Source organism: Enterobacter sp. V89_11 (assembly GCF_029967775.1).
Lineage (GTDB): Bacteria > Pseudomonadota > Gammaproteobacteria > Enterobacterales > Enterobacteriaceae > Enterobacter > Enterobacter ludwigii.
Genome location: NZ_JASCAN010000013.1, coordinates 56,790 through 111,466, shown reverse-complemented (window position 1 = coordinate 111,466; position 54,677 = coordinate 56,790). Strand labels below are relative to the sequence as shown.

The 54,677-nt window shown below is 53.3% G+C and carries 52 protein-coding genes (1 of these 52 only partly in view); 22 read left to right on the top strand and 30 right to left on the bottom strand.

Annotated features, from left to right (window positions below; all coding sequences use genetic code 11):
* Window positions 1-160: 160 nt before the first annotated feature.
* The 7 genes from QLG09_RS11965 to QLG09_RS11935 form a co-directional block, all read right to left on the bottom strand.
* Complete coding sequence (locus QLG09_RS11965; protein ID WP_014171880.1) at window positions 161-919, bottom strand: amino acid ABC transporter ATP-binding protein; 759 nt, start codon at window positions 917-919, stop codon at window positions 161-163.
* Between the two features lie 7 nt (window positions 920-926).
* Window positions 927-2,030, bottom strand: coding sequence for an amino acid ABC transporter permease (locus QLG09_RS11960; protein ID WP_047743809.1), 1,104 nt, complete (start codon window positions 2,028-2,030; stop codon window positions 927-929).
* 9 nt (window positions 2,031-2,039) lie between these two features.
* Window positions 2,040-3,221, bottom strand: a complete 1,182-nt coding sequence (locus QLG09_RS11955) for an amino acid ABC transporter permease (protein ID WP_044857902.1) — start codon at window positions 3,219-3,221, stop codon at window positions 2,040-2,042.
* Between the two features lie 67 nt (window positions 3,222-3,288).
* The gene (locus QLG09_RS11950) at window positions 3,289-4,314 is read right to left on the bottom strand and encodes an amino acid ABC transporter substrate-binding protein (protein ID WP_014171877.1); all 1,026 of its coding nucleotides are present in this window, start codon (window positions 4,312-4,314) and stop codon (window positions 3,289-3,291) included.
* Between the two features lie 487 nt (window positions 4,315-4,801).
* Window positions 4,802-5,023, bottom strand: a complete 222-nt coding sequence (locus QLG09_RS11945) for a lipoprotein (protein ID WP_008502867.1) — start codon at window positions 5,021-5,023, stop codon at window positions 4,802-4,804.
* A gap of 303 nt (window positions 5,024-5,326) precedes the next feature.
* Window positions 5,327-8,440, bottom strand: coding sequence for an efflux RND transporter permease subunit (locus QLG09_RS11940; RefSeq protein ID WP_063435261.1), 3,114 nt, complete (start codon window positions 8,438-8,440; stop codon window positions 5,327-5,329).
* A gap of 11 nt (window positions 8,441-8,451) precedes the next feature.
* Window positions 8,452-9,591, bottom strand: a complete 1,140-nt coding sequence (locus tag QLG09_RS11935) for an efflux RND transporter periplasmic adaptor subunit (RefSeq protein WP_047355525.1) — start codon at window positions 9,589-9,591, stop codon at window positions 8,452-8,454.
* A gap of 383 nt (window positions 9,592-9,974) precedes the next feature.
* Here QLG09_RS11935 and envR point away from each other — a divergent pair, with 383 nt between their 5' ends.
* A complete protein-coding gene (gene envR, locus QLG09_RS11930; RefSeq protein WP_272755660.1) occupies window positions 9,975-10,694 on the top strand; it encodes an acrEF/envCD operon transcriptional regulator in 720 nt (239 codons plus the stop codon).
* Here the strand turns inward: envR and QLG09_RS11925 are convergent.
* The 14 genes from QLG09_RS11925 to QLG09_RS11860 form a co-directional block, all read right to left on the bottom strand.
* Window positions 10,598-12,691, bottom strand: a complete 2,094-nt coding sequence (locus QLG09_RS11925) for a bifunctional diguanylate cyclase/phosphodiesterase (RefSeq protein WP_282488919.1) — start codon at window positions 12,689-12,691, stop codon at window positions 10,598-10,600. The genes envR and QLG09_RS11925 overlap by 97 nt on opposite strands.
* Before the next feature lie 139 nt (window positions 12,692-12,830).
* Window positions 12,831-12,995 carry a DUF2556 family protein gene (locus QLG09_RS11920; protein WP_020883498.1) on the bottom strand — a complete coding sequence of 55 codons (165 nt, stop codon included), beginning with the start codon at window positions 12,993-12,995 and terminating at the stop codon, window positions 12,831-12,833.
* A gap of 180 nt (window positions 12,996-13,175) precedes the next feature.
* Window positions 13,176-13,472: a DNA-binding transcriptional regulator Fis gene (gene fis, locus QLG09_RS11915; protein ID WP_000462905.1), complete on the bottom strand. Its 297-nt coding sequence runs from the start codon at window positions 13,470-13,472 to the stop codon at window positions 13,176-13,178.
* A 23-nt stretch (window positions 13,473-13,495) separates the two neighbouring features.
* The gene (gene dusB / locus QLG09_RS11910) at window positions 13,496-14,461 is read right to left on the bottom strand and encodes a tRNA dihydrouridine synthase DusB (protein WP_014171871.1); all 966 of its coding nucleotides are present in this window, start codon (window positions 14,459-14,461) and stop codon (window positions 13,496-13,498) included.
* Between the two features lie 330 nt (window positions 14,462-14,791).
* Window positions 14,792-15,532: a carbonic anhydrase family protein gene (locus tag QLG09_RS11905; RefSeq protein ID WP_282488918.1), complete on the bottom strand. Its 741-nt coding sequence runs from the start codon at window positions 15,530-15,532 to the stop codon at window positions 14,792-14,794.
* A 137-nt stretch (window positions 15,533-15,669) separates the two neighbouring features.
* Window positions 15,670-16,551, bottom strand: a complete 882-nt coding sequence (gene prmA, locus QLG09_RS11900; protein ID WP_014171869.1) for a 50S ribosomal protein L11 methyltransferase — start codon at window positions 16,549-16,551, stop codon at window positions 15,670-15,672.
* An 11-nt stretch (window positions 16,552-16,562) separates the two neighbouring features.
* Window positions 16,563-18,014 carry a sodium/pantothenate symporter gene (panF, locus tag QLG09_RS11895; RefSeq protein ID WP_020883501.1) on the bottom strand — a complete coding sequence of 484 codons (1,452 nt, stop codon included), beginning with the start codon at window positions 18,012-18,014 and terminating at the stop codon, window positions 16,563-16,565.
* Complete coding sequence (locus QLG09_RS11890) at window positions 18,004-18,246, bottom strand: YhdT family protein (RefSeq protein WP_006178860.1); 243 nt, start codon at window positions 18,244-18,246, stop codon at window positions 18,004-18,006. Before QLG09_RS11890 ends, panF begins: the two co-directional genes overlap by 11 nt.
* A 110-nt stretch (window positions 18,247-18,356) precedes the next feature.
* Entirely contained in the window at window positions 18,357-19,706 is a 1,350-nt protein-coding gene (gene accC / locus QLG09_RS11885; RefSeq protein WP_020883502.1) for an acetyl-CoA carboxylase biotin carboxylase subunit, read from the bottom strand.
* Between the two features lie 10 nt (window positions 19,707-19,716).
* Complete coding sequence (gene accB, locus QLG09_RS11880; RefSeq protein WP_014171866.1) at window positions 19,717-20,178, bottom strand: acetyl-CoA carboxylase biotin carboxyl carrier protein; 462 nt, start codon at window positions 20,176-20,178, stop codon at window positions 19,717-19,719.
* A gap of 21 nt (window positions 20,179-20,199) precedes the next feature.
* Entirely contained in the window at window positions 20,200-20,652 is a 453-nt protein-coding gene (aroQ, locus tag QLG09_RS11875; protein ID WP_014171865.1) for a type II 3-dehydroquinate dehydratase, read from the bottom strand.
* A 234-nt stretch (window positions 20,653-20,886) separates the two neighbouring features.
* Window positions 20,887-21,486, bottom strand: a complete 600-nt coding sequence (msrQ, locus tag QLG09_RS11870) for a protein-methionine-sulfoxide reductase heme-binding subunit MsrQ (RefSeq protein ID WP_014171864.1) — start codon at window positions 21,484-21,486, stop codon at window positions 20,887-20,889.
* Entirely contained in the window at window positions 21,487-22,488 is a 1,002-nt protein-coding gene (msrP, locus tag QLG09_RS11865) for a protein-methionine-sulfoxide reductase catalytic subunit MsrP (protein WP_020883504.1), read from the bottom strand.
* A 77-nt stretch (window positions 22,489-22,565) separates the two neighbouring features.
* Window positions 22,566-23,540, bottom strand: coding sequence for an MDR family oxidoreductase (locus QLG09_RS11860; protein ID WP_025202902.1), 975 nt, complete (start codon window positions 23,538-23,540; stop codon window positions 22,566-22,568).
* A gap of 182 nt (window positions 23,541-23,722) precedes the next feature.
* Between QLG09_RS11860 and csrD the strand changes: the two genes are divergently transcribed.
* The 8 genes from csrD to tldD all read left to right on the top strand — a co-directional run bounded on the left by csrD (window position 23,723) and on the right by tldD (window position 35,989).
* Window positions 23,723-25,663, top strand: coding sequence for an RNase E specificity factor CsrD (csrD, locus tag QLG09_RS11855; protein ID WP_014171861.1), 1,941 nt, complete (start codon window positions 23,723-23,725; stop codon window positions 25,661-25,663).
* Between the two features lie 281 nt (window positions 25,664-25,944).
* Window positions 25,945-26,988, top strand: a complete 1,044-nt coding sequence (gene mreB / locus QLG09_RS11850; protein WP_000913396.1) for a rod shape-determining protein MreB — start codon at window positions 25,945-25,947, stop codon at window positions 26,986-26,988.
* Window positions 26,989-27,049: 61 nt separating this feature from the next.
* Window positions 27,050-28,066: a rod shape-determining protein MreC gene (gene mreC / locus QLG09_RS11845; RefSeq protein ID WP_014171860.1), complete on the top strand. Its 1,017-nt coding sequence runs from the start codon at window positions 27,050-27,052 to the stop codon at window positions 28,064-28,066.
* Window positions 28,066-28,554, top strand: a complete 489-nt coding sequence (gene mreD / locus QLG09_RS11840) for a rod shape-determining protein MreD (protein WP_014071997.1) — start codon at window positions 28,066-28,068, stop codon at window positions 28,552-28,554. Before mreC ends, mreD begins: the two co-directional genes overlap by 1 nt.
* Before the next feature lie 9 nt (window positions 28,555-28,563).
* On the top strand, window positions 28,564-29,157 hold the full coding sequence (locus tag QLG09_RS11835) for a nucleoside triphosphate pyrophosphatase (RefSeq protein ID WP_014171859.1): 594 nt from the start codon (window positions 28,564-28,566) through the stop codon (window positions 29,155-29,157).
* Entirely contained in the window at window positions 29,147-30,616 is a 1,470-nt protein-coding gene (gene rng, locus QLG09_RS11830; RefSeq protein ID WP_014885432.1) for a ribonuclease G, read from the top strand. Before QLG09_RS11835 ends, rng begins: the two co-directional genes overlap by 11 nt.
* 42 nt (window positions 30,617-30,658) lie before the next feature.
* Window positions 30,659-34,459 (top strand): AsmA2 domain-containing protein YhdP, encoded by a 3,801-nt coding sequence (gene yhdP, locus QLG09_RS11825; protein ID WP_126487994.1) that lies wholly within the window; start codon window positions 30,659-30,661, stop codon window positions 34,457-34,459.
* 84 nt (window positions 34,460-34,543) lie between these two features.
* The gene (gene tldD, locus QLG09_RS11820; RefSeq protein WP_079231635.1) at window positions 34,544-35,989 is read left to right on the top strand and encodes a metalloprotease TldD; all 1,446 of its coding nucleotides are present in this window, start codon (window positions 34,544-34,546) and stop codon (window positions 35,987-35,989) included.
* 51 nt (window positions 35,990-36,040) lie between these two features.
* Here the strand turns inward: tldD and QLG09_RS11815 are convergent, their stop codons facing one another.
* Window positions 36,041-36,655, bottom strand: coding sequence for a YagU family protein (locus QLG09_RS11815; protein WP_020883508.1), 615 nt, complete (start codon window positions 36,653-36,655; stop codon window positions 36,041-36,043).
* Between the two features lie 218 nt (window positions 36,656-36,873).
* Entirely contained in the window at window positions 36,874-37,800 is a 927-nt protein-coding gene (gene aaeR / locus QLG09_RS11810) for an HTH-type transcriptional activator AaeR (RefSeq protein ID WP_014171854.1), read from the bottom strand.
* Between the two features lie 179 nt (window positions 37,801-37,979).
* On the opposite strand from aaeR, the gene aaeX reads away from it, so the two are divergent.
* The 5 genes from aaeX to QLG09_RS11785 all read left to right on the top strand — a co-directional run bounded on the left by aaeX (window position 37,980) and on the right by QLG09_RS11785 (window position 42,958).
* The gene (gene aaeX, locus QLG09_RS11805) at window positions 37,980-38,183 is read left to right on the top strand and encodes a p-hydroxybenzoic acid efflux pump operon protein AaeX (RefSeq protein ID WP_003860416.1); all 204 of its coding nucleotides are present in this window, start codon (window positions 37,980-37,982) and stop codon (window positions 38,181-38,183) included.
* 7 nt (window positions 38,184-38,190) lie between these two features.
* The gene (gene aaeA / locus QLG09_RS11800) at window positions 38,191-39,123 is read left to right on the top strand and encodes a p-hydroxybenzoic acid efflux pump subunit AaeA (protein WP_059305675.1); all 933 of its coding nucleotides are present in this window, start codon (window positions 38,191-38,193) and stop codon (window positions 39,121-39,123) included.
* A 5-nt stretch (window positions 39,124-39,128) separates the two neighbouring features.
* Window positions 39,129-41,096 (top strand): p-hydroxybenzoic acid efflux pump subunit AaeB, encoded by a 1,968-nt coding sequence (aaeB, locus tag QLG09_RS11795; protein WP_014171852.1) that lies wholly within the window; start codon window positions 39,129-39,131, stop codon window positions 41,094-41,096.
* An 89-nt stretch (window positions 41,097-41,185) separates the two neighbouring features.
* Window positions 41,186-42,640 (top strand): NAD-dependent succinate-semialdehyde dehydrogenase, encoded by a 1,455-nt coding sequence (locus tag QLG09_RS11790; RefSeq protein ID WP_282488916.1) that lies wholly within the window; start codon window positions 41,186-41,188, stop codon window positions 42,638-42,640.
* Window positions 42,641-42,685: 45 nt separating this feature from the next.
* Window positions 42,686-42,958 carry a barstar family protein gene (locus QLG09_RS11785; protein WP_014171850.1) on the top strand — a complete coding sequence of 91 codons (273 nt, stop codon included), beginning with the start codon at window positions 42,686-42,688 and terminating at the stop codon, window positions 42,956-42,958.
* Window positions 42,959-43,025: 67 nt separating this feature from the next.
* On the opposite strand, the gene yhcN (QLG09_RS11780) is transcribed toward QLG09_RS11785, so the two are convergent.
* The 3 genes from yhcN (QLG09_RS11780) to argR all read right to left on the bottom strand — a co-directional run bounded on the left by yhcN (QLG09_RS11780) (window position 43,026) and on the right by argR (window position 44,514).
* Entirely contained in the window at window positions 43,026-43,292 is a 267-nt protein-coding gene (gene yhcN / locus QLG09_RS11780) for a peroxide/acid stress response protein YhcN (RefSeq protein WP_014171849.1), read from the bottom strand.
* 110 nt (window positions 43,293-43,402) lie between these two features.
* Window positions 43,403-43,666, bottom strand: a complete 264-nt coding sequence (gene yhcN, locus QLG09_RS11775; RefSeq protein WP_014171848.1) for a peroxide/acid stress response protein YhcN — start codon at window positions 43,664-43,666, stop codon at window positions 43,403-43,405.
* A 377-nt stretch (window positions 43,667-44,043) separates the two neighbouring features.
* Complete coding sequence (gene argR, locus QLG09_RS11770; RefSeq protein ID WP_014171847.1) at window positions 44,044-44,514, bottom strand: transcriptional regulator ArgR; 471 nt, start codon at window positions 44,512-44,514, stop codon at window positions 44,044-44,046.
* 397 nt (window positions 44,515-44,911) lie between these two features.
* Here argR and mdh point away from each other — a divergent pair, with 397 nt between their 5' ends.
* A complete protein-coding gene (gene mdh, locus QLG09_RS11765; protein ID WP_014171846.1) occupies window positions 44,912-45,850 on the top strand; it encodes a malate dehydrogenase in 939 nt (312 codons plus the stop codon).
* Between the two features lie 83 nt (window positions 45,851-45,933).
* Here the strand turns inward: mdh and degS are convergent, their stop codons facing one another.
* The 3 genes from degS to zapG all read right to left on the bottom strand — a co-directional run bounded on the left by degS (window position 45,934) and on the right by zapG (window position 49,029).
* Window positions 45,934-47,001 (bottom strand): outer membrane-stress sensor serine endopeptidase DegS, encoded by a 1,068-nt coding sequence (degS, locus tag QLG09_RS11760; RefSeq protein WP_025202907.1) that lies wholly within the window; start codon window positions 46,999-47,001, stop codon window positions 45,934-45,936.
* A 92-nt stretch (window positions 47,002-47,093) separates the two neighbouring features.
* Window positions 47,094-48,461 (bottom strand): serine endoprotease DegQ, encoded by a 1,368-nt coding sequence (gene degQ, locus QLG09_RS11755; protein WP_014171844.1) that lies wholly within the window; start codon window positions 48,459-48,461, stop codon window positions 47,094-47,096.
* A gap of 169 nt (window positions 48,462-48,630) precedes the next feature.
* The gene (gene zapG, locus QLG09_RS11750; RefSeq protein WP_014171843.1) at window positions 48,631-49,029 is read right to left on the bottom strand and encodes a Z-ring associated protein ZapG; all 399 of its coding nucleotides are present in this window, start codon (window positions 49,027-49,029) and stop codon (window positions 48,631-48,633) included.
* 189 nt (window positions 49,030-49,218) lie between these two features.
* Here zapG and zapE point away from each other — a divergent pair, with 189 nt between their 5' ends.
* The 3 genes from zapE (at window position 49,219) to rpsI (ending at window position 51,469) form a co-directional block, all read left to right on the top strand.
* Window positions 49,219-50,343 (top strand): cell division protein ZapE, encoded by a 1,125-nt coding sequence (zapE, locus tag QLG09_RS11745; protein ID WP_049021924.1) that lies wholly within the window; start codon window positions 49,219-49,221, stop codon window positions 50,341-50,343.
* A gap of 289 nt (window positions 50,344-50,632) precedes the next feature.
* Window positions 50,633-51,061 (top strand): 50S ribosomal protein L13, encoded by a 429-nt coding sequence (rplM, locus tag QLG09_RS11740; protein ID WP_003860434.1) that lies wholly within the window; start codon window positions 50,633-50,635, stop codon window positions 51,059-51,061.
* Window positions 51,062-51,076: 15 nt separating this feature from the next.
* Window positions 51,077-51,469, top strand: a complete 393-nt coding sequence (gene rpsI / locus QLG09_RS11735) for a 30S ribosomal protein S9 (protein WP_003860436.1) — start codon at window positions 51,077-51,079, stop codon at window positions 51,467-51,469.
* An 11-nt stretch (window positions 51,470-51,480) separates the two neighbouring features.
* Here rpsI and QLG09_RS11730 read toward each other — a convergent pair whose 3' ends face one another.
* Window positions 51,481-51,783: a hypothetical protein gene (locus QLG09_RS11730; RefSeq protein WP_136342246.1), complete on the bottom strand. Its 303-nt coding sequence runs from the start codon at window positions 51,781-51,783 to the stop codon at window positions 51,481-51,483.
* Between QLG09_RS11730 and sspA the strand changes: the two genes are divergently transcribed.
* The 4 genes from sspA to QLG09_RS11710 all read left to right on the top strand — a co-directional run.
* Window positions 51,782-52,420 (top strand): stringent starvation protein SspA, encoded by a 639-nt coding sequence (gene sspA, locus QLG09_RS11725; protein WP_014071978.1) that lies wholly within the window; start codon window positions 51,782-51,784, stop codon window positions 52,418-52,420. The two genes, QLG09_RS11730 and sspA, sit on opposite strands and share 2 nt — an antisense overlap.
* A gap of 5 nt (window positions 52,421-52,425) precedes the next feature.
* Window positions 52,426-52,917, top strand: coding sequence for a ClpXP protease specificity-enhancing factor (gene sspB / locus QLG09_RS11720; protein WP_025202910.1), 492 nt, complete (start codon window positions 52,426-52,428; stop codon window positions 52,915-52,917).
* A gap of 378 nt (window positions 52,918-53,295) precedes the next feature.
* Window positions 53,296-53,979: a DUF1120 domain-containing protein gene (locus QLG09_RS11715; protein ID WP_020883513.1), complete on the top strand. Its 684-nt coding sequence runs from the start codon at window positions 53,296-53,298 to the stop codon at window positions 53,977-53,979.
* A 120-nt stretch (window positions 53,980-54,099) separates the two neighbouring features.
* Window positions 54,100-54,677, top strand: the 5' portion of a protein-coding gene (locus QLG09_RS11710; RefSeq protein ID WP_014171838.1) for a fimbria/pilus chaperone family protein. Its footprint extends 127 nt past the window's final position; 578 of the gene's 705 nt are visible here — the first part of the coding sequence; the start codon lies at window positions 54,100-54,102; the stop codon falls past the right edge of the window.

Below are 54,677 nucleotides of genomic sequence, written 5' to 3'. Positions count from 1 at the left end.
CCGTAGCGCCGATGGTAGTGTGGGGTCTCCCCATGTGAGAGTAGGGAACTGCCAGACATCAAACAAGTGAAGAGGCCATCCGAAAGGATGGCCTTTTTGCGTTATGTTTCCCGGAAAAAGTCAGACCCGGTAAGCGAAGCGCCACCGGGCTAAGACACGCTTAATGGATCACTTGTGACAGGAAAGCCCGCGTACGTTCAGATTTAGGATGTGCGAAGAACTCATCCGGCGGTGCCTGCTCAACGATTTCCCCACGATCCATAAAGATCACCCGATCGGCCACGGTTCTGGCAAACCCCATTTCGTGCGTCACACACAGCATGGTCATCCCGGACTGCGCCAGTCCAATCATGGTATCCAGTACCTCTTTCACCATTTCCGGATCCAGGGCGGATGTCGGTTCATCAAACAGCATAATTTTCGGTTTCATACAGAGCGAACGGGCGATAGCCACGCGCTGCTGCTGACCGCCTGATATCTGGCCGGGAAATTTATTGGCGTGCTCTGCGATTCGTACCCGTTCCAGGTAGTGCATCGCCAGTGCTTCAGCTTCCTTTTTAGGCATCTTTCGTACCCAAATTGGCGCAAGCGTACAGTTCTGCAGAACGGTGAGATGGGGAAACAGGTTAAAGTGCTGAAACACCATTCCCACTTCCTGGCGCACCCGTTCGATGTTACGAATATCTTCATTCAGCTCGATGCCATCAACAACAATGCGCCCCTGCTGATGTTCTTCAAGGTGGTTAATACAGCGAATGGTCGTGGATTTTCCGGACCCGGAAGGGCCACAAAGAACGATCCGTTCTCCCTGCTTAACCTTGAGGTTAATGTCTTTCAAAACATGAAACTGCCCGTACCATTTATTCACGTTTTCCAGCGTAATCATCGCGTCGGCAGGTGTCATAGTAATCTGGCTCATAATTTCCTCAGTGCGGTGTACGCCCGGTGTTAAAGCGCTTTTCCAGATGCTGGCTATAGCGCGACATGCTAAAACAAAAGATCCAGTAGATCAGAGCAGCAAAGACATATCCCTCGGTGGACATACCCAGCCAGGCAGGGTCAACGGTCGCCTGTTGCACGCTGCTAAAGAGATCGAACAGCCCGATGATGATCACCAGGCTGGTATCTTTGAAGAGGGCAATGATGGTATTGACCAGGCCCGGGATAACCAGCTTGAGTGCTTGTGGCAATATCACCAGTCCCTGCGTTTTCCAGTAGCCAAGCGCCAGTGATTCCGCCGCTTCGTACTGACCTTTAGGCAGAGCCTGCAGGCCCCCACGCACCACTTCCGCAACGTAAGCGGACTGGAAAAGGATGACCCCGACCAGGGCACGGATCAGTTTGTCTATCGTTGTCCCTTCTGCCATAAACAGCGGCAACATGACCGAAGACATAAACAGAACGGTGATAAGCGGTACGCCACGCCAGAATTCAATGAAAATAACGGAAAGCACACGTACGACAGGCATTTTTGAGCGCCGCCCAAGCGCGAGCAAAATACCCCATGGCAGTGCGCCGGCTATCCCAACGGACGCGATAATCAGCGTCAGCGTTAACCCACCCCACTGACGTGTTTCAACACGTTCCAGCCCCAGGAAGCCGCCATACAACAGCACCCAAACAATAATGGGATACACCACTGCCCAACAGGCAATATAACGCCCCCGATGAGGCAGTTTTTTCCAGAACATTACGGCGATGGAGAGCAGCCCGATGGCCAGTGCCAGATTAATCCGCCAGCGCTGTTCATGCGGATACAATCCATACATGAACTGGCCAAAACGCTCATGGATAAACACCCAGCAGGCCCCTGCTTTTGTACAGTCTGCGCGAGTGGATCCCGACCAGTTAGCCTGTAAAAAAGCCCAGTTCAGCAGCGGTGGAATTAATTCCCACATAAGCCACAAACATACAATTGTCAGCAGGCTGTTACTCCAGCTGGAGAACAGATTCTTACGCGCCCAGAGAATAAAACGGCCGCCTGTCGAACTGGCAGGGCGCGAGGAGTGCGACAGTATCGCTTTTGTCATCATAGATCCTTAGCGCTCGACCAGTGCTATACGACGGTTATAAAGGTTCATCAGCAACGAAATCACCAGGCTGATGATCAGATAAACAGACATTGTGATGGCAATAGTTTCAATGGCCTGTCCGGTCTGGTTAAGCACGGTTCCGGCAAACAGCGACACCATATCGGGGTAACCAATGGCGGCCGCCAGCGATGAGTTTTTGACAATATTGAGGTATTGACTGGTCAGCGGCGGAATGATGACCCGTAACGCTTGCGGAATAATGACCTGACGAAGCGTCACCGTATGGGGTAATCCCAGCGAGCGTGCCGCCTCGTGTTGTCCGTAAGGAACGGCCTGGATCCCCGCACGAATAATCTCGGCGATAAATGCAGAGGTATAAATCGAAAGCGCCAGCGTCAGTGCTGCCAGCTCAGGAATTAAAACCATTCCGCCCTGGAAGTTAAAGCCACGCAGCTGCGGAATATCCCAGTGAAGGGCGGCCCCAAACAGCCAGTGTGTCAGAAGTGGCAGGCCAATGATAAGGATGGCGGCGGTTGGCCAGGTTTTACGAAGCTGCCCGGTTTTGAACTGATGCTTGCGGTTATAGCGGAACATGGCGGCTGAGAGAGCAAGCGCTATTACAAGGGCGGCAATGAAGGCATACAACCCTTCACCCGACTGCGGAGAAGGAATATACAACCCGCGATTACTCAGGAAAAACAGATCAAGAGCATCAATAGCCTGACGTGGCCCCGGCAGGTTGCGCAGCACGGCAAAATACCAGAAAAAGATCTGCAGCAGCGGCGGGATATTACGGAACGTCTCAATATAAAAAGTAGACAGTTTGCGCAGCAGCCAGTTTTCGGACAAACGTGCCAGACCAATAAAGAAGCCCAGTATGGAGGCAAAAACAATACAAAGTGCAGAGACCAGCAGCGTATTCAGTAAACCGACCACGAACACGCGTCCATACGTGTCGCCTTCCTGATAATCAATAAGGTGTTGAACAATGCCAAACCCCGCGCTGCGATCCAGAAAAGCAAAGCCGGAAGTAATACCGCGATTATTCAGGTTGGTTATAGTGTTATGGATGAGATACACGGCGATAAGAACAACCGCAATAATCGCAATAACCTGGAATAGCCAGGCGCGGACCGCGGGATGAGAAAAGGATAGCGATCCTTTTACGGCTGAGCGGCGATGGGACATAAAGAAACCTCGGTAACCATGACTCTGGGGCGGGCACTGCCTTAACAGTGCCCGTTACAGCAATGACTTAACGTACTGGTGGCGCGTACTGAATACCGCCGTTGTTCCAGAGATTGTTCTGGCCGCGTTTGATCTTCAGAGGGCTTTCCGATCCCACGTTGCGCTCAAAGATCTCAGCGTAGTTACCCACCTGTTTGATGATGTTGTAAGCCCACTTGTTATCCAGCTTCAGATCCTTCCCGAAATCGCCCTCTGTTCCCAGCAGATGAGCCATATCCGGCGTGGACGGTTTAGCGGCTTTCTCGTCGACGTTTTTCGAGTTGATGCCCATCTCTTCGGCATTCAGCATGGCAAACAGCGTCCAGCGAACAATGGAGAACCAGTCTTCATCGCCACGACGCACAACCGGTCCAAGAGGCTCCTTGGAGATCACTTCGGGCAGGACAATCCACTCCGCCGGGTTGCTCAGCTTAATACGCAAGGCGTACAGCTGTGACTGGTCAGAAGCCAGCGTGTCGCAACGACCGGATTCCAGCGCTTTGGCCGATTCATCGGAGCGATCGAATGTCACAGGGGTATATTTCATGTTATTTGCTTTGAAATAATCCGCGACGTTCAGCTCGGTATCGGTACCGGCCTGGATGCAAACGGTCGCGCCATCCAGCTCTTTGGCACTTTTCAGGCCCGCTTTATTGTGGGTCAGGAAACCGATACCGTCATAATAGGTCACGCCAGTAAATGCCATTCCCATGCCTGCATCACGGGAGGAGGTCCAGGTGGTATTACGGGAAAGCATGTCAACTTCGCCAGACTGTAATGCAGTAAAACGTTCTTTCGCCGTCAGCGGGGTATATTTTACTTTACTGTCGTCACCGAAAACGGCGGCGGCAACACCACGGCAGACATCAACATCAATACCGGTAAATTTGCCGTTTGCATCGGCATAAGAGAAGCCAGGTAAACCGTCACTGATCCCACATTGAACAAACCCTTTCTTTTTAACGGCATCCAGTGTCGTACCCGCATGGGCCTGACCGGCTACAGCAAACAACATGCCCGCGGCGGCCAGGCTGGCTATCATCGTCTTTTTCATAATGCATCCTGTGTGGCGAAATTTATCGTTATAGAGGCGTTTTAAACGCTTTACCTGTCTGTGGCTTTGGCCAACGTTTATAAAGCAAACGTAATGCCAGGTTTTGCGCTCAACAAAATAGGTGACCAATGAGCGCATAATGCTGAGTGTAGACAGGGTTAAATAAAGAGAGCGCCCCGAAACGGTGCGAAATTACAACCTGTGCCACAAATCGGAGCAAAACTTTCATGGGCTATGCCTTAAAAAGAAGAGATAGTTTCTGGGGTGAATATTGGCAGGGTATTAAATGTAATTAATATGTGAAAATCATCACGATAGAATATGTAATTTAACGCTGTGCATTAAAAATATGTGACTGTCCGCAGGATGAAATAAACAGGCTGGGTAAAGACGGGGCTATTTTTTTACTTATCTGAAAACGCTGCACTCTTTAAAAGCAAAAGCGCGGACAGAGCCGCGCTTTCTACACACATGATACGTTCTGATGTTACTTCGTCAGAGCAACGATACCCAGCGTCAAACCTGCCACTGCGGCAGCACCACCGGCGATAGCACCTGCTGTTTCCCAGTTGTCCTGAGTGGTGCCTTTCATACAGGTATTGGTATGAACCAGTCGGCCTTGATCGTCGTATACCGGTACACATGGAGAGTCGTGCGCGCATCCAGCAAGCAGCGCAGCGAGTAGTGCAACGGAAATGAATCTTTTCATGATGTTACCTCAGTATTATTTCTCATTCGCTATACAGCCAGGAGGGCTATTAACGAACTGGAGACTATTTTACCACCGGGATAAGGCAACGTTGCACGGGGAATAATCTCAAATTATGTTGTTTGTAAAAATCGTGGAGAAAAGTCGCTGTCAGGATGAATTAATGGAGAAAATATGAAGACGTAACGCGGCGTTTTTACTTAATGCAAATGGTTAACTATTAATGCTGTGATTATGACATATCTAATTCATTGTTTATGCTAAAAATAAAAAAGGCACCTGAGGTGCCTTTTTTGAGAAACATTACTCTTTATGTTTCGTAAACCGGCGCCGGACAACCACAAAGAAGACGGGCACGAAGAAAATTGCCAGAAGCGTTGCGGAAAGCATCCCTCCCATAACGCCTGTCCCGACAGCATTTTGCGCGCCGCTCCCGGCTCCTCTGCTGATGACCAGCGGCATCACGCCAAGGATAAAGGCCAGCGACGTCATCAGGATCGGTCGAAGGCGCATTCTGGATGCTTCCAGTGTGGCTTCAATGATCCCTTTACCTTCTTTATCCATCAGATCCTTAGCAAACTCGACGATCAGAATGGCGTTTTTCGCCGACAGACCAATCGTTGTCAGCAGGCCGACCTGGAAATAGACATCATTGTTTAACCCGCGAATCGATGCGGCGAGAAGCGCGCCCGTGACACCCAGCGGCACAACCAGCATGACCGAGAAGGGAATAGACCAGCTTTCATAAAGCGCAGCCAGGCACAGGAACACTACAATCAATGAAATGGCGTACAGTGCAGGTGCCTGGTTACCAGACAGTCGTTCCTGATAAGACATTCCCGTCCAGTCATGGCCGATACCGGAAGGCAGTTTTGCGGCGAGGTTCTCCATCAAGGCCATCGCCTCACCGGTACTTTTACCCGGCGCGGACTCACCGAGGATCTCCATCGAAGGCATTCCGTTGTAGCGCTCCAGGCGAGGCGAGCCATACACCCAGTGCGAGCTGCTAAAGGAGGAGAACGGCACCATTTCACCATTCGCGCTGCGCACGTAGAGGTTGTTGATGTCCCCTGGCAACATACGGAAGTGAGCGTCGGCCTGGACGTACACTTTTTTCACGCGTCCATGATCGATAAAGTCGTTCACATAGGTTCCCCCCAATGCTGTCGAGATCGTCTGGTTGACGTCAGAGAGGCTGACGCCCAACGCCTGTGCCTTCTCCTGGTCGACATCCAGTTTGAACTGTGGGGTATCTTCCAGACCGTTAGGACGAACGCGAACCAGCAGATCGGGGTGCGCTCTCACCATGCCGAGCAGTTGATTACGCGCCTGGGTCAGTTGGGTATGCCCCAGGTTAGCTTGATCAATCAACTCAAAGTCAAAGCCCGTTGCGGTACCCAGCTCGATAATCGCAGGCAGGTTAAACGGGAACACGAGGCCATCTTTAATCTGACTGAAGGCCTTTGTCGCACGCCTTACGATCGCCTCAACGCTATTTTCTGCTCCGGGACGCGCTTCCCAGGGCTTCAGGCTAACGAACGCAATACCGGAGTTCTGACCCTGACCACTAAAGCTAAAGCCGTTCACGGTAAACACCGATTCAACGTTAGCCTTCTCGTTGTTGAGATAATAATTTTGAACCTGGTCAAGCACCTGCTGGGTACGCATCTGGGTGGCTCCGGCGGGGAGCTGGACCATAGTCATAAATACCCCCTGATCCTCTTCGGGCAGGAAGGAGGTGGGTAAGCGCAGGAACAGTACAGCCATACCACCGACGATGATGACGTATACCACCAGATAGCGCCCGGTCTTACGCAAAATGCCGCTTACGCTGTTGCTGTAATGCTCCACGCTCCGATCAAAGAGCGCATTAAACCAGCCGAAGAAGCCACCTTTCTTTTCGTGGTGATCGCTGGAAACGGGCTTAAGCAAGGTGGCGCACAGTGCCGGTGTCAGAATCAGAGCGACCAGCACTGACAGCGCCATAGCCGAGACAATGGTCAGCGAGAACTGACGATAGATGGCTCCCGTTGAACCGCCAAAAAAGGCCATGGGGATAAAGACCGCCGAGAGCACCATGGCGATACCCACCAGTGCGCCCTGTATCTGCCCCATCGACTTCTGCGTCGCCTCTTTTGGCGGCAGCTTGTCCTCAACCATGACGCGTTCGACGTTCTCAACCACCACGATGGCGTCATCAACCAGCAGGCCAATCGCCAGCACCATACCGAACATGGTCAGGGTGTTGATGGAGAAACCGAACGCCGCCAGGATCGCAAACGTACCCAACAGCACGACCGGCACCGCAATTGTCGGGATAAGCGTCGCCCGCAGGTTTTGCAGGAAAAGATACATCACCAGGAAGACGAGAATGATCGCTTCGAACAGCGTTTTCACCACTTCGTGGATAGAGATCTTCACAAAAGGCGTGGTGTCGTAGGGGTAGACTACCTTCAGCCCCTGCGGGAAGAACTGCTGGAGCTGGGCCAGTTTGCTCTTGATGGCGGCGGCCGTGTCCAGTGCGTTTGCACCGGTAGCCAGCTTAATCCCCAGGCCGGTTGCCGCTTGCCCGTTGATTTTGGTGACCATATTGTAGTTTTCGCCACCCAGCTCAATGCGGGCCACATCTTTCAGATGAACCATGGATCCGTCCTGGTTCACCTTGAGCGTCACGCGGCCAAACTCTTCCGGAGATTTCAGACGCGTTTGTGCAATGATCGAGGCGTTCAACTGCTGCCCCGGTACTGACGGCGTTCCGCCTAACTGGCCGGCCGCTATCTGGTCGTTCTGCGTTTTCAGCTGATTAATCACATCCAGTGGCGTCAGCTGGTATTTGTTCATCGCGTTGCTGTCGAGCCAGATGCGCATCGCATACTGGGCACCAAACAGCTGCACATCACCAACTCCCGTGGTGCGGCTAATGGCATCTTTCACGTTAGACGCGACATAGTCAGAGATGTCATCCTGCGTGAGGTCTTTGTTATCGGAGACAAAGCCTGCGACCAGCAGGAAGCTGCTGCTGGACTTCTCAACACCGATCCCTTGCTGCTGGACCTCTTGGGGGAGCAGCGGCATGGCGAGCTGCAGTTTGTTCTGCACCTGTACCTGCGCAATGTCCGGGTCTGTTCCAGATTGGAAGGTCAGCGTGATGGTGACATTACCTGCGGAATCGCTGGTGGATGACATATACATCAGGTTATCGATACCGTTCATGTTCTGTTCGATAACCTGCGTTACGGTATCCTGCACCGTTTGCGCATCAGCACCCGGATACGTTGCGGTGATAGCCACGGCGGGAGGGGCAATGGTCGGATACTGCGCGATGGGCAGTTTGAGAATGGCCAGCCCGCCTGCAATCATCAAAATGATGGCAAGCACCCAGGCGAAAACCGGCCGTTGGATAAAGAAATTAGCCATGTCGTCGTCCCTTAACCGGCTGGAGTCGTGGTGGTATCAGGCGTCGCGACGACGGTAGCGCCCGGTCTGACTTTTTGTAAGCCGCTGACAATGACGCGGTCGCCATTTTTCAGCCCTTCCGTCACCAGCCAGCGATCGCCAATCGCCTGAGGGGCAACGACGGTACGTGACTCAACCTGGTTTTTATCGTTAACCACCAGAACGGATGCATCACCGCGCGGCGTGCGGGTCACGCCTTGTTGTGGGACCAGAATCGCATCAGGCTGTGTACCTTCATCAATGCGGGCCCGGACAAACATGCCAGGCAACAGCAGGTGCTGTGGGTTTGGGAAAATCGCGCGCAAGGTGATAGAGCCGGTACTTTCGTCGACCGTGACATCCGAGAACTGCAGCGTACCTTTCAACGGGTAGGGCTGACCATTCTCCATCACCAGCTCAACGGTGCTGGTGGCCTCTCCTTTTTGCAGGCTCGTCTGCTTCAGACGCATAAAATCACTGCTGGACTGGGTGACGTCGACATACATCGGATCAAGCTGCTGAACCGTTGCCAGGGCTGCGGCTTGCCCGTTCGTCACCAGCGCGCCTTCGGTGACGCTGGATTTACCGATGCGACCCTCGACGGGAGACGTCACTTTGGTATAGGCAAGATTAATGCGCGCGCTTTCAACGCCTGCCTGTGCGGCAACGACGCTGGCATCTGCTTGCTGCGCTGTCGCCACGGCCTGGTCGTATTCCTGCTTGCTGACATACTGCGTGCCAACCAGCGTGAGATAGCGTTTTACCGTCAGGTGCGCAATGTTAGCCGCCGCCTGGGCCTTCGCGAGTTCACCTTTCGCGTTGTCATACGCGGCCTGATAGGTGGCAGGATCGATTTGATAAAGTGACTCGCCGGCTTTTACATCACTTCCCTCTGTGAAGTTACGACGCAATATGATGCCGCTCACCTGAGGACGAACCTCCGCAACGCGAAAGGCATCTGTTCTGCCCGGGAGTTCGGTGGTGACAGCCAGAGGGGCGCTTTTCACTATATGCACGCTGACCTGAGGCGCCTGCGGATGTGGTGGTTGGTTTTCCTGACCATCGCATCCAGCGAGCAGTACCGCGCAGACAATAAAACCGGATAAGGGCAAACGTCTGAAATAATTCGTCATTACTGTTCCTTTAAATACCCATGAACCGATATTTGCCGTGAATCGGTAGCAGGGCAGAGGGATAAAAATAAAATGTAGGGCGTATAATAATGAGGGTAATTAATGTTTTTTAATTTATAAGTGCGAATGAACAGGCCTTAAGGCAAAAATCAGAATCAAACCTGGTGTTAGCGGGGATATACTTCTGGCTGGTTAATCAGATAAATGGCATTTAACGTGGTTGAATTATTCATCTCATGAATTTAATTATATCTATGCATTTGTCTAAGTTATTAATTAAGCGATTTGACTTTTTTTGTACAAAATTAAAACGCAAAGTAGTGAATACTTTCGTGTATCTGACCCGTGTAAATATAAACCTTGTGAGTAACGAGTAGTCGTCTATGGCGCGTAAAAAGAAAGAAGAGGCTCAACAGACCCGTCAGCAGCTGATTGAAGCGGCTATCGGGCAGTTTGCGACGCGGGGCGTGGCGAACACGACGCTGACGGATATCGCGGATGCAGCAAATGTTACACGGGGTGCCATCTACTGGCATTTTACCAGTAAATCAGAAATATTTAATGCCATCTGGGAACAGCAATTACCGTTTCGTGACATCATTCGTGACAGACTTTCTCTTTCTGCGGGCAGCGATCCCTTGTTAATGCTTCGTGAGCAATTTATTGCTGCGTTGCAATATATTGCACATGAGCCTCGGCAATGCGCTCTTTTGCAAATCTTGTATCATAAGTGTGAATTTAATAGCGATATGATTTCAGAGTGTGAAATCAGAAAACGTATTGGTTTTAATTATGAGTCTTTACGTGCCACGTTGCAGGACTGTATTTCGCGGAACCTCATTTCGTCACAGGTAAATGTTGATCTGACCCTGATTGTTTTCCACGGTTTTTTCAGCGGAATCATTAAAAACTGGTTAATGAATAACAGCAGTTTTAATCTTTACCAGCAGGCTCCTGCGCTGGTCGATAGTATTCTGGCGACACTCCCTGTCGTGCGGGTGTCGCCTCATGAGGATGATTTTAGCTCAGCGCCAGGTAACATTTCCCCTTGCGCGCAGAGCGCTTCGATGGTCTGTGCACTGACCGGTTTGCCCAACAGATAGCCCTGAAGCGTGTTGCAGCCCAGCGCCGTCAAAAAGGTTTGCTGTGCTTCGGTTTCCACCCCTTCCGCCACGACTTTCAGATTTAGCGTTTTTGCCAGGGCCACAATCGCTGAGACAATGGTGGCGTCTTCGCTTTCACCGCTTAACTCTTTCACGAACGCTCTGTCGATTTTCAATTCACAGGCCGGCAGGCGCTTGAGATAAAGCAGGCTGGAGTAGCCGGTACCAAAATCATCAATGGAGGCTTTCACGCCCGCGTCCGTCAGCTCTGTCAGTACGCGCACACTCTCATCCGGGTTGCTCATCGCCGTGGTTTCCGTCACTTCAAGGATCAGCATCTCCGGCGGTACGTTGTGACGCGTCAGGCAGTCGAGCACCGTTTTAACCAGTGAAGGTTGCTCAAACTGCAGTGTCGACAGGTTCACCGCCATCGACCAGTTTTGATGACCCTGAAGGTGCCACTCCCGCAACTGACGGCAGGCCTCATTAAGCACCCAGTTACCAATCGGGATGATCAGCCCCGTTTTTTCCGCCAGCGGCAGGAACAGGTCTGGCGTCAGCAATCCCTGTTTCGGGTGTTGCCAGCGCAATAGCGCCTCGAACCCAAGGACAGGACCCGCCGGTGCGTGGAATTTTGGCTGATAAAGCAGGCGCAGTTCATTACGATCGATAGCCAGCCACAGATCGTTCATCAACTGGAGATGGGTCTGCGCCAGGGTGTTCATGGAGGGCTGGAAAAAGTGATAACCGTTTCGTCCCATGTGCTTCGTGTGGTACATCGCCGCATCGGCGTTAAACATCAGCTCACGTTCGGTTTTACCGTCGTGGGGATAGAGCGCGATACCAATGCTAAGGGTTACCACCAGTTCATAGGGATCCAGATTGAATGGGCTATCGATAGCGCGAACCAGCGAGTTGGCCAGCGAGGCCGCATCATCCGGACCTTCTCCTTCAGCCAGCAGAACAAACTCATCACCACCGATACGGGCAAGGGTGAACTGACCCTTCAGGGGCGTGAGCAGGCGCTGCGTCACGGCGACAAGCAGTCTGTCACCGATATCATGGCCGTACGCATCGTTGATGGTTTTAAACCCGTCGAGATCCATGAACATCAGTGCAAAATGGGTGCCTTCACGGTCAGCTTTGCTGATGGCCTGATCGAGTCGGTCCTCCAGCAAAACACGGTTCGGCAGACGCGTCAGCGTATCCTGCAAAGCCAGTTGAGCGAGTTCGCGGTTCGCTTCTGCAAGGGATGAGGCCAGAAGAGAGGTCCGTGCCTGAAGGCGGGCATCCAGCATCGAGACCAGCAGCGTGATCCCCAGTATGGAGAGTGCGACGACGCTGACCAGTACTGCCAGCCAGCTGCCGTTAATACCTTCATGGTGTGTCATGGTCGACATTGGGAACTGAGCGGCTTTCATCCCGGCATAGTGCATACCGGCAATGGCGATCCCCATCGTAACGGCGGCGGCAAGACGCATCAGAGACACCTGAGATGCTTCATGCCGCAAGCGGAACGTCAGCCATAATGCGGCGAGCGAAGCCGCAAGCGCAATGACAACCGAAATGGCCACCCATGTTTTGTCCCAGATAATACCGGGAGAGACTTCCAGCGCCGCCATGCCGGTGTAATGCATCGCCACAATGCCGCAGCCCATCACTAACGCCCCGGGCAGCAGACGGCGCAAACGTAACTGCTCACAGCTAACGAGCCACAGCGCAAACAGTGACGAGCCCACGGCGATAACCATGGATAGCACCGTCAGGGTCGCGTTGTAGCGCATGCTCATGGAGAGGTCCATCGCCAGCATGCCGATAAAATGCATGGCCCACACGCCAATCCCCATGGCAATACCGCCGCCGGCCAGCCAGACGCGCGCAGCCACGCCCTGACTCCCGGCAACACGAGCAGCCATATTCAGCGCGGTATAGGCAGCAAGGATAGCAACAACAAAGGAGAGGACGACGAGGATATGGTTGTATTGGCTAACCAGCATGATCGGTTCTACTCGAGTGTGAAGTTACGCAGGCGCGGTTGAGAAGGGCGAGACATTATCATCGTAAGGTAACGGCTCAAAGGGATTTAAATCCCCGTTTTTAGTGGGTCTTAACAGTGAGTTTAGCGACGTCAGGCGGTTAGTCGAGTTCTGAGCAGTTCACTAATTTTAGCGGATTTACGGAATTCATATTACGACACTTATCGGCTTCAGTGCTCATCAGTTCAATCCACTGCATCAGGAGCGCATCGAAGAGGAAAACCGAGACAGCAAATACAACCAGCCACCAGTATTTACGAATCATGCGTATCGTTCCGGGCGAAGAGGTTCAGTGAGGTGTTGGAAATATACACGAAAAGTCGCGGTTTAAAAGAGGGATAAACGAAGGTTTACACAGCCTTGACGGTGACAGGCACGGGCAATAAAAAAGGCGCATCCCCATGCCAGGTAGCGCCTTTTTAAACAAGCATTTCGCTAACCGAAATTAGTTCATGCCGTATTTTTTCAGTTTCTTACGCAGTGTACCACGGTTGATACCCATCATCAGGGCAGCGCGGGTTTGGTTACCGCGGGTGTATTGCATCACCATGTCCAACAGTGGCTGTTCAACTTCAGCCAGTACCAGCTCATACAGGTCATTAACATCCTGACCGTTCAGTTGAGCAAAATAGTTCTTCAGTGCCTGTTTAACCGAGTCACGCAGGGGCTTTTGAGTTACCTGATCCTGAGAGTTAACGGTAGAAACGGTCAGTACGTCAGAATTTACGCGTTGTTCGAACATAGTTCTGTCAGCTCTTTATTTCATTACGCAAGATTTTCGAAGTATGCCTCCAACGCCTCCAGCTGTACGCTGGCATCCTCTATGGCGTTGAATGTGCGCCGAAACTGGTCATTTGGAGCGTGCTCCTGGAGATACCAGGATACGTGTTTACGCGCAATTCGGTACCCTTTTGCCTGACCATAAAAGTCATGCAATTCCCGAACATGCGAACAAAGCAAGCGCTTTACCTCTGCCAGTGGCAGTGGGGCAAGCAACTCCCCAGTGTCCAGATAATGCTGGATTTCCCGAAAGATCCAGGGTCTTCCCTGAGCGGCACGTCCTATCATCAGAGCATCAGCTCCCGTATAGTCGAGCACAGCTCTGGCTTTAAGCGGGTCAGTAATGTCACCATTCGCGATAACCGGAATGGAAACTTTCTGCTTAACTGCCCGAATGCTGTCGTATTCAGCTTCACCATTGAACAAACAGGCGCGAGTGCGTCCATGGATGGTCAGGGCCTGAATGCCACAGTCTTCGGCCAGTTGGGCAATCTCTACACAGTTACGGTGTTCCGGCGACCAACCCGTGCGAATCTTCAACGTAACAGGAACGTCCACTGCGCTGACAACCGCGGTCAGGATAGACTTCACCTGGTCGGGGTATTGCAGAAGGGCTGAACCTGCAAGCTTGCGATTCACTTTCTTGGCCGGGCAACCCATATTGATATCAATAATCTGGGCGCCACTTTCCACGTTAATCCGCGCGGCATCTGCCATCTCTTCAGGCACGCTTCCGGCAATTTGCACGGTGCGAATACCTGGTTCATCAACGTGCACCATCCGAAGGCGGGACTTATCGCTTTCCCACACTTGTGGGTTAGACGACATCATCTCGGAAACGGTTAAACCTGCCCCCATCTCATAGCACAGCGTCCTGAACGGCCGGTCGGTAATACCTGCCATTGGGGCTGCGATCAGGCGATTTCTAAGCTGGTAGTGTCCGATGCGCATGAGTTAAGAAATGACCATACTGTGACTGCAAGGCGGCGTATATTACGCATTTTTTGCACGAGATGAAAGGCCAAACTTTGAACAATCCACTGTTGTAGATCAAGGAATCGCCGCTCTGTCCTTCAGGTGAAAATTATAAACCTGTTAAATCATAAAGTTATGATGGAATGATTATTTTATAGCCGCTTACAATTTCCCGTAACTTCTCATCATTTCTGAATAAATGCATCACTTGAGCGGGATAATCTGCTGTTTTTAGCAGCAGATTATCCCGCTTGTTTGCGATCTGAGTCGCATTTTAGAACATGATCTGCATGCGAAAAATGCGCATTATTCGACGACTACGCGACCATGAAGGGGTTGTACCGGGCGGTTATTTTCGTGGTGCATCGTGTGGGAGAATTTCTCAAGCTGCTCTGCAGAGACGGTCAGCGGGTGCTTCAGTACAATCCAGGTTACCCCCTCTGAGCACGGCGGCGTGGTCAGCGAGCCGCTAAAGCGCCAGTATGTTTTATCTTTTGGAATCAGCTTGTTCAGATTGAGATCCTGCTTAATGGAGACGTTCTGTTCGGCCTGCTCAGGCATGACGCTCCACAGCTTATTCAGTTCCGGGTTCGCGGCCCCTTTATCGAACATGACCGCCACCACCGCCAGCTCACCGGCCGCGTTTTTGTGCACCAGATGCATTTCCATCGCAAATTTCTTGCCATGCACGGTGTTTTCGCTCGGCGCGTGGAAATGGAACTGTTGCAGGGTCCAGGTTTGCTTATCGAGGGTAAGGATATCGCGGGTTTCCGGCTTTTCACTTGCCTGAATGGTATGGCCGTTGTTCGTCAGCGTCACAGGGCCATCAATGTAATGCGTTTGCAGCGGGGAGAGGTGCGCGTTCGCGGTGGATTCAATGTTGATGGGGGACTGATTCATCCCGCTTTGACAGGTTTTGTAAGCCTCGTCCAGTTCGCCCCAGTGTTCCGGTGCGCCTTCGCCTTCGTAGCTCCAGTGTGATGCGCAGGCTGAAGCCGAGATAATGCTCAGCGCAAAGAGCGCTGCCTTGCCAGTAAAGTGGGTCATAGTATTCTTCCGGTGAATTATTGTGGTTCAAACCATTTTTATCAATATGATTTGTGTGGGTATTTTACCGGAGAAGGGCATAGGAGGAGAGGATTATCGGAGGAAGAGAGGCGTGGTCAGATGACCACGCCAATGGCTTACTTTTTACGGCCCGTAATACGACACCACTCTTCTTTTTCGACCACCGGATCGAGGGCGAAAAGATCGGCGTAGGCTTCGCAAACGCTGTCAGCCTGGCTTGCCAGGATCCCGGAAAGTCCCAGCAGACCGCCGTCAACGGGCAGTACGCTGATTAACGGGGCCAGTTCGCGTAATGGGCCGGCCAGAATGTTCGCCACCACCACATCGGCTTTCATGGCTTCTGGCTGCGCATCCGGCAGATACAGTTCAAGACGGTCAGAAACGCCGTTGCGTTCAGCGTTATCACGGCTGGCCTGAATAGCCTGTGGATCGATATCGATCCCAATGGCTTTGGCCGCGCCCAGTTTCAGCGCCGCGATAGCGAGGATCCCGGATCCGCATCCGAAGTCGATCACCGTCTTGCCGTCCAGATCCAGACTGTCCAGCCACTGCAGGCACAGAGAAGTCGTCGGGTGAGTACCGGTCCCAAATGCCAGGCCCGGATCCAGCATCACGTTTACCGCGTTTTCATCCGGAACGTCACGCCAGCTCGGGCAGATCCACAGACGTTTACCGAACTGCATTGGGTGGAAGTTATCCATCCACTCGCGTTCCCAGTCTTTGTCTTCCAGCTGTTCAATTTTGTGTGCAAAACCCGCACCCAGCAGCGGATGATTTTCCAGGATCGCGACAACCTCTTTCATGTCAGTTTCTGCATCAAACAGGCCAATAACGTCGGTATCACCCCACAGGCGGGTTTCGCCCGGCAGTGGCTCAAACACCGGCGTGTCATGCGTGTCCTGGAAGGTGATGGAGACCGAACCGGCTTCCATCAGCGCATCGCTTAGCTCTTCGGCGTTAGCGCCGGTTGTATTCAGTTTTAGTTGGATCCACGGCATGGCAAAACTCTTTATTTATCAGTAGAAATCGTAGCGGGCTGTGGGACAGGCTGACCGAAACGGTTCCCGACCACAAACGCCAGTAAACTTAACAGTAACGAAGGCACAATAGGATGGAAGCCCAGGTACTGAATTTTAAATGTAGCTAGCACGGCATACAGCACACCGCCGACAATCATGCCGCTCAGGGCGCCGGCAGCGTTGGCGCGCTCCCAGTAGAGGCCCAATACCAGCGGCCACAGGAAGACGGCTTCAAGGCCGCCAAACGCCAGCAGGTTCAGCCAGATGATCATCTCCGGCGGACGCCATGCGGCTAACAGCAGCAGCGCGCCTAAAACGAGCGTAATCACCGCCGACATACGCTTAAGGCGTCGTTCATTTTGAACCTGCTCAGGACGCAGGTTCAGATAGAGATCTTTAATGATCGTAGCGGAACTCTGCAGTAGCTGGGCGTTAATGGTCGACATTATGGCGGCCATTGGCGCGGCGAGGAATATCCCCGCGGCAAAAGGCGGAAGCACTTTGACCATCAGGGTCGGGATCACCAAATCGGGAACCGTAAGGTCGGGGATCACCGCACGTCCTAACGCACCCGCCAGATGCATGCCGAACATCAGGATTGCAACAACGACCGTCCCGATAATAATACCCCGGTGAACGGCTTTGCTGTCTTTATACGAGATACAACGCACGGCGGTATGCGGCAGGCCAATAACACCAAAGCACACCAGCACCCAGAACGACGTCATAAATGTTGGCGAAAGGATATCATCCGCACCCTGCGGGGAAATCAGTTTCGGGTCAATCGCTTCCAGAGTTTCAACGGCATGGCTCAGACCACCTGCGGCGTGAACAATTCCCACCAGCAGAACGATTGTGCCGACGAGCATCACCATCCCCTGCAGCGTATCGTTCAGCACGCTGGCGCGAAATCCGCCAAACGCGGTATACAGCGCAATGCTCACCCCAAAGATGATAAGGCCCGTCTCATAGGGGATCCCAGCAGCGGTTTCCAGCAGACGTGCCCCGCCGATGAACTGCACCGTCATTGCACCAATAAACGCGACCAGCAGGCTTAAGCTTGCCAGCCACACCAGCAGACGGCTCTGGTAGCGCGCAAACAGCATATCGTTGAGCGTCACGGCGTTATAACGGCGTGCCAGAATGGCAAACTTTTTACCCAGTATACCCAGCGAGAGCCAGACGGCAGGCAGCTGAATCATTGCCAGCAGCACCCAGCCTAACCCGTATTTATAGGCTGCACCGGGGCCACCGATAAACGAGCTGGCGCTGATATAGGTGGCGGTAAGCGTCATGGCCAGCACGACACCGCCCATCGAGCGACTGCCGAGGAAATACTCATTCAGGAAAGTGCCGGTTGTCCTCTTACGCATTGCATAAACGGACAAACCAAACACGACCACCAGGTACGCGACCAGCGGCAGAATGACTTCAAGCTGCATCATCATCCTCCAGCGGGATATCCCGGTAGATAAATTTCACCATTGCCCAGCACAGCAGGATAAAGACCAGCGGCACCAGCAGGCAGGCCATTTCGAACCAGTGAGGCAGGCCGGTAATGCCAATAGCCGAGTCAGGTAAGTAAGCGGTCACCAACCATGCGGCAAGATAGAGAAGGGTCAGCCACAGCGCCCATCGCGCTTCTTTATGGGCCTGAACAAAACGCTTGTCCATTTTTTGTCCCTTGTGGATGAATAAAGCGGGGATTGTACATGATGGGGCTTTCCGATCCCCAGAAATAAAAAAAGGCCGGATTATCCGGCCTTTTTGGCGTGACTGCGCGCTTACTTCTCTTGCAGACCGAGTTTTTTCTCCAGATAGTGGATGTTAGTCCCACCATTCTGGAAGTGCTCGTCGCTCATGATACGCATCTGCAGTTCAACGTTGGTTTTGATACCGTCGATGATCAGCTCCTGCAGGGCGTTCTTCATGCGGGCAATTGCCACGTCACGGTTTTCGCCGTAGCAGATAAGCTTACCGATCATGGAGTCATAGTACGGGGGTACGGTGTAACCCGCGTAGATATGAGACTCCCAACGCACACCAAAGCCACCCGGCGCGTGGAAACGCGTGATTTTACCCGGGCTTGGCAGGAAGGTATTCGGGTCTTCGGCGTTGATACGGCATTCCACCGCATGGCCTTTGACCACAACTTCTTCCTGTTTGATGGACAGAGGCTGACCCGCAGCGATACGCAGCTGTTCTTTGATCAGGTCAACGCCGGTAATCATTTCGGTAACCGGGTGTTCTACCTGAATACGGGTGTTCATCTCAATGAAGTAGAACTCGCCGTTTTCGAACAGGAACTCGAAAGTACCCGCACCGCGATAGCCGATATCGACACAGGCTTTAGCACAACGCTCGCCGATGTAGCGACGCAGTTCCGGCGTAATGCCCGGTGCTGGCGCTTCTTCAACCACTTTCTGGTGACGACGCTGCATGGAGCAGTCACGTTCTGCCAGATAGATAGCGTTACCCTGACCGTCAGCCAGCACCTGAATTTCGATGTGGCGTGGGTTTTCCAGGTATTTTTCCATGTACACCATGTCATTGCTGAAAGCTGCTTTCGCTTCCGCTTTGGTCATGGAGATGGACTGAGCCAGTTCAGCATCGCTACGCACAACGCGCATACCGCGACCGCCGCCGCCGCCGGACGCCTTGATGATAACCGGATAGCCAATGCGTTTCGCATGAGCACGGTTAGCATCCATGTCGTCGGTCAGAGGACCGTCAGAGCCCGGTACGGTTGGAACACCGGCTTTTTTCATCGCGGTGATTGCGGACACTTTGTCGCCCATCAGGCGGATAGTGTCAGCTTTCGGGCCGATGAAGATAAAGCCAGAGCGCTCAACCTGCTCAGCAAAGTTGGCGTTCTCAGAAAGGAAGCCATAACCCGGATGAATTGCCACCGCGCCGGTGATTTCAGCGGCGCTGATGATAGCCGGGATGTTCAGATAGCTTTTTACGGACGGAGCCGGGCCAATACAGACCGTCTCATCCGCCAGCAATACGTGTTTTAAATCGCGATCCGCGCTTGAGTGCACAGCGACGGTCTTGATGCCCAGTTCTTTACAGGCACGAAGAATACGCAGTGCAATCTCGCCGCGGTTGGCGATAACAATTTTATCCAGCATGTTCGCCTCGTTACTCGATGACGACCAGCGGCTCGTCAAATTCAACCGGCTGACCACTTTCGACCAGAATCGCTTTCACAGTGCCTGATTTGTCTGCTTCGATCTGGTTCATCATTTTCATCGCTTCAACGATGCACAGGGTATCGCCTGCGTTGACTTTCTGACCCACTTCGATGAACGCTTTCGCGTCCGGGCTCGGGGTGCGGTAGAAAGTACCAACCATTGGGGAACGTACGATGTGACCACTGATTTCTGCTGCAGCGGCAGGTGCGGCTTCAGCTGCTGGTGCAACGGCTGCGGAAAGCGCAGGCTGCTGCACTGGCGCAGCATAAGCCTGCTGCATTACCGGGAAGCTAGCGGCTGGGGCTGCACGGCTGATGCGTACAGACTCTTCGCCTTCAGAAATTTCCAGTTCGGAGATGCCTGATTCTTCAACCAGCTCGATCAGTTTTTTAATCTTACGAATATCCATGAGTGGGTTCCGTACTCTTGTTTAGTGTGATTGTGACAAGCGTTTTACCGCTGTCTGTAAAGCGTATGAATAGCCGTCAGCGCCCAGTCCGCAAATAACGCCAGCGGCGATATCTGATAGATAGGAATGGTGGCGGAACGGCTCTCGGGCGTGCACATTGCTCAGGTGGATCTCGATAAACGGGATACTCACTGCGAGCAGTGCGTCGCGAATAGCAACACTGGTGTGCGTAAACGCGGCCGGATTGATCAGGATATAGTCCACAGTGTCTTTAGCCTGATGAATACGGTCGATGATTGCGTACTCCGCGTTCGACTGAAAATGATCCAAATCCACATTCAGCGACGTTGCTTCCGTGCTCAGACGGTTAACAATTTCACTCAATGTTAGCGAGCCGTACTTCTCTGGCTCGCGGGTGCCGAGCATGTTCAGGTTCGGTCCGTTTAAAACTAAGATATGGAACTTATCAGCCATTGTGCCGCTATCTCCTGCGATTCTCCGGTAAAAAACAAAATATACCTTCGAAGCACGATTGTCACCTTTTCAGAGGCCTAAAACCGCTGTCGGGTAAACCAAAGTCGCACATTATAACGATTTCGTAGCATTTGGCAGCTAAATACTGGTCTTATCAGGGAAGATTATCAACCGCTATCCGAAAAAGATTCGCGGTTGACAGGGATTCTGCGGGAAAACGCACAGTTTCGCGAATTATCGCAACCACTGACGGAACTTCTTGTAACGCCATGCTAAAAGCGCCACAGCCAGCAGCGCGTAGAGTATGGGCTGCGGGGAGAGGATCTTCACCGACCACAGATAATGGATGGGTGCGAGGATCGCGACAAGATAGACGAAGTTGTGCAGCAGTTGCCAGCGCCTGCCCAATGTACGTTGTGCATATTGCGTTGATGTCAGTGCTAAGGCCAGTAACACCAGCCAGCTCACGATACCTAACGTCAGGTACGGACGGGTAACCAGTTCGCGGCCCAGCAGTGCCAGGTTGTTAATGCCCAGTTCCAGCAAGGCGTAGCTGGTCAAATGGAGCGTTGCCCAGGCAAAACACCATAGCCCCAAAAGCCGGCGGGTGCGTATCAATAATGGCTGTTTAGCGTAGCGCGCTAACGGTGACACCAGCAAGGTCGCCAGTAAAAATTTCAGAGCCATCCGACCGGTAAAGTGCTGGATATCCTTTGCCGGATCAGCGCTAAAAAGCCCCTGGCTGGCGGCCCAGAATAACCAGATAAAAGGAAGCAACCCGGCTAAGTGCAACAGCACTTTCAGCCAGGTTATCTGTTTTGCCGTTAAACGCACTCAGAAGTTCTCCCGTAAATTAAGGCCACGGTAAAGCGACGCCACTTCATCAGCGTAGCCGTTAAACAGCAGTGTCGGCTGACGCTTCACATCCAGCGCGCCGCCGGAACCGATAAATCGCTCGGTGGCCTGTGACCAGCGGGGATGATCGACGTGCGGGTTCACATTGGCAAAAAAGCCATATTCGTCGGGCGCCGCCAGGTTCCAGGTCGTGGGTGGACGTTCGCGGGTGAGCTTAATGCTGACGATAGATTTAATCCCTTTAAAACCGTACTTCCACGGCACCGTTAAGCGAACAGGCGCGCCGTTCTGCGGCGGGAGTGCTTTGCCGTAAACACCGACGGTCAGTAGCGTAAGAGGATGCATCGCTTCGTCGAGCCGTAACCCTTCGACATACGGATACGCAAGCCCACCGCCGATAAACCGATCTTTCTGGCCCGGCATCTCGTCCGGGGCGTAGCGCGTCTGGAAAGAGACATATTTTGCGTTGCTGGTGGGTTCAACCATCGCCAGCAGTTTATGCAGCGGGAAGCCTACCCAGGGCACAACCATCGACCAGGCTTCCACGCAGCGCATGCGGTAGATACGCTCTTCCAGTGGGAAACGGGTGGTGAGATCGTGATGGTCCAGCGTCAGCGGTTTTGCCACTTCACCGTCGATTTTCAGCGTCCACGGATCGGTTTTCATACTCCCCGCGTTGGCCGCAGGATCGGCCTTATCGAGACCAAATTCGTAGAAATTGTTATAGCCGGTCACTTTGTCTTCCGGCGTGAGCGTCAGTGTGTTTTGCCACTGAGCGGGCTTCGTAAAGGTGAGCGGGGCGCCGGAAGGGGCTTTGGGGCGATCGTTACCTTTAAACCAGTCGAGCAGGTCGGCATGAGCCGCAGGGGAAAGCGTCAGTGCGGTGGCGCTGATGCCAAGCATTTTCAGGATCTGGCGGCGCTGTAACATAAAGACAGATTCAGACGTTACGTCGGCTTCCGTCAGTTTTCGGGTTTTCATGGCATCCTCCGTCATGCGTTTTTCTAAGCATGACGGAGGAGAGGGATTAGCGCGAATATGTCACGAAAATTTGAAGATTAGGCAATTTTCACCAGCGCGCGGCCGTGGAACTGGTTGTCCATGATCTTGCTGGCATATTCAGGCGCCTGGCTAAGCGTGATTTCGGTTGCGCTCTGAGTAAAGAACGTGTCCGGCAAATCGCGCTGCAGACGTTCCCAGGCCGCAATGCGGCGCGCCGCCGGGGTCATCACGGAATCAACACCCTGCAGGCGAACGTTACGCAGAATAAAGGGCATCACGGTGGTGGGCAGGGCAAAACCGCCCGCCAGACCACAGGCTGCCACGCAGCCGCCGTAGTTCATCTGCGCCAGCACTTTTGCCAGCACTTTGTCACCGACGGTATCTACCGCACCTGCCCAGAGCTGTTTTTCCAGTGGACGGGTTTCGGAAAACTCGTCGCGGCTCAGGATGCGATTAGCGCCGAGCTGACGCAAGTATGCGTGGGTGCTCTCGCGCCCGGAAACTGCCGCAACCTGGTAACCCAGTTTGTGCAGCAATGTCACCGCCGTACTGCCCACACCACCGCTGGCACCGGTCACGACGATCTCACCCGATTCAGGGCGAATACCGGCATCTTCCAGCGCCATCACGCACAGCATGGCGGTAAAGCCTGCGGTACCGATGATCATCGCTTTACGACCATCCAGGCCTTGTGGCATCGGCACCAGCCAGTCGCCTTTCACGCGCGCCTGTGTCGCCAGCCCACCCCAGTGATTTTCACCCACGCCCCAGCCCGTGAGCAGCACCTGCTGGCCGGCATGGAAGCGCGGATCTTCGCTCGCATGAACCCGGCCCGCAAAATCGATACCTGGCACCATAGGGAAATTTCGGATGATTTTACCCTTCCCGGTAATAGCCAGCGCATCTTTATAATTTAAACTGGACCAGTCGATGTCGACGGTCACTTCGCCTGCCGGCAGTCGGCTCTCTTCAACGGCCTGCACCGAGGCAAGCGTTTTGCCGTCCTGCTGTTCTAAGATCAAAGCCTGCATACAGGGTCCTCACGACTCAGATGATTGGAAAATAGCTCCTGAAGACTATACTCCCTCAGGGAAAAGCAATGCCGATTTAACGCAATAAATTGCCAGATACGCCAGGTTTGATAGTATGCCGCATTTGAAATGCAAGTTAGCGCTTACTCGCTAACCCCTCAACCCACGGAGTTATCTCAAGGATGCGATTAACGACGAAGTTCTCGGCTTTTATCACCTTACTGACGGGGCTGACCATTTTTGTCACGCTCCTTGGCTGTTCTCTGAGCTTTTATAACGCCATTCAGGACAAGCTGGTTAATCGGGTGCAGTCTGTCGCGTCGGTGATTGATAATCGTCTCCTCACCACCCCGCTGCCGGCGCTGTCCCGCGAGCTGGATGAGTTGATGGTGCCTGTCGATATTGTCCAAATCGACATTCTGCAGGGAAAGCATAATGTTTTAAGCCATGCCCGGCAGGACAGCTATCGGCCTGCGGGCGTGGTAAGCCAGTACCGGGAAGTGACGGTGCACTCCCTTAAAAACCCGGGCATGACCATAAACATGGTCTACCTCGATCCAATGGCCAGCTACTTCCGCTCGATGATGACCACCGCGCCGCTCACCGTCGCCGTCGCGTTTATTGTCCTGCTGATTTTTCTCGCGGTTCGCTGGCTGCGCCGTCAGCTCTCTGGTCAGGAACTGCTGGAGATGCGTTCCGTGCGAATACTGAACGGTGAACGCGGCCCGCAGGTGCGTGGCTCGATCCATGAATGGCCTGCACGTGCCAGCAGTGCGCTGGATACGCTGCTCTCAGAAATTCAGTTCGCCAGCGACCAGCGCAGCCGTATGGACACACTGATCCGCTCTTACGCTGCGCAGGATAATAAAACCGGGCTGAATAACCGTCTTTTCTTTGATAATCAACTGGCCACGTTACTGGACGATCCGGAAAAAGTCGGGACGCACGGTGTTGTCATGATGATTCGCCTGCCTGATTTCGATCTGCTGCGCGACACCTGGGGACAGCGCGTGGCGGAAGAGAATCTCTTTACGCTGATCAACCTGCTCTCCACCTTTATTATGCGTTATCCGGGTGCGCTGCTGGCCCGTTATCACCGCAGCGACTTTGCCGTGCTGCTGCCTCACCGTACGCTGAAAGAGTCAGAAAGCATCGCCAGCCAGCTGCTGAAAGCGGTGGATGCGCTGCCGCAGAGCAAAATGCTCGACAGGGACGATATGGTTCATATGGGCATCTGTGCCTGGCGCGGCGGCCAGTCGACGGAACAGGTGATGGAACATGCTGAAGCGGCAACCCGCAACGCCGTGTTGCAGGGCGCTAACGGCTGGGCAGTGTACGACGATTCGTTACCAGAAAAAGGGCGCGGCAATGTGCGCTGGCGAACGTTAATAGAGCAAATGCTCAGCCGCGGCGGGCCGCGCATTTATCAAAAACCGGCGGTGATGAAAAACGGGAACGTTCATCACCGTGAGCTGATGTGCCGTATTTTTGACGGTACGGAAGAGGTCATCTCCGCGGAATATTTACCGATGGTGCTGCAGTTTGGGCTTTCTGAAGAGTATGACCGCCAGCAGATCACCCGACTCATGCCGTTTTTATCCTTCTGGCCCGAAGAAAACCTGGCGCTACAGGTTACCGTGGAGTCGTTAATTCGCCCGCGTTTTCAGCGGTGGTTGCGTGATACATTAATGCAATGCGAAAAATCGCAACGCAAACACATTATTTTTGAACTTGCTGAGGCGGATGTGGGTCAACACATCAGCCGGTTACGTCCGGTAGTACGGTTGATTAATGCGCTAGGTGCCCGTGTCGCGGTCACGCAGGCGGGTTTAACGCTGGTCAGTACTAACTGGATTAAGGAACTGGATGTGGAGTTATTAAAGCTGCATCCGGGGCTGGTAAGGAACATTGAAAAGCGCACGGAAAACCAGCTGCTGGTACAGAGTCTGGTGGAAGCGTGCAAGGGAACGCGAACACAAGTCTTTGCCACGGGCGTGCGCTCCAGAAGCGAATGGCAGATGTTGACAGAGCGCGGTGTGACGGGCGGTCAGGGGGATTTTTTTGCCTCCTCTCAGCCGCTTGACACCAATGTGAAAAAATATTTGCAAAGATACTCTGTTTGACCTGCCGTTTAATCCGTTTTCACGTAGAATATCGCGCCTGTAGCTTTGAGTATGACGAGCAAAAAGCCAGTGAACGACCTTTAGCGGGTTACAAATGTCAGTGAGGGACGCTACTGTGTACTCAGCCCTGAGGGAATCAGGGAAAGATTTGTAACATCAGGATACGTACTGCACAAATTTTCACCGCTGCAGATGATTTTTGCGCCTTGTCGCTGCTGCGTGTGGTTGGTAAAGTAAGCGGATTTTGTTTTCCGCCCCAGCTTTCAGGATTATCCCTTAGTATGTTGAAAAAATTTCGTGGCATGTTTTCCAATGACCTGTCCATTGACCTGGGTACCGCGAATACCCTTATTTACGTTAAAGGACAAGGCATCGTATTGAATGAGCCTTCCGTTGTGGCCATTCGTCAGGATCGTGCCGGCTCGCCGAAAAGCGTAGCCGCGGTGGGTCATGACGCGAAGCAGATGCTGGGACGTACCCCTGGCAACATCGCCGCAATCCGCCCAATGAAAGACGGCGTTATCGCTGACTTCTTCGTGACTGAAAAAATGCTTCAGCACTTCATCAAGCAGGTTCACAGCAACAGCTTCATGCGCCCAAGCCCGCGTGTTCTGGTGTGTGTGCCGGTTGGTGCCACCCAGGTTGAACGTCGCGCAATCCGTGAATCAGCCCAGGGTGCAGGCGCGCGTGAAGTGTTCCTGATTGAAGAGCCAATGGCGGCGGCAATCGGTGCGGGTCTGCCTGTTTCTGAAGCGACCGGTTCTATGGTGGTGGATATCGGTGGTGGTACCACTGAAGTGGCCGTTATCTCCCTGAACGGCGTGGTGTACTCCTCTTCCGTGCGTATTGGTGGCGATCGTTTCGACGAAGCCATCATTAATTATGTGCGTCGTAACTACGGTTCCCTGATCGGCGAAGCGACCGCTGAGCGTATCAAGCATGAAATCGGTTCCGCTTACCCGGGCGATGAAGTGCGTGAAATCGAAGTTCGCGGCCGTAACCTGGCTGAAGGTGTTCCACGCGGCTTTACCCTGAACTCCAACGAAATTCTGGAAGCGCTGCAGGAACCTCTGACCGGTATCGTGAGCGCAGTGATGGTTGCTCTGGAACAGTGCCCACCAGAACTGGCGTCTGACATCTCCGAGCGCGGTATGGTTCTGACCGGTGGTGGTGCGCTGCTGCGTAACCTCGACCGCCTGTTAATGGAAGAGACAGGTATTCCTGTCGTAGTTGCAGAAGATCCACTGACTTGCGTCGCCCGTGGCGGTGGCAAGGCGCTGGAAATGATCGACATGCACGGCGGCGACTTGTTCAGCGAAGAGTAGTCATTGTGAAAGGGTAGCGTATCGCTACCCTTTCTCTCTGACACGAGAATACGCATAGCCTATGAAGCCAATTTTTAGCCGTGGCCCATCGCTACAGTTTCGCCTCATTCTGGCGGTCCTGGTTGCGCTTGGGGTCATTATTGCCGATAGCCGCCTCGGTACGTTCAGTCAGATCAGAACGTACATGGATACCGCCGTCAGTCCTTTCTACTTTATTTCAAATGGTCCCCGTGAGTTGCTCGACTCCGTTTCTCAAACGTTGTCTTCACGTGACCAACTCGAACTCGAAAACCGGGCATTACGTCAGGAACTGCTGTTGAAAAACAGCGAGCTACTGATGCTGGGACAATATAAGCAGGAAAACGCGCGTCTGCGTGAGCTGCTTGGCTCGCCGCTGCGTCAGGATGAGCAGAAGATGGTGACGCAGGTGATCTCCACCGTCAACGATCCCTACAGCGATCAGGTTGTGATCGACAAAGGGAGCGTGAACGGTGTGTATGAAGGTCAGCCTGTTATCAGTGATAAAGGCGTTGTAGGCCAGGTTGTTGCTGTGGCCAAACTGACCAGCCGCGTTCTGCTGATCTGCGATGCCACGCATGCGTTGCCGATTCAGGTACTGCGTAATGACATTCGCGTCATCGCGGCCGGTAACGGGTGTACCGACGATCTCCAGCTGGAACATCTGCCGGCTAACACGGACATTCGTGTGGGCGACGTTCTGGTGACGTCGGGTCTGGGTGGACGTTTCCCTGAAGGGTATCCGGTTGCGGTTGTCTCTTCGGTGAAGCTTGATACGCAGCGTGCCTATACCGTGATTCAGGCGCGTCCAACCGCAGGTTTACAGCGTCTTCGCTACCTGCTGCTGCTGTGGGGCGCCGACCGCAATGGTGCTAACCCCATGACGCCTGAAGATGTTCATCGCGTCGCGAATGAACGCCTGATGCAAATGATGCCGCAGGTTCTGCCGGCACCGGATGCCATGGGACCCCCTGCGCCAGTACCGGCCCCTGCTACGGGGCTAACGCAGCCGCTGCCGGATGCACCGCCACCGCCTAAACTCTCCTCGGGAGGGCAGTAGTGGCAAGTTATCGTAGCCAGGGACGCTGGGTTATCTGGCTCTCATTTCTCATTGCGCTGTTACTTCAAATCATGCCCTGGCCGGACGACATTCTCGTTTTCCGGCCAAACTGGGTATTGCTCATTTTGCTCTACTGGATCCTTGCCCTGCCGCACCGCGTAAATGTCGGCACAGGTTTTGTGATGGGTGCCATACTGGATCTCATTAGTGGCTCTACGCTTGGCGTGCGCGCCTTGTCCATGAGTATTATTGCGTACCTCGTCGCACTTAAATTCCAGCTCTTTCGTAACCTCGCGCTCTGGCAACAGGCGCTGGTGGTGATGTTGTTGTCGCTTGCTGCGGATATCGTTGTTTTCTGGGCAGAGTTTTTAGTGATCAACGTCTCTTTCCGACCGGAAGTGTTCTGGAGTAGTGTAGTAAACGGTGTGCTCTGGCCGTGGCTGTTCCTGCTGATGCGTAAGGTTCGCCAGCAGTTTGCTGTGCAATAAAAGGTTTCTATGACGTCTCTATATCTTGCTTCTGGTTCTCCGCGTCGTCAGGAGTTGCTCACTCAACTGGGCGTCTCCTTTGAACGCATTGTTACGGGCATCGAAGAGAAACGCGCTGAAGGCGAAAGTGCCCAGCAGTACGTTTCTCGACTGGCGCGTGAGAAAGCGCAGGCAGGCGTGGCGCAAACGCCGCGTGACTTGCCGGTGCTGGGGGCAGATACCATCGTTATTCTTAACGGTGAAGTGCTTGAGAAACCGCACGACGCTGAACATGCGGCGCGCATGCTGCGCAAAATGTCCGGACAAACACATCAGGTAATGACCGCCGTCGCGCTGGCGGACAGCCAGCACGTGCTGGACTGCCTGGTGGTGACGGACGTGACATTCAGAGTGCTTACCGACGACGAGATCGCCGCTTATATCACCAGCGGTGAACCGATGGATAAGGCAGGTGCATACGGTATTCAGGGGCTGGGTGGCTGTTTTGTCAGGAAGATTAATGGCAGCTATCACGCCGTAGTCGGCTTACCGCTGGTGGAAACGTATGAGTTGCTGAGCAATTTTAACTCACTGCGTGAGGGAAGGGATAATTATGACGGCTGAATTGTTGGTAAACGTAACGCCATCGGAAACCCGTGTGGCCTATATTGATGGTGGCATTCTTCAGGAAATTCATATTGAGCGTGAAGCGCGGCGCGGAATAGTAGGCAATATCTACAAAGGTCGTGTCAGTCGTGTACTACCGGGTATGCAGGCGGCTTTTGTAGATATTGGACTGGATAAGGCGGCATTTTTACATGCCTCCGACATTATGCCGCATACCGAGTGCGTCGCGGGCGAAGAGCAAAAGCAGTTTGCCGTGCGCGATATCTCCGAACTGGTGCGTCAGGGCCAGGATCTGATGGTACAGGTCGTCAAAGATCCGCTGGGCACAAAAGGCGCCCGTCTGACTACCGACATTACCTTGCCTTCCCGCTATCTGGTCTTCATGCCTGGCGCGTCGCACGTGGGCGTTTCGCAGCGCATTGAAAGCGAAAGCGAGCGCGAGCGTCTTAAAAAAGTGGTCAGCGCTTACTGCGATGAACAGGGCGGGTTTATCATCCGTACCGCCGCAGAAGGGATCAGTGAAGACGATCTGGCGTCTGATGCGGCCTACCTCAAGCGCGTCTGGACCAAAGTCATGGAGCGTAAAAAACGCAACCAGACCCGCTACCAGCTTTACGGCGAACTGGCGCTGGCTCAGCGCGTCCTGCGTGATTTTGCCGATGCACAGCTCGACAGAATTCGCGTGGATTCCCGCCTGACCTATGAAGCACTGCTGGAATTTACTGCCGAATACATTCCCGAAATGCCTGGCCTGCTGGAGCATTACACGGGGCGTCAGCCTATCTTCGATCTCTATGACGTCGAAAATGAGATCCAGCGTGCGCTGGAACGCAAGGTTGAACTGAAGTCCGGCGGCTATCTGATCATCGATCAGACCGAAGCGATGACGACGGTGGATATCAACACCGGCGCGTTTGTCGGCCATCGCAACCTGGATGACACCATCTTTAATACCAACATCGAAGCCACGCAGGCCATCGCCCGCCAGCTTCGCCTGCGCAATCTGGGTGGCATTATCATCATCGACTTTATCGATATGAGTAATGAAGACCATCGCCGTCGTGTGCTGCACTCGCTGGAGCAGGCGCTGAGTAAAGATCGCGTAAAAACCAGCATCAACGGCTTCTCACAGCTGGGGCTGGTGGAAATGACGCGTAAGCGTACCCGCGAAAGCGTGGAGCATGTGCTGTGCAATGAATGCCCAACCTGCCACGGACGTGGCACAGTAAAGACGGTTGAGACCGTCTGCTACGAGATCATGCGTGAAATCGTTCGCGTTCATCATGCCTACGACTCCGATCGTTTTCTGGTCTATGCTTCCCCTGCGGTGGCTGAAGCGCTGAAAGGCGAAGAGTCGCACGCGCTGGCGGAAGTGGAAATCTTTGTCGGCAAACAGGTAAAAGTTCAAATCGAACCGCTCTATAACCAGGAGCAGTTTGACGTCGTGATGATGTAATACGCGGTACGCCGCGTGACCAAAGCTGACAAGGAGAGATGAGTGAGGCGATTGCCGGGGATTTTATTGCTTACAGGGGCAACGCTGGTCGTGATTGTCGCGTTGCTCGTGAGCGGGCTGCGCCTCGTTTTACCACATCTGGACAGCTGGCGTCCGCAGCTGCTGGCAAAAATCGAATCCACCACCGGTGTCCCGGTGGACGTGAGCCAGATAAGCGCCAGCTGGCAGAATTTTGGTCCGACGCTTGATGTCCGGGATATCAATGCCAGCCTGAAAGATGGCGGCTATCTGAAAATCAAACGCGTCACCCTGGCGCTGGATGTCTGGCAAAGCCTGCTCCATTTTCGCTGGCAGTTCCGCGATCTCACCTTTTATCAGCTTCAGTTTCTGACCAATACCCCGCTGTCCGGCGGCGATAGCAATCAGAGCCTTGAAACCAACCGCTTCAGCGATCTCTTCCTGCGTCAGTTCGATCATTTCGATCTGCGCGACAGCGAAGTGAGCTTTATTACCCTCTCCGGGCAGCGCGCTGAACTGGCGATCCCACAGCTGACCTGGCTTAACGGCAAAGAACGCCATCGGGCGGAAGGACAGGTGAATCTCTCCAGCCTGAACGGCCAGCACGGCGTGATGCAGGTTCGTATGGATCTGCGCGACGACGACGGTTTGTTAAATAACGGCAAGGTATGGCTGCAGGCCGACGACGTGGATGTTAAGCCGTGGCTCGGCGACTGGTTACAGCAAAATATGCAGCTGGAAACCGCCCGTTTTAGCCTTGAAGGCTGGATGACCCTGACGAAAGGGGTATTTGCCAGCGGTGATATCTGGCTTAAGCAGGGGGGCGCAAGCTGGAAGGGCGAAAAACAGCAGCATCAACTTTCTGTCGATAACCTCACCGCGCACGTGACGAAAGAGAAAGAGGGCTGGCAGTTTGCCATTCCGGACACACGCATCACCATGGATAACAAACCCTGGCCGCGCGGTGCTCTGACGCTGGCCTGGATGCCGGAGCAGGATGTCGGTGGGGCGACCAGCAAACGCAGTGACGAGCTGCGTATTCGCGCCAGCAACCTTGATCTGGCCGCAATAGAAGGTCTGCGCTCGATGGCCGCCAAGCTCTCTCCGGACCTGGGGGAGATCTGGCTGGCAACGCAGCCAAGCGGAAAGATAGATTCACTGGCGCTGGATATCCCGCTTCAGGCTACGGAAAAGACCCGTTTTCAGGCCGCATGGAAAGGTCTGGCCTGGAAGCAGTGGAAGATGTTACCGGGGGCGGAAAACTTCAGCGGTAAGCTGGAAGGGAGCGTTGAGAACGGCAGGTTAACGGTCGATATGCATGACGCCAGAATGCCTTACGAAACGGTCTTCCGTGCGCCGCTGGAAATTGAACAAGGCAATGCGGTGCTCAACTGGCTGCGTAACGATAAAGGCTTCCAGCTGGATGGGCGCCATATCGATGTGAAAGCCAAAGCGGTGCATGCGCGTGGCGATTTCCGCTATCTGCAGCCTGAAGGTGAAGAGCCGTGGCTGGGTATTCTGGCCGGGATCAGCACTAACGACGGTTCTCAGGCCTGGCGCTACTTCCCCGAGAACCTGATGGGCAAAGCGCTGGTGGACTATCTGAGCGGCGCGATCCAGGGCGGTCAGGCGGATAATGCCACCCTGGTCTATGGCGGTAATCCGCATCTTTTCCCGTACAAGCACAATGAAGGTCAATTCCAGGTGCTGGTGCCGCTGCACAACGCCACCTTTGCCTTCCAGCCGGGCTGGCCTGCGCTGAAAAATCTCGACATTGAACTTAATTTTATCAATGACGGATTATGGATGAAGGCAGACAATGTGGCGCTGGGCGGCGTAACGGCCAGTAACCTGACGGCAAACATTCCGGATTACTCAAAAGAGAAGCTTTTGATCGATGCCGACATTAACGGCCCCGGGAAAGCGGTCGGCCCCTATTTTGAAGACACGCCGCTGAAAGAGTCACTGGCAGCCACCCTTCAGCAGCTGCAGCTGGATGGCGATGTGAGTGCTCGCTTACATCTTGATATCCCGCTCGACGGTGAAATGACCACCGCCAAAGGCGATGTCCGTCTCAATAACAACAGCCTGTATATTAAGCCGCTTGAAAGCACCCTGAAGAACCTCAGCGGGCAGTTTAGCTTTGAGAACGGTAACCTGAAGAGCGAGCCGCTCAAGGCCAGCTGGTTTAATCAGCCTGTGAATATTGATTTCTCGACCACCGAGGGCGAGAAAGCTTATCAGGTAGCCGTCAACCTGGACGGCAACTGGCAGCCATCGCGCATGGATGTTCTGCCAAAGCCGATTGAGGAGTCCGTTAACGGTGCAGTCTCCTGGAATGGCAAGGTGGCAATTGAACTGCCTTATCACGCCGGTGCGCGCTATAAAGTTGATATCACCGGCGATCTGAAAAACATTCAGAGCCAGTTGCCTGCACCGCTGGATAAATCGTCCGGTCAACCGCTGCCAATAAAGGTTAACGTCGATGGCAATCTTAACAGCTTCGCGCTGACCGGCAGTGCGGGTGAGAAAAACCATTTCAACAGCCGCTGGCTGCTTAACCGTAAGCTCACGCTCGACAGAGCCATCTGGACGACGGACAGCCGTACCACGCCGCCGCTGCCCGATCACACCGGCATTGAGCTTAATCTGCCGCCAATGGACGGGGCCGAGTGGCTGGCCCTGTTCCAGAAGGGCGTGGGCCAAAACGTTGATGAGGCTGCCCAGTTCCCGCAGAGCATTACTGTTCGTACGCCGTCGCTGATGCTGGGTGGACAGCAGTGGAATAACCTGAGCATTGTTTCACAGCCGACGGCGAACGGGTCAAAAGTCGAAGCCCAGGGCCGCGAGATCAATGGCACGCTGACCATGCGCGACAACGCGCCGTGGCAGGCGGCGATTCGCTATCTCTACTACAACCCGGCCACCGCGAGCGGAAAAGATCATCCGTCAAATACGGCGCCGTTGAATAACCCAACCCGTATCGACTTCAGCGGCTGGCCCGATCTCCAGCTACGCTGTGCTGAGTGCTGGCTTTGGGGTCAAAAGTATGGCCGTATTGACGGCGATTTCGCCATTAAGGGGAATACGCTGAGCCTTTCGGGCGGACTTATCGACACCGGCTTTGGCCGTCTGAGGGCCGCCGGGGAGTGGGTTAATAACCCGGGCGAGCAGCGAACCTCTTTGAAGGGCGACATCAAGGGCAATAAACTGGATTCCGTGGCTAACTTCTTTGGCATCAGCACGCCGCTGCGGGGGTCATCATTTGACGTGAATTACGATCTCCACTGGCGTGCGGCACCGTGGACGCCGGATGAAGCCTCGCTGAACGGCATTCTGAAAACCCGCTTTGGCAAGGGTGAGATTGCCGATGTGAGTACCGGGCATGCGGGCCAGATACTGCGTCTGTTGAGCTTTGATGCCCTGCTGCGTAAGCTGCGTTTCGACTTTAGCGATACCTTCAGCGAAGGTTTCTATTACGACTCCATCCGCAGTACGGCATGGATCAAAGACGGGGTGCTGCATACCGACGATACGCTGGTGGACGGCCTGGAAGCGGATATTGCGATGAAAGGCTCGGTCAACCTCGTGCGCCGCGAACTGGATATGGAAGCGGTGGTGGCACCTGAAATTTCTGCCACCGTCGGCGTCGCGGCGGCTTTTGTGGTGAACCCGATTGTCGGTGCGGCGGTGTTTGCCGCCAGTAAAGTGCTGGGGCCGCTGTGGAGCAAAGTCTCTATTCTGCGCTATCGCATCACCGGGCCGGTGGATAAACCGCAGATTAATGAAGTGCTGCGCCAGCCGCGCAAAGATGCGCAGCAATGATTTGACGTGGGCAGGTAATTGCCTCACTCTCAATAAATACGATTTATATACCGCCACGGGCGGCAACGAACGAGTAGCAATACGATGAGTCTGAACCTGGTAAGTGAACATTTGCTCGCAGCGAACGGCCTGAGCCATCAGGACCTGTTCTCCATTCTTGGTCAACTGACCGAACGCCGTCTCGACTACGGCGATCTCTATTTCCAGTCGAGCTATCACGAATCCTGGGTTTTAGAAGACAGCATCATTAAAGATGGCTCTTATAACATTGACCAGGGTGTCGGTGTACGTGCCGTCAGCGGCGAGAAAACCGGTTTTGCTTATGCCGACCAGATTAGCCTGGCCGCACTGGAGCAGAGCGCGCTGGCCGCGCGGACTATCGTGCGCGAAACCGGTGACGGTCGCGTGAAGACGCTGGGTGAAGTGCAGCACTCTGCGCTCTATACCAGTATCGATCCCCTGCAGAGCATGAGCCGTGAAGAGAAACTGGATATCCTGCGCCGCGTGGATAAAGTCGCACGCGCTGCGGATAAACGCGTGCAGGAAGTCTCTGCCAGCCTGAGCGGTGTCTATGAACTGATCCTGGTCGCGGCGACAGACGGCACGCTGGCAGCGGATGTGCGTCCGCTGGTACGTCTTTCTGTCAGCGTGCAGGTTGAAGACGACGGTAAGCGTGAGCGCGGTTCAAGCGGTGGCGGCGGTCGTTTTGGTTATGACTGGTTCCTGGGCGATGTTGACGGTGACGCACGCGCTGACGCGTGGGCAAAAGAAGCCGTGCGCATGGCGCTTGTGAACCTGTCTGCCGTGGCGGCACCCGCCGGTACATTGCCGGTGGTACTCGGCGCAGGCTGGCCTGGCGTGCTGCTGCACGAAGCGGTGGGCCACGGCCTGGAAGGCGATTTTAACCGTCGCGGCACCTCCGTATTCAGCGGCCAGATGGGACAACGCGTCTCTTCTGAACTCTGTACCGTGGTTGATGACGGCACGATGCAGGATCGCCGTGGCTCGATTTCAATCGACGATGAAGGTACGCCCGGGCAGTACAACGTGCTGATCGAAAATGGCGTACTGAAAGGCTACATGCAGGACAAACTCAACGCGCGTCTGATGGGCGTTGCGCCAACGGGCAACGGCCGTCGTGAATCCTACGCGCATCTGCCGATGCCGCGTATGACGAACACCTACATGTTGCCGGGTAAATCCACACCGCAGGAGATCATCGAGTCCGTTGATTACGGCATCTTCGCGCCAAACTTTGGTGGCGGTCAGGTAGATATCACCTCCGGTAAGTTCGTCTTCTCCACTTCAGAAGCGTATCTGATTGAGAAAGGCAAAGTGACCAAAGCGGTGAAGGGGGCGACCCTGATTGGCTCCGGTATTGAAGCCATGCAGCAGATCTCCATGGTCGGTAACGATCTGAAACTGGATAACGGCGTTGGTGTCTGCGGTAAAGAGGGCCAGAGCCTGCCGGTTGGCGTCGGTCAGCCAACGCTGAAAGTGGATAACCTGACGGTGGGCGGCACCGCCTGACCTGAACCAATCTGAAAAAATGGCGCGACTGTAAAAGTCGCGCCATTTTTTTTAACGTGCGTTACCCAGCGGGATCTCCGGGTCGGGCTCGTGCGTGATGCGGTTGCGAAGGTCACGACGAATGATTTCAATCGACCAGAACCAGATCAAATGCCCCACGATCTCTGAGACGTGTTCGTACCAGGGCAGTTCGAACAGCGGGGGTGTCAGCCCCATCAGCGGGAAGGAGATCATGTGAACAAAAAGCTGCGCTAACGCACCCGCCAGTAAACCTTGCCAGAGTTTAATTTTCGGGAAGACTTCAGCAACTACACAATACCCTACAGCAAAGACGATAGAGAAAATAATATGTGTTACGCCGACCGCGTTAAATATATGGCCGGCAAAGGTATAAACCGCGGCGTTAGGGTCAGCAATGCCCAGCCAGTCGCGTAAAAATACATAAGGAGGATTTAAAAAATTGCGGGAACAATCAATCTGACCTGCGGCTCTTATTAATTGCTCCGGTCCGCATGCGCTGGTGAATAAATCGGTAGGGCTTCGTGGCGGAAGCGGCACCTCTGCTCCCCATTTTACGAAGGCGGAGACAATCCCTGCAATCAAACCAATGAACGCGGCGAGTCCATAGCGCCTGCGTGAAGGCGGTGTTTGTTCAAATATATTCATTTCTTTTCCTTGTTTAAGGTCATCCTGAGAAATACATTTTATTATTCATATCAGTAACAAATTAATAACAGCCTGACTGTCAGACTGTTTATAAGGTAAGGCGCAGATGGCGGCAGTGTCAATTCGCTATTCCTGACAGGGGTGAAGGAATATTCCTGAATGACGGTCTGTATCATCCTGGAATATTCATTGCAAATATACTTTTGGGAAATTAAAGGTTATTCCTTTCGTCTTTCGCGCATTCCCTGAAACAGCTCCGCCACGTCCACAAAATACTCGGTCAGATAGTTTATGCACACCTGAACCTTGAGCGGCAGTTTGTCTTTCTCGGTGTACAACGCGTACACCGGACGCGGATCGGACTGATAGCGCGGGAAGAGGATCTCCAGTACACCGCTGTTGATCTCGTTGATTACCCACATTAACGGCACATACGCGATCCCGGCGCCGGCCACCAGCCAGCGCGAGATGGTCATCGGATCGTTGGTGACGAACCGTCCTTCCGGCAGCAGTCTGGTGGAAATCCCTTCCGGGGCAATCAGCTCAAATTCATTGTCGGGGCGAACGCTGTACTCCAGCCAGGAGTGGTTGGTGAGATCAGCGGGTTTCTCCGGTACCCCGTACTGAGCCAGATAGCTTTTCGAGGCGCAGACCACCATTGGCATACTGCCCAGCCGCCGGGAGAAGAGGCTGGAGTCCTGCAATGCCCCCACGCGGATCACCACGTCCAGCCCGTCGGCAATCAGGTCCGGGGCGGGAATGCCCGTGACCAGATTGACGGTTAATCCCGGGTACTCTTTCAGCATGTCAGCGGTCATGGCGGCGAGAACATTTTGTGCCATAGTTGAAGAACAACCGATGCGCAGCGTACCGATAGGCGTGTTGTTGAAGGCGTAAAGTTGTTCGTGCACATCCTGCACTTCGAGCAGCATGCGGCGACAACCCTGATAGTAAATCTTACCCGCTTCCGTCAGCCCAATGCTGCGGGTGCTGCGGTTGAGTAGCTTGACCTGCAGCTCATCTTCCAGTTTGGACACAGTCTGGCTGATGGAAGAGACGCTCATCTGAAGCTGACGTGCAGCGGCGGTAAAAGAGCCAAGTTCAACCACTTTGGCAAAGACCGACATCCGTTTTAGACGTTCCATTGTTAACTCTGACTTAAAAGTGATTTAGATCACATATTATAGATAACAGCATAACAGTTACGTTAATATATTATTAATTACATAACGGCTGCGCCATTCTCGCCCGGCGTTTCTTGCTCTCCTGCGGTGGCGTGCGCTAAAAAAGTCTGAAGCCTGCACTCTCTCTAATCAAGGTCAACATGAGTCTGTTTCCCGTTATCGTGGTGTTCGGTTTGTCGTTCCCACCGATATTTTTCGAGCTTCTTTTATCACTGGCGATTTTCTGGCTGGTGCGCAAGGTGCTGGTCCCCACCGGGATCTACGATTTTGTCTGGCATCCTGCATTGTTCAATACCGCGCTGTATTGCTGCCTGTTTTACCTGATATCGCGCATGTTTGTCTGAGGTTGATGTGAAAACGCTAACAAGAAAAATCTCCCGCACTGCCATCACCATGGCGCTCGTTATCCTCGCGTTCATCGCTATTTTCCGCGCCTGGGTCTATTACACTGAATCACCGTGGACGCGAGATGCGCGCTTTAGCGCCGATGTCGTGGCAATCGCCCCCGACGTGGCGGGTCTCATCACTGCGGTCAATGTCCACGATAACCAGCTGGTGAAAAAAGATCAGGTACTCTTCACCATCGACCAGCCGCGTTATCAGAAAGCGTTAGAAGAAGCTGAAGCGGATGTGGCCTATTATCAGGCGCTGGCTTCCGAGAAACGCCGTGAGGCAGGTCGCCGTAACCAACTGGGTGTTCAGGCGATGTCCCGCGAAGAGATTGACCAGTCCAATAACGTCCTGCAAACCGTGCTGCATCAGCTGGCCAAAGCGCAAGCGACGCGCGATCTTGCCCGGCTCGATCTTGAGCGCACCGTGATCCGCGCACCTGCCGATGGCTGGATCACCAACCTGAATGTTTATACCGGGGAGTTTATCACCCGCGGCTCAACCGCCGTGGCGCTGGTTAAACAGAACTCCTTCTACGTGCTCGCCTATATGGAAGAGACCAAACTGGAAGGCGTGCGTCCGGGGTTCCGGGCTGAAATTACGCCGCTTGGCAGCAACCGAGTGCTTAAAGGCACCGTCGACAGCGTAGCCGCGGGGGTCACTAACTCCAGCAGCTCTAACGATACTAAAGGGATGGCGACGGTGGATTCCAACCTGGAATGGGTACGTCTGGCCCAGCGTGTGCCGGTGCGTATCCATCTGGATGAACAGCAGGGCAATCTGTGGCCTGCCGGGACCACGGCGACGGTGGTGATCACCGGTGAAAAAGACCGTGACGCCAGCCAGGACTCCATCTTCCGTAAAATTGCCCATCGCCTGCGCGAGTTTGGTTAATCGTTATGGGTATCTTTTCCATCGCCAGCCAGCACATTCGCTTCGCCGTTAAGCTGGCGTGTGCCATTGTGCTGGCGCTGTTTGTCGGCTTCCACTTTCAGCTGGAAACCCCCCGCTGGGCCGTACTGACGGCGGCGATTGTCGCGGCAGGGCCTGCCTTTGCTGCGGGCGGGGAACCTTACTCCGGGGCGATCCGCTACCGTGGGATGCTGCGCATCATCGGGACATTTATTGGCTGTTTCGCCGCACTGACCATCATCATATTGATGATCCGCACGCCGTTGCTGATGCTGATGGTGTGCTGTATCTGGGCGGGCTTCTGCACCTGGCTCTCGTCACTGGTGAAGGTGGAGAACTCCTACGCCTGGGGACTGGCCGGCTATACCGCGCTGATTATTATCATCACCATTCAAAGCGAACCGCTGCTTGCCCCACAGTTTGCCGTAGAGCGCTGCAGTGAGATTGTCATCGGTATTGTCAGTGCCATTGTCGCTGACCTGCTTTTCTCTCCTCGCTCCATTAAGCAGGAAGTGGATCGTGAACTGGATGCGCTGATTGTTGCCCAGTATCAGTTGATGCAGCTCTGTATTAAGCATGGTGACAGCGAAGAGGTGGATAAAGCCTGGAGCGCTCTGGTGCGCCGCACCACGGCGCTGGAAGGGATGCGCAGCAATCTGAACATGGAGTCTTCGCGCTGGGCCCGTGCCAACCGCCGCCTTAAAGCCATCAACACCGTCTCCTTAACGCTGATTACCCAGGCGTGTGAAACCTATCTGATCCAAAACACCCGCCCGGACGCGGTAACCGATACCTTCCGCGAGCTGTTTGCGGAGCCGGTGGAAACCGTGCAGGACGTACACAAACAGCTTAAACGCATGCGCCGGGTCATTGCCTGGACCGGGGATCGTGATACGCCAGTGACGATCTATACCTGGGTCGGGGCCGCGACGCGCTACCTGTTGCTGAAACGCGGTGTGATCAGTAACACCAAAATCAGCGCGGTAGAAGAAGAGGTGCTGCAGGGTGAAGTGGTGATCAAGGCAGAATCCGCCGAACGCCATCACGCAATGGTTAACTTCTGGCGTACAACGCTTGCCTGTATGCTCGGCACGCTGTTCTGGCTGTGGACCGGCTGGACCTCCGGCAGCGGCGCGATGGTGATGATCGCCGTCGTTACCGCGTTGGCGATGCGTCTTCCGAATCCTCGCATGGTGGCCATTGATTTCCTGTTCGGCACAATTGCTGCACTGCCGATTGGCGCGTTCTATTTTCTGGTGATCATTCCCTCGACCCAGCAGAGCATGTTACTGCTCTGTATTAGCCTCGCGGTGATGGCGTTCTTTATCGGAATCGAAGTGCAAAAACGTCGGCTGGGTTCATTGGGTGCCCTGGCCAGTACGATTAACATCATTGTGCTGGATAACCCGATGACCTTCCATTTCAGCCAGTTTTTAGACAGCGCCTTAGGTCAGCTGGTGGGTTGTTTCCTGGCGATGATGGTCATTCTGCTGGTGCGGGATAACTCTCAGGCACGGACGGGCCGCGTGCTGTTGAATCAGTTTGTCTCGGCTGCTGTGTCGTCCATGACCACCAATACCGCGCGTCGCAAAGAGAACCACCTGCCGGCGCTCTATCAGCAGCTGTTTTTACTGCTGAACAAGTTCCCGGGTGACATCGCCAAGTTCCGTCTGGCCTTGACCATGATTATCGCGCACCAGCGTTTACGTAATGCCCCCGTGCCCATCAATGACGATCTGTCGGCTTTCCACCGCCAGCTGCGTCGGACGGCCGATCACGTGCTTTCCGCCTCCAGCGATGACAAACGACGTCGTTACTTTAAGCAACTGCTTGAAGAGCTGGATATCTACCAGGAGAAGCTGAAAGTCTGGGAAGCACCGCCTCAGGTGACAGAGCCGGTAGGACGGCTGGTGTTTATGCTGCATCGCTATCAGAACGCCCTTACGGATAACTGACTGAAGTAAAAAAGCCGACGCCAAAAGCGTCGGTTTTTTTGTGGCTATACTTATTCCAGCATGCTCTTACATTCAGGAAGGGAGGACACATGACAACCCAGGCGCTTCAGGACAATCACCTTTTTCAGACCGGTTATCTGGTCAACGGCATATGGAAAATGCTGGATACGACGTTTGATGTGCTGAACCCGGCTACCGGTGAGGTCATCGCCAGAGTAGCCAAAGCCGGCAAAGCAGAAACCGAAGACGCCATTGCCGTGGCGGCCAAAGCCTTCCCGGCATGGCGCGCCAAAACCGCGAAAGCGCGTTCGGCAATTCTCTACCGCTGGTACGAACTGATCATTGAGAACAAAAGCTGGCTCGGGCGTTTAATGACCACCGAACAGGGCAAGCCCCTGAAAGAAGCGGAAGGCGAGGTGGAATACGCCGCGAGTTTTATCCAGTGGTTCGCCGAAGAGGCCAAGCGCGCGAACGGCGAAATTATTCCACCGATCAAACCGGGCTCCCGCATCCTGGCGACCCGCGAGCCCATCGGCGTGGTTGCGGCGATTACGCCGTGGAACTTCCCGATGGCCATGCTCACCCGTAAATTAGGTCCGGCGCTGGCGGCAGGGTGTACCGGGGTAATCAAACCGGCAAATAACACACCTCTCAGCGCCTTCGCGCTGCTTACGCTGGCAAAACAGGCCGGCGTACCGGATGGGGTACTCAACGCCGTAGCCGGGAATACGCATGAAATCAGTGACGCGATTATGGCGAGCCATGAGGTGCGGAAAATCTCCTTTACCGGCTCGACTTCCGTCGGCAAAACGCTGGTGCGTAACGCCGCAGAAACCATGAAGAAAGTGTCGATGGAGCTGGGAGGCAATGCGCCGTATATCGTCTTTGAAGATGCGGATATCGAGGCTGCCGTTAAAGGGGCTATCGCCAATAAATTCCGCAATGCCGGCCAGGTCTGCGTCAGCGTTAACCGTTTCTATATTCAGGAAACCGTCTACGACAAATTTGTGAATAAGCTTGCCGATGCGGTGAATGCCCTGAAGGTCGGGAATGGTCTCGAAGACGGCGTCATCGTGGGGCCGCTGATCGAATCCTCCGCCGTCGATAAGGTACGTGAACACGTTGAAGATGCCGTGGCCCGGGGTGCGACCGTTCTGGCGGGCGGTAAACCCCATTCGCTTGGCGGCAATTTCTGGATGCCAACTGTCCTGGGCGATTGCCATGAAGGCATGAAACTGGCTGAAGAAGAGACGTTTGGCCCGGTTGCGGCCTGCTTCCGTTTTACCTCGGAAGATGAAGTTATCCAGCGTGCCAACAACACGCCATATGGCCTGGCGGCTTACTTCTATACCCAAAATCTGGCACGTGTCTTCCGCGTGTCGCAGGCCATCGAAAGCGGGATGATAGGAATTAACGAATGTGCCGTCTCCACAGAGCTGGGGCCGTTTGGTGGGGTAAAAGAGTCTGGCCTTGGGCGTGAAGGGTCCGTGCTGGGACTGGAAGAGTATCTGGAAGTCAAAACCCTGCATATTGGGGGATTATAATAATCAGGGCGGCGCAGGCCGCTCGCCTGGACTGGGTGACTGGCAATGAAAACCTATACCTTTGATTTTGACGAGATCGACAGTCAGGATGACTTCTATCGTGAATTTATCCGGGTGTTTGATCTTGAACGGGAAAGTGTCACCAATCTGGACACGCTGTGGGACGTGGTGACCGGCAGCCTGCTGCCGTTACCGCTGGAAATTGAGTTTATCCATCTGCCTGAAAAGTTGCGCAGACGGTTTGGCGCACTCATTTTGCTGTTTGATGAAGCGGAAGAAGAGCTGGAAGGGCAGCTACGTTTCAACGCGCGCCATTGATCAAGCCATAAAAAAGCCCCTGACCAGAAGGCCAGGGGCAAGTCGTATGATGAGATACGACGAGGGTTTATTTATACAGTTGAGCCGTTGCATGCCAGTGGTCACCCTGGTTCAGCTCGGTGACGCGATAGCTGCTGGCGCCTGCTTTTTCAGCTTTAGCGGCCAGTGCCTGACGGATATCCATTGGAGAGCCGGTAACGGATGTTACAGACACACTCCCCATAGACTGCAGATTCTGCGCCTGGTCAGCGTTCACTTGCTGTACGGCGGCACTTGCGCCGAAAGAGAGAACGGATGCCAGACCGAGGGTTGCGATGATGAATTTGGTTTTCATAGTTTTTGCTCCTGAATAGGGTTTTTGCTCAGCGGCGAGAAGGGTTGAACTGCTATTTTTATGCCTGGTGCCGTTGAGTAGAGATTTTGGTCTTCAGTTATTACTAAAACTTATTTGTACAGCTCAGCGGTGGCGTGCCAGTGGTCACCTGAACGCGCTTCAATGATGCGATAAGATGACGCACCTTGTTCTTCCGCTTTTTTGTTCAGCATCTCATGCATGTCCATTGGAGACGTGCCGATTGCGCCGACGGAAACCGTACCGATTGCCTGGCGGGATTGTGCCTGCTCGGCATTGATAGCGTCAGCGGCGAAAGCACCGAATGACAGGACAGACAGGACGCTGAGCGCCGCTACAGTAGTTTTGATTTTCATGATTCTTTACCTCGTCGAATTTTTAGTGGGGTCTTTGTTTCGTGACCCTCATCACAAAATCAAGTATACACTAATAACGCTAAAAATTAATACCAGACTAATTGTTTCTGTTGTTATTACGTATTAACTAACCTGTTTTTTATAACCTAATGGCATAAAGTTGTGCGTTTATTGTTCAATGTGTGGCTGTATATCTAAGAAAATCATATGGATATCAGCTTTTGATTTTTTGTGCGATTTTTTGATTTATCATTCACCAAGTGAATGTTAATGGGCGGTAAAAAGCACTATTTGTTAAAGTAAAGGGCGGGATAAAACAGGGGGAAATGCGGCAGAAGCAGAATGATCCCCGTAGCAGGACGCCACGGGGAGGGTAATCAGAGTTCCTGCTCGAACAGATCCAGAATTGCTTCGTAGAGATCTTTCACTGAGAAGCCATTGGCGGGGGTAGTGAAGATGGTATCGTCACCCGCAATCGTCCCAAGGATGCCTTTAGGCTTACCCAGCGAGTCCAGCATACGTGCAATCAACTGTGCAGCACCCGGGCTGGTATGGATCACAACAACGGCATCGTTGTAATCGATATCGAGAACCAGATTCTTCAACGGGCTGGAGGTGGTTGGCACGCCAAGTTCTGCAGGCAGGCAGTAGACCATCTCCATTTTGGCGTTACGCGTACGTACCGCACCAAATTTGGTTAACATGCGGGAGACTTTCGACTGGTTGATGTTATCGAAGCCTTGTTCCTGTAAAGCCTGAACAATTTCTCCCTGAGAACTGAATATCTCTTCTTTGAGTAGCGCTTTAAACGCCTTCACTAAATCTTCTTGCTTAGACGAGCTTCGCATAAGTCACCCGGAATATGACGAAAGAAACAACATTATTATGCATGTGGATGAATTTTTATGCAAATTATCTGCCAGCGGTTAGGCTGAAATAATGTTATGAAAGGGAGTGATTTTATCAGATTTCGTTATCAGAAAACATGCCTGGGTCACGGCAAGCAAATAAGCTTAAAAGTAAATTAAATGTTATCAAAATGATGTTGTTTTGGTGGCGTGGCAGGGTGTATTGTAACCCCCTCTTAATTCGTTGTCGTCTGTCGTCAGATAGCCTTCTGGTGAGAGATAAAGTCGCGCGACCTCAAATTATTTAGTGATGAAAATTGTAATTAATTACCTGCTGAATTATGGTCGCCGCAACGGAGTTACAGATACTTAAGTTAACCATAATAAGGAGTTTAGGATGAAAGTCGCAGTCCTCGGCGCTGCTGGTGGTATCGGCCAGGCGCTTGCCCTACTACTGAAAACCCAACTGCCTTCAGGCTCAGAACTCTCCCTGTACGATATTGCTCCGGTAACCCCAGGTGTGGCGGTTGACCTGAGCCACATCCCGACAGCTGTGAAAATCAAAGGCTTCTCCGGTGAAGATGCTCGTCCTGCCCTGCAGGGCGCGGACGTGGTGCTGATCTCCGCTGGCGTGGCGCGTAAGCCAGGCATGGATCGTTCAGACCTGTTCAACGTCAACGCGGGTATTGTGAAAAACCTGGTGCAGCAGATTGCTGAAACCTGCCCGAAAGCGTGCATTGGTATCATCACCAACCCGGTGAACACCACGGTTGCTATCGCGGCAGAAGTGTTGAAAAAAGCCGGTGTTTACGACAAGAACAAACTGTTCGGCGTGACCACGCTGGACATCATCCGTTCCAACACCTTCGTGGCTGAACTGAAAGGTAAACAGCCTTCAGAAGTTGAAGTGCCGGTTATCGGCGGTCACTCTGGTGTCACTATTCTGCCTCTGCTGTCGCAGATCCCTGGTGTTAGCTTCACCGAGCAGGAAGTGGCTGACCTGACCAAACGCATCCAGAACGCGGGCACCGAAGTGGTGGAAGCGAAGGCGGGTGGCGGTTCTGCAACCCTGTCTATGGGCCAGGCGGCGGCACGTTTTGGTCTGTCACTGGTTCGTGCACTGCAGGGCGAGAAAGGCGTTGTTGAATGCGCGTATGTTGAAGGCGACGGCGAACACGCTCGTTTCTTCTCTCAGCCGCTGCTGCTGGGTAAAAACGGTATCGAAGAACATCAGCCGATTGGCAAGCTGAGCGCGTTTGAACAGAACGCGATGGAAGGCATGCTGGATACGCTGAAGAAAGATATCACTCTGGGCGAAGAGTTCGTTAACAAGTAAAACGGATGTCCCCACAGGCCGGGTAAGCCGTCATGCCGCCCGGCAAAAAAAACGGAGCAATGCGCTCCGTTTTTTTATGCCTGTCAGTTGGTGGCAGGGTATTCCTGAATCGTCACCTGCAGCGTCAGCTTCTTATCGTTACGCATGACTTCAACCGGGATGATAGAGCCAGGACGGATCTCCGCAACCTGATCCATGGTCTCCAGCGCCGATACCGCTGGTATGCCGTTGACCGACACGATGACATCATTAACCTGAATTCCCGCGTTAGCCGCCGGGCCGCCAGGCGACACTTCGTTGACCACGATGCCCTGAATCTGATCGATACCGCCGCCCTGCGAATGCATAGGCGCAATTTCACGACCGCCAATACCAATATAACCGCGGATCACACGGCCATCGCGGATCAGCTTATCCATGATCTTGGTCGCCAGCTGGAATGGAATGGCGAACCCAATCCCTTCCGGCGTCTCACCGTCATTGCTTTTATCGAACGAGAGGGTATTGATACCCATCAGTTCGCCCAGCGAGTTGACCAGCGCACCGCCGGAGTTACCGTGGTTGATGGACGCATCGGTTTGCAGGAAGTTCTGCCGTCCCGACGGGTTGAGGCCAATGCGACCGGTGGCGCTGATAATCCCCTGCGTGATCGTCTGACCCAGGTTATAAGGGTTACCAATAGCCAGCACGACGTCGCCAATATGAGGGGTTCGTTTACGGTTGATAGGAATAACCGGTAAACCGCCCGTGGCGTTGATCTTCAGCACGGCCAGGTCGGTCAGGCTATCCGAGCCCACCAGCAGGGCCTCAAACACGCGGCCATCCTGCAGGGCAACGATGATCTGGTCGGCATCGTTAATCACGTGTTTGTTGGTAATGATGTAGCCGCGCTCGTCCATAATTACCCCGGAGCCGAGAGTGCGGATCTCCAGCTGGTTATGGGCTGAGCTATTGAGGCCACGGTTATAAACGTTAACCACGGCAGGCGCGGCACGGCGAACGGCCTGGTTGTAGGTCGCAGGCGTTTCATCCGCACTGTCGAACTGAGGCACCGACAGCTTATTGAACTGGCGTAAAGACGGCATGACGACCAGCAGCAGGCCGGCAACAATCAAACCGATGACAATTGAACGAAAGAGCTTTAAAAGCATGATGCGCGTGTCGTTAATAAAGGAACGATTTGCAGCATAACATGAGTTATCCGGACATCACACGCAGCGGTGATGTCCGGAATCGCAAATGCTTAGCGCAACAGAATATAGATAGACTCGTTGCCGCGCATAACCTGCAGGGCAATGACCGCCGGTTTGCTTTCCAGCACCTTGCGCAGTTCTGCGATGGATTGCACGCGATTGCGGTTCACGCCGATGATCACATCATCCTGATGCAATCCGGCCTGCGCGGCAGGGCTGCTCTTCTCGACGGTATCGACGCTAATCCCTTTCGTCCCGTCTTTCAGCTGCCCATCGCTCAGCGTTGCCCCTTGCAGCGCCGGGGCGATAAGCTCCGCGCTGGCAGAGGATGAGGTGCTCTTATCAAGCGTCACTTCGACATCCAGCGGCTTACCATCACGAATCAGGCCTAACTTCACTTTGGCACCCGGTTCGGTGGTGGCAATACGCGAGCGCAGTTCCGCAAAGCTGCTCAGCGGTTTATCGTTCAGGCTGACAATCACATCGCCCGACTTCACGCCAGCTTTTGCCGAGCCGGAGTTTGGCAGCACTTCACTGACAAACGCACCGCGCTGCACATTGATGTTGAACGCTTTCGCGATGTCAGCGCTCATCTCCATCCCTTTGATGCCCAACAGCCCGCGTTTGACCTCACCGAACTGAATGAGCTGCTGCGCCAGCGTTTTGGCCATATTGCTGGGGATAGCAAAACCGATGCCGATACTGCCGCCGCCCGGCGCCAGGATAGCGGTGTTAATCCCAATCAGCTCGCCGTTGAGATTGAGCAATGCCCCTCCGGAGTTCCCGCGGTTAATTGAGGCGTCGGTCTGGATAAAGTTTTCCAGGCCTTCCAGATTCAGACCGCTGCGACCCAGCGCCGAGATTATCCCGGAGGTAGCGGTTTGCCCTAAACCAAACGGATTCCCCACGGCGACGGCAAAATCACCAACACGCAGTTTATCGGAGTCCGCAATGGCAATTTGAGTCAGATTGCTCGGGTTTTGCACCTGCAGCAGTGCGATGTCGCTCTGGTCATCGCCGCCAATCAGTTTGGCCTCAAACTCACGCCCATCGTTGAGCTGTACGCTGATTTTATCGGCCTGACTGATAACATGATTGTTGGTCAGAATATAACCTTTGGCCGCATCAATAATGACGCCAGAACCCAGACCTTCAAAAGGCTGCGCCTGCTGGTCGGGCGACTCATCGCCAAAATATTTTTTCAGTTCTTCAGGTACGCGTTGATTTTGTAATGCCGTGCCTTCTACCTGCACGCTCACTACCGCAGGCAGAACTTTTTCCAGCATTGGCGCAAGGCTTGGAATTGCCGCCTGGCCGGGTACCTGGGAAGGCAGGGCGGCAGATGCAGGGAAGGACGCCGAGAGAGATAACCCGACACTTAACGCTATAGCGCTCAACAGCTGGTTTTTTTTCTTCATCGATGCTGACTCTCGTAACCTGGAATAAAGGAAAAACGGCCCTAAAACACGTTGATGTTATTGAATTTTAAACCGCTGAACAATGAAGTGCTTAATCAATAATAGCTGGGGTCATGAAGAAAGGACGGGCGCAGTTGCAGCGCCCGTAAAATAAATTCAGGTTGTGCGATTAATCGCGTTTTGCACCGCCGCGCAGCAGGCCAGACGCGCCATCGGAATAGTCGCGTGGCATCTGAACAGGGGCCTGATCGTTACCGGCTTCAGAATCGGCCAGACGGTTACGGAATGGATTGGATTCCGCGGTCATTTCTGGCAGCAGGCTGCTGGAGCTTTTTGCCATATGTTGATAGAGCTGACGATAGTCGGTCGCCATGTTGTCCAGCAGCTCGGCGCTACGGGCAAAGTGGCTGACCAGCTCTTCACGATACTCTTCCAGTTCGGCTTTGTTCTTTTCCAGTTCGTACTGCAGTGACTGCTGCTGACGCAATTTGCGATTACCGAAACGCATGGCCACAGCACCAATGACGATGCCGACGACTAAACCGATTAGCGCATATTCCCAGGTCATGAACTTCTCCCGTTGTCTTGTTGTTCCGTAGGGTGTTGGCTCGGCTCCTGCCTGTGCCTGATATTGCCACTATAACCGCTATTTCCGCAGAAGTGGAATCCTGACGTATCATCGCGTAGTGTAGAACGGCCTTTTTTTCATCAGTCACGTCTGCTGGTGAGTATTATTTGAAGGAATAACAATACGTTTATGCAAAACCTGTCCCCTGCATCGCGATACCAACTTGCCCTAAATGAGGGTACACATCAGCCGGATGACGTTCAGCGTGAAGCGGTGAATCGTCTGGATACGATTTATCAGGAGCTCACGGCAAAACCTGCAGAGGGTGAACAGACCGGTGGGTTGAAGGCGGCTCTGGGGCGGTTGCTCGGAAAAAAAGAGCCACAGACTCATGCGCCGGTGCGCGGTTTGTATATGTGGGGCGGCGTCGGGCGCGGGAAAACCTGGCTGATGGACCTCTTTTATCTGAGCCTGCCGGGTACCCGTAAGCAGCGTCTGCATTTCCACCGCTTTATGCTGCGGGTTCACGAAGAGCTGACGGCACTGCAGGGCAAAAGCGATCCGCTGGAGATTGTGGCCGACAGGTTCAAGGCGGAAACGGACGTACTCTGTTTTGACGAGTTTTTTGTCTCCGATATTACCGACGCCATGCTGCTGGGTGGCCTGATGAAAGCGCTGTTCGCACGCGGGATAACGCTGGTGGCGACCTCGAATATCCCGCCGGATGAGCTTTACCGCAATGGCCTGCAGCGCGCGCGTTTCCTGCCCGCTATTGATGCCATCAAACAGCACTGCGACATCATGAATGTTGATGCCGGGGTGGATTACCGCCTGCGTACCTTAACTCAGGCGCATCTGTGGCTCTCTCCCTTAAACGATGAGACCACGCAGCAGATGGATAAACTGTGGCTGGCGCTGGCGGGGGCAAAACGGGCTCATGCCCCTGAGCTCGAGATTAACCATCGCCCGCTGCAAACCCTGGGTGTCGAAAATCAAACCCTGGCCGTCTCCTTTGCAACGCTCTGTGTGGATGCCCGCAGCCAGCATGACTACATCGCGCTCTCGCGTTTGTTCCATACCGTGATGCTGCTCAACGTGCCGGTCATGACGCCGCTGATGGAAAGCGAAGCGCGCCGCTTCATTGCGCTGGTCGATGAGTTCTATGAGCGTCACGTGAAGCTTGTGGTCAGCGCCGAGGTACCTTTATATGAGGTGTATAAAGGCGAGCGGCTGAAGTTTGAGTTCCAGCGCTGTCTGTCGCGCCTGCAGGAGATGCAAAGCGAGGAGTATCTTAAGCTTCAGCATATGCCATAAATGCGACCTTCTCCCTGTAGGAGAAGGGCTGGGGGTGAGGGCGGCAGACCGCAAAAACCTTACCCCCGAAAAACCCGCCTCGAATCACATTTAAGGGTCGATCTTTGACCTCAACTTCTCTATAATCTTGCGACCCCACGTTACGAGAAGGTTTTTTTCCCGAAACTTTCTATGTGTCGGCATTAGCTATTCGAAGGGGTAGGTTTGCCGGACTTTGTCGTGTGAACCTCAACTGACTAAACGTTTGGGTGTTCACCAACGTGTAACTTATTATTTGGGTAAGCTTTTAATGAAAACTTTTACAGCTAAACCAGAAACCGTTCAGCGCGACTGGTATGTTGTTGACGCGACCGGTAAAACTCTGGGCCGTCTGGCTACTGAACTGGCTCGTCGCCTGCGCGGTAAGCATAAAGCGGAATACACTCCGCACGTTGATACGGGTGATTACATCATCGTTCTGAACGCAGATAAAGTTGCTGTAACTGGCAACAAGCGTACAGACAAAATGTACTACCATCACACTGGCCACATCGGTGGTATCAAAGAAGCGACCTTTGAAGAGATGATTGCTCGCCGTCCTGAGCGTGTGATTGAAATCGCGGTTAAAGGCATGCTGCCAAAAGGCCCGCTGGGTCGTGCTATGTTCCGTAAACTGAAAGTTTACGCAGGTAACGAGCACAACCACGCGGCACAGCAACCGCAAGTTCTTGACATCTAATCGGGATTATAGGCAATGGCTGAAAATCAATACTACGGCACTGGTCGCCGCAAAAGTTCCGCAGCTCGCGTGTTCATCAAACCGGGCAGTGGTAAAATCGTAATCAACCAACGTTCTCTGGAACAGTACTTCGGTCGTGAAACTGCCCGCATGGTAGTTCGCCAGCCGCTGGAACTGGTTGATATGGTAGAAAAACTGGATCTGTACATCACCGTTAAAGGTGGTGGTATCTCCGGTCAGGCAGGTGCGATCCGTCACGGTATCACCCGCGCTCTGATGGAGTACGACGAATCCCTGCGTTCTGAACTGCGTAAAGCTGGCTTCGTTACTCGTGACGCTCGTCAGGTTGAACGTAAGAAAGTGGGTCTGCGTAAAGCACGTCGTCGTCCACAGTTCTCCAAACGTTAATCCTTTTCTGCTTACGCAGAAACGATTGGCGAAAAACCCGCTTCGGCGGGTTTTTTTTTATGGATAATGTGCAGGTTATCCACAGCATCACTGCATATATCTTCTCTTTTTCCACATTTCCAGAATCCCCTCACCACAAAGCCATCAAAATCTGGTAAACTATCATCCAATTTTCTGCCCAAATATCGGTGAATACTCGTTTTTTGTTCGATTCTTGAACAATGTGTTTTCTCTGGGATGGGCGATACAACATCTGGCTGGCCCTGTTTGGGCTGGTAGCAGTAAAAATTCTGAATATACCTGGAGGTTTTCATGGCTGTCGCTGCCAACAAACGTTCGGTAATGACGCTGTTTTCTGGTCCTACTGACATTTATAGCCATCAGGTTCGTATCGTGCTGGCCGAGAAAGGTGTCAGTTTTGAGATCGAGCATGTGGAAAAGGATAACCCGCCTCAGGATCTGATCGATCTCAACCCGAGCCAAAGCGTACCGACGCTGGTGGATCGCGAGCTGACCCTGTGGGAATCCCGTATCATTATGGAATATCTGGATGAGCGTTTCCCGCATCCACCACTGATGCCTGTTTACCCTGTTGCACGTGGTGAAAGCCGCCTGTACATGCAGCGTATCGAAAAAGACTGGTACACGCTGATGAACGTTATCGTCAACGGTTCCTCTTCTGAAGCAGACGCTGCACGTAAGCAACTGCGTGAAGAGCTGCTGGCGATTGCCCCTGTGTTTGGTCAGAAACCATTCTTCCTGAGCGATGAGTTCAGCCTGGTAGATTGCTACCTGGCGCCGTTGCTCTGGCGTCTGCCAACCCTGGGCGTAGAGTTCAGCGGTCCGGGCGCGAAAGAGCTGAAGGGCTACATGACTCGCGTATTTGAACGCGATTCTTTCCTGGCATCTTTAACTGAACCGGAACGTGAAATGCGTCTCGGCCGAGGCTAATGACTGTGGAAATGTCACAACTTACCCCACGCCGTCCGTATCTGCTGCGCGCCTTCTATGAATGGCTGCTGGATAACCAGCTCACGCCGCACCTGGTTGTGGATGTGACGTTGCCGGGCGTGCAGGTTCCTATGGAATATGCACGTGACGGGCAGATCGTACTGAACATCGCGCCGCGCGCGGTGGGTAACCTTGAACTGGCCAACGACGAAGTGCGCTTTAATGCGCGTTTCGGCGGTGTGCCGCGTCAGGTTTCTGTACCGCTGGCTGCGGTGCTGGCGATTTATGCGCGTGAAAACGGTGCAGGCACCATGTTTGAGCCGGAAGCGGCTTATGACGAGGATGTTGTCGGCCTGAATGACGAAAACGGCGCTTCGGAAAACGAAAGCGAAACGCTGATGTCGGTCATTGAGGGTGACAAGCCCGATCACAATGACGATCCTGATGACGATCCGCCGCCGCGCGGAGGCCGTCCGGCGCTGCGCGTTGTGAAGTAGTAAAAGCTTTTTTATCGACTATCCAGTTAGTTATTCAGACTAGCTGGATTTTTTATGTCTTTTTATGTCAAAAAGTTTAATAAAGTAAATTATATACATCCCTTCTTTTTTGCCTGCCCACGCCGTTCGGATAATTTCAAGCTATATCTCCGCTGAATATAATATGTCGTTTTAAAGCTATATACACTCTTATAAATAAATATCACTTATTGATAACGTTATTCTAAATCCATAAATTAATTTTTCTAAATTGCTTGTATTTATAAAGATTATATTATCTACGCATGCTCTCAAGCATGACGATAAACAGTATGGGGTAAATTTATTTATCCCTGCTGTATTTAATATTGCAATTACTCATATGTTAAGGAATAACAAGTGAAAAAGGTTTTACTCGCTACTGCGCTCTCTCTGTGTGTGACATCCGCTTTTGCGGCTAACCCGACTGCCGTTCTGAAAGTCAAAGGTACGCTGACTAATTCAGCCTGTACGCCTCAGTTAAGCAACGGCGGAACGGTTGACTACGGCACAGTTAGTTTGGGTGGTTTAAGCTCAACGGCAGTTAACCAGCTGGGCCAGAAAGACATCGATCTGACTATTACCTGCACCGCAGCAACAAAAGTGTCCTGGAATATGATTGACGATCGCGCTGATTCTAACGCGAAACTCACCGTTGAGAATGGCATGTTTGGTGGTGGTTCTAATTCGTCTGAAAGCCAGACTTACGGTGTAGGTAAAACAACAGGTACAACACCAGTGAACATCGGAACATACTCGCTGTTCGTTAAAACTGACAGCGTAATGGCTGACGGCGCTAAAGTTGACCCAATTTACCAGCAGAATGCTACCGGTAACTGGTCAAAGAGCACCAACGGTACAACTCAGGGCGATAACTATCGTGATTTCACCGTTGCGACTGTTGGCACCCTGGCTCCACTGGCGTTCCAGACCGCAACCTTCCCACTGGTGACCTCTCTGGCGATCCAGGATACCACCACGCTGGCGATCACTGATGACACCCAGCTTGATGGTCAGGTGACTATCAGCCTGCGTTATCTGTAAGACTTTTAATCGAGTAAACGTAATTTAATTAACCGGAGAGTAAATGCGCTGCATTTACTCTCTTTTTAACGGCGCGATAAACATGGACTGTTCTGTTGTTGCTTTCAAGGAGATATTATTATGCATTGTTTAAAATCCACTTTATTTAACACGCTTATTACTGCCGCGTTATTATCTGCCAGTGTTGCTGTACATGCAGAAGGCATGGTGCCTGAAACCAGTCTGTTAATCATTGATGAAGCAACGCACAGTGGAACCATTAACGTCAAGAATACCGATTCGCATCCTTCACTTTTATATACAAATGTCGTTGACCTGCCGGACGATACCGGTCTTAAGCTTATTGCAACGCAGCCGGTGGTACGTCTTGAGCCAGGTCAGACGCAGCAGCTGCGCTTTATTCTTCAGAACAAACAGCCATTGGATGTAGAGCATTATAAACGCGTCACATTCGACGGTATTCCGCCTAAAAACGATGATAAAAAAATAAAGATTGGCATTAACATTCGCCAGGATATCCCCGTGCTTATTCGTCCGGCATCCCTGGGAGTGGTCACTGATGCCTGGAAGTTCCTGAAGTGGTCCTCAAACGGCACGTCCGTCACCGTGAACAATCCCAGCAAATATGTGGTCCGTCTTGGGCAGAACGTGATGCTGCTGCCTTCAGGTGTGAGTGCCTCTCTGTCCAAAACCTACAT

What these genes read in the sequence shown, in the direction of transcription:
- mreC (WP_014171860.1), top strand. Translation starts at nt 27,050, where the DNA reads ATGAAGCCAATTTTTAGCCGTGGCCCATCGCTACAGTTTCGCCTCATT.
- QLG09_RS11905 (WP_282488918.1), bottom strand. Translation starts at nt 15,532, where the DNA reads ATGACCCACTTTACTGGCAAGGCAGCGCTCTTTGCGCTGAGCATTATC.
- QLG09_RS11835 (WP_014171859.1), top strand. Translation starts at nt 28,564, where the DNA reads ATGACGTCTCTATATCTTGCTTCTGGTTCTCCGCGTCGTCAGGAGTTG.
- QLG09_RS11785 (WP_014171850.1), top strand. Translation starts at nt 42,686, where the DNA reads ATGAAAACCTATACCTTTGATTTTGACGAGATCGACAGTCAGGATGAC.
- yhcN (WP_014171848.1), bottom strand. Translation starts at nt 43,666, where the DNA reads ATGAAAATCAAAACTACTGTAGCGGCGCTCAGCGTCCTGTCTGTCCTG.
- rpsI (WP_003860436.1), top strand. Translation starts at nt 51,077, where the DNA reads ATGGCTGAAAATCAATACTACGGCACTGGTCGCCGCAAAAGTTCCGCA.
- QLG09_RS11790 (WP_282488916.1), top strand. Translation starts at nt 41,186, where the DNA reads ATGACAACCCAGGCGCTTCAGGACAATCACCTTTTTCAGACCGGTTAT.
- QLG09_RS11890 (WP_006178860.1), bottom strand. Translation starts at nt 18,246, where the DNA reads ATGGACAAGCGTTTTGTTCAGGCCCATAAAGAAGCGCGATGGGCGCTG.
- aroQ (WP_014171865.1), bottom strand. Translation starts at nt 20,652, where the DNA reads ATGGCTGATAAGTTCCATATCTTAGTTTTAAACGGACCGAACCTGAAC.
- argR (WP_014171847.1), bottom strand. Translation starts at nt 44,514, where the DNA reads ATGCGAAGCTCGTCTAAGCAAGAAGATTTAGTGAAGGCGTTTAAAGCG.
- QLG09_RS11965 (WP_014171880.1), bottom strand. Translation starts at nt 919, where the DNA reads ATGAGCCAGATTACTATGACACCTGCCGACGCGATGATTACGCTGGAA.
- accC (WP_020883502.1), bottom strand. Translation starts at nt 19,706, where the DNA reads ATGCTGGATAAAATTGTTATCGCCAACCGCGGCGAGATTGCACTGCGT.
- QLG09_RS11940 (WP_063435261.1), bottom strand. Translation starts at nt 8,440, where the DNA reads ATGGCTAATTTCTTTATCCAACGGCCGGTTTTCGCCTGGGTGCTTGCC.
- aaeB (WP_014171852.1), top strand. Translation starts at nt 39,129, where the DNA reads ATGGGTATCTTTTCCATCGCCAGCCAGCACATTCGCTTCGCCGTTAAG.
- QLG09_RS11955 (WP_044857902.1), bottom strand. Translation starts at nt 3,221, where the DNA reads ATGTCCCATCGCCGCTCAGCCGTAAAAGGATCGCTATCCTTTTCTCAT.
- QLG09_RS11945 (WP_008502867.1), bottom strand. Translation starts at nt 5,023, where the DNA reads ATGAAAAGATTCATTTCCGTTGCACTACTCGCTGCGCTGCTTGCTGGA.
- fis (WP_000462905.1), bottom strand. Translation starts at nt 13,472, where the DNA reads ATGTTCGAACAACGCGTAAATTCTGACGTACTGACCGTTTCTACCGTT.
- QLG09_RS11920 (WP_020883498.1), bottom strand. Translation starts at nt 12,995, where the DNA reads ATGATTCGTAAATACTGGTGGCTGGTTGTATTTGCTGTCTCGGTTTTC.
- mdh (WP_014171846.1), top strand. Translation starts at nt 44,912, where the DNA reads ATGAAAGTCGCAGTCCTCGGCGCTGCTGGTGGTATCGGCCAGGCGCTT.
- dusB (WP_014171871.1), bottom strand. Translation starts at nt 14,461, where the DNA reads ATGCGCATCGGACACTACCAGCTTAGAAATCGCCTGATCGCAGCCCCA.
- QLG09_RS11935 (WP_047355525.1), bottom strand. Translation starts at nt 9,591, where the DNA reads ATGACGAATTATTTCAGACGTTTGCCCTTATCCGGTTTTATTGTCTGC.
- sspA (WP_014071978.1), top strand. Translation starts at nt 51,782, where the DNA reads ATGGCTGTCGCTGCCAACAAACGTTCGGTAATGACGCTGTTTTCTGGT.
- rplM (WP_003860434.1), top strand. Translation starts at nt 50,633, where the DNA reads ATGAAAACTTTTACAGCTAAACCAGAAACCGTTCAGCGCGACTGGTAT.
- aaeX (WP_003860416.1), top strand. Translation starts at nt 37,980, where the DNA reads ATGAGTCTGTTTCCCGTTATCGTGGTGTTCGGTTTGTCGTTCCCACCG.
- QLG09_RS11730 (WP_136342246.1), bottom strand. Translation starts at nt 51,783, where the DNA reads ATGAAAACCTCCAGGTATATTCAGAATTTTTACTGCTACCAGCCCAAA.
- aaeR (WP_014171854.1), bottom strand. Translation starts at nt 37,800, where the DNA reads ATGGAACGTCTAAAACGGATGTCGGTCTTTGCCAAAGTGGTTGAACTT.
- prmA (WP_014171869.1), bottom strand. Translation starts at nt 16,551, where the DNA reads ATGCCGTGGATCCAACTAAAACTGAATACAACCGGCGCTAACGCCGAA.
- csrD (WP_014171861.1), top strand. Translation starts at nt 23,723, where the DNA reads ATGCGATTAACGACGAAGTTCTCGGCTTTTATCACCTTACTGACGGGG.
- QLG09_RS11950 (WP_014171877.1), bottom strand. Translation starts at nt 4,314, where the DNA reads ATGAAAAAGACGATGATAGCCAGCCTGGCCGCCGCGGGCATGTTGTTT.
- msrP (WP_020883504.1), bottom strand. Translation starts at nt 22,488, where the DNA reads ATGAAAACCCGAAAACTGACGGAAGCCGACGTAACGTCTGAATCTGTC.
- QLG09_RS11925 (WP_282488919.1), bottom strand. Translation starts at nt 12,691, where the DNA reads ATGCTGGTTAGCCAATACAACCATATCCTCGTCGTCCTCTCCTTTGTT.
- panF (WP_020883501.1), bottom strand. Translation starts at nt 18,014, where the DNA reads ATGCAGCTTGAAGTCATTCTGCCGCTGGTCGCGTACCTGGTGGTCGTG.
- tldD (WP_079231635.1), top strand. Translation starts at nt 34,544, where the DNA reads ATGAGTCTGAACCTGGTAAGTGAACATTTGCTCGCAGCGAACGGCCTG.
- zapE (WP_049021924.1), top strand. Translation starts at nt 49,219, where the DNA reads ATGCAAAACCTGTCCCCTGCATCGCGATACCAACTTGCCCTAAATGAG.
- degS (WP_025202907.1), bottom strand. Translation starts at nt 47,001, where the DNA reads ATGCTTTTAAAGCTCTTTCGTTCAATTGTCATCGGTTTGATTGTTGCC.
- rng (WP_014885432.1), top strand. Translation starts at nt 29,147, where the DNA reads ATGACGGCTGAATTGTTGGTAAACGTAACGCCATCGGAAACCCGTGTG.
- mreB (WP_000913396.1), top strand. Translation starts at nt 25,945, where the DNA reads ATGTTGAAAAAATTTCGTGGCATGTTTTCCAATGACCTGTCCATTGAC.
- envR (WP_272755660.1), top strand. Translation starts at nt 9,975, where the DNA reads ATGGCGCGTAAAAAGAAAGAAGAGGCTCAACAGACCCGTCAGCAGCTG.
- QLG09_RS11815 (WP_020883508.1), bottom strand. Translation starts at nt 36,655, where the DNA reads ATGAATATATTTGAACAAACACCGCCTTCACGCAGGCGCTATGGACTC.
- accB (WP_014171866.1), bottom strand. Translation starts at nt 20,178, where the DNA reads ATGGATATTCGTAAGATTAAAAAACTGATCGAGCTGGTTGAAGAATCA.
- QLG09_RS11860 (WP_025202902.1), bottom strand. Translation starts at nt 23,540, where the DNA reads ATGCAGGCTTTGATCTTAGAACAGCAGGACGGCAAAACGCTTGCCTCG.
- yhcN (WP_014171849.1), bottom strand. Translation starts at nt 43,292, where the DNA reads ATGAAAACCAAATTCATCATCGCAACCCTCGGTCTGGCATCCGTTCTC.
- QLG09_RS11960 (WP_047743809.1), bottom strand. Translation starts at nt 2,030, where the DNA reads ATGACAAAAGCGATACTGTCGCACTCCTCGCGCCCTGCCAGTTCGACA.
- zapG (WP_014171843.1), bottom strand. Translation starts at nt 49,029, where the DNA reads ATGACCTGGGAATATGCGCTAATCGGTTTAGTCGTCGGCATCGTCATT.
- degQ (WP_014171844.1), bottom strand. Translation starts at nt 48,461, where the DNA reads ATGAAGAAAAAAAACCAGCTGTTGAGCGCTATAGCGTTAAGTGTCGGG.